The 55,621-nt window shown below is 66.1% G+C and carries 54 protein-coding genes and 1 riboswitch (1 of these 55 cut by a window edge); of the genes, 36 read left to right on the forward strand and 18 right to left on the reverse strand.

Annotated features, from left to right (window positions below; all coding sequences use genetic code 11):
- On the reverse strand, positions 1–679 hold a 679-nt coding region (locus tag AUL36_RS14225), incomplete at its 3' end, for a calcium-binding protein (protein ID WP_280137990.1).
- Between the two features lie 273 nt (positions 680–952).
- On the opposite strand from AUL36_RS14225, the gene AUL36_RS14230 reads away from it, so the two are divergent.
- From AUL36_RS14230 to AUL36_RS14290, 13 genes are all read left to right on the forward strand, one after another.
- Entirely contained in the window at positions 953–2,212 is a 1,260-nt protein-coding gene (locus tag AUL36_RS14230; RefSeq protein WP_062221955.1) for an Hsp70 family protein, read from the forward strand.
- A 355-nt stretch (positions 2,213–2,567) separates the two neighbouring features.
- Positions 2,568–2,996, forward strand: coding sequence for a GlcG/HbpS family heme-binding protein (locus AUL36_RS14235; protein WP_062221845.1), 429 nt, complete (start codon positions 2,568–2,570; stop codon positions 2,994–2,996).
- A 95-nt stretch (positions 2,997–3,091) separates the two neighbouring features.
- On the forward strand, positions 3,092–3,694 hold the full coding sequence (locus AUL36_RS14240) for an ANTAR domain-containing response regulator (protein ID WP_058633280.1): 603 nt from the start codon (positions 3,092–3,094) through the stop codon (positions 3,692–3,694).
- Positions 3,691–4,878 carry a CmpA/NrtA family ABC transporter substrate-binding protein gene (locus AUL36_RS14245; protein ID WP_062221847.1) on the forward strand — a complete coding sequence of 396 codons (1,188 nt, stop codon included), beginning with the start codon at positions 3,691–3,693 and terminating at the stop codon, positions 4,876–4,878. The genes AUL36_RS14240 and AUL36_RS14245 overlap by 4 nt, the downstream gene beginning before the upstream one ends.
- Positions 4,879–5,350: 472 nt before the next feature.
- Positions 5,351–6,661, forward strand: coding sequence for a CmpA/NrtA family ABC transporter substrate-binding protein (locus AUL36_RS14250; RefSeq protein ID WP_062221849.1), 1,311 nt, complete (start codon positions 5,351–5,353; stop codon positions 6,659–6,661).
- Between the two features lie 75 nt (positions 6,662–6,736).
- On the forward strand, positions 6,737–7,642 hold the full coding sequence (gene ntrB, locus AUL36_RS14255) for a nitrate ABC transporter permease (RefSeq protein WP_062221851.1): 906 nt from the start codon (positions 6,737–6,739) through the stop codon (positions 7,640–7,642).
- 32 nt (positions 7,643–7,674) lie between these two features.
- The gene (locus AUL36_RS14260) at positions 7,675–8,475 is read left to right on the forward strand and encodes an ABC transporter ATP-binding protein (protein ID WP_062221853.1); all 801 of its coding nucleotides are present in this window, start codon (positions 7,675–7,677) and stop codon (positions 8,473–8,475) included.
- A 100-nt stretch (positions 8,476–8,575) separates the two neighbouring features.
- Positions 8,576–11,032, forward strand: a complete 2,457-nt coding sequence (gene nirB / locus AUL36_RS14265; protein ID WP_062221855.1) for a nitrite reductase large subunit NirB — start codon at positions 8,576–8,578, stop codon at positions 11,030–11,032.
- Positions 11,029–11,382, forward strand: coding sequence for a nitrite reductase small subunit NirD (gene nirD, locus AUL36_RS14270; RefSeq protein WP_062221856.1), 354 nt, complete (start codon positions 11,029–11,031; stop codon positions 11,380–11,382). Before nirB ends, nirD begins: the two co-directional genes overlap by 4 nt.
- A 9-nt stretch (positions 11,383–11,391) precedes the next feature.
- Positions 11,392–11,835, forward strand: a complete 444-nt coding sequence (gene cynS, locus AUL36_RS14275) for a cyanase (RefSeq protein WP_062221857.1) — start codon at positions 11,392–11,394, stop codon at positions 11,833–11,835.
- Position 11,836: 1 nt separating this feature from the next.
- On the forward strand, positions 11,837–14,512 hold the full coding sequence (locus AUL36_RS14280) for a nitrate reductase (RefSeq protein WP_062221859.1): 2,676 nt from the start codon (positions 11,837–11,839) through the stop codon (positions 14,510–14,512).
- On the forward strand, positions 14,484–16,019 hold the full coding sequence (gene cysG, locus AUL36_RS14285) for a siroheme synthase CysG (RefSeq protein WP_062221861.1): 1,536 nt from the start codon (positions 14,484–14,486) through the stop codon (positions 16,017–16,019). The genes AUL36_RS14280 and cysG overlap by 29 nt, the downstream gene beginning before the upstream one ends.
- A gap of 42 nt (positions 16,020–16,061) precedes the next feature.
- Positions 16,062–16,709: a nucleoside/nucleotide kinase family protein gene (locus tag AUL36_RS14290; RefSeq protein WP_062221864.1), complete on the forward strand. Its 648-nt coding sequence runs from the start codon at positions 16,062–16,064 to the stop codon at positions 16,707–16,709.
- A 30-nt stretch (positions 16,710–16,739) separates the two neighbouring features.
- Here AUL36_RS14290 and AUL36_RS14295 read toward each other — a convergent pair whose 3' ends face one another.
- Positions 16,740–17,666, reverse strand: coding sequence for an AEC family transporter (locus AUL36_RS14295; RefSeq protein ID WP_062221866.1), 927 nt, complete (start codon positions 17,664–17,666; stop codon positions 16,740–16,742).
- A 499-nt stretch (positions 17,667–18,165) separates the two neighbouring features.
- Positions 18,166–19,662 (reverse strand): CoA-acylating methylmalonate-semialdehyde dehydrogenase, encoded by a 1,497-nt coding sequence (locus AUL36_RS14300; protein WP_062221868.1) that lies wholly within the window; start codon positions 19,660–19,662, stop codon positions 18,166–18,168.
- 108 nt (positions 19,663–19,770) lie between these two features.
- Between AUL36_RS14300 and AUL36_RS14305 the strand changes: the two genes are divergently transcribed.
- Entirely contained in the window at positions 19,771–20,652 is an 882-nt protein-coding gene (locus AUL36_RS14305) for a LysR family transcriptional regulator (RefSeq protein WP_062221957.1), read from the forward strand.
- 69 nt (positions 20,653–20,721) lie between these two features.
- Here the strand turns inward: AUL36_RS14305 and AUL36_RS14310 are convergent, their stop codons facing one another.
- From AUL36_RS14310 to AUL36_RS23315, 8 genes are read right to left on the reverse strand one after another with little or no spacing between them, the layout of a single operon-like run.
- On the reverse strand, positions 20,722–22,524 hold the full coding sequence (locus AUL36_RS14310) for a hypothetical protein (protein ID WP_156418399.1): 1,803 nt from the start codon (positions 22,522–22,524) through the stop codon (positions 20,722–20,724).
- A gap of 7 nt (positions 22,525–22,531) precedes the next feature.
- On the reverse strand, positions 22,532–23,644 hold the full coding sequence (locus AUL36_RS14315; protein ID WP_058598573.1) for a protein-glutamate methylesterase/protein-glutamine glutaminase: 1,113 nt from the start codon (positions 23,642–23,644) through the stop codon (positions 22,532–22,534).
- A gap of 5 nt (positions 23,645–23,649) precedes the next feature.
- On the reverse strand, positions 23,650–24,546 hold the full coding sequence (locus tag AUL36_RS14320) for a CheR family methyltransferase (RefSeq protein ID WP_058598572.1): 897 nt from the start codon (positions 24,544–24,546) through the stop codon (positions 23,650–23,652).
- Between the two features lie 4 nt (positions 24,547–24,550).
- Positions 24,551–25,072 carry a chemotaxis protein CheW gene (locus tag AUL36_RS14325; RefSeq protein ID WP_058598571.1) on the reverse strand — a complete coding sequence of 174 codons (522 nt, stop codon included), beginning with the start codon at positions 25,070–25,072 and terminating at the stop codon, positions 24,551–24,553.
- 53 nt (positions 25,073–25,125) lie between these two features.
- Positions 25,126–25,590: a chemotaxis protein CheW gene (locus tag AUL36_RS14330; protein WP_058598570.1), complete on the reverse strand. Its 465-nt coding sequence runs from the start codon at positions 25,588–25,590 to the stop codon at positions 25,126–25,128.
- Positions 25,591–25,602: 12 nt separating this feature from the next.
- A complete protein-coding gene (locus AUL36_RS14335; protein WP_306302835.1) occupies positions 25,603–27,639 on the reverse strand; it encodes a chemotaxis protein CheA in 2,037 nt (678 codons plus the stop codon).
- Positions 27,640–27,656: 17 nt separating this feature from the next.
- A complete protein-coding gene (locus AUL36_RS14340) occupies positions 27,657–28,025 on the reverse strand; it encodes a response regulator (protein ID WP_026358289.1) in 369 nt (122 codons plus the stop codon).
- 57 nt (positions 28,026–28,082) lie between these two features.
- Positions 28,083–28,361: an STAS domain-containing protein gene (locus AUL36_RS23315; RefSeq protein ID WP_058598568.1), complete on the reverse strand. Its 279-nt coding sequence runs from the start codon at positions 28,359–28,361 to the stop codon at positions 28,083–28,085.
- A gap of 465 nt (positions 28,362–28,826) precedes the next feature.
- On the opposite strand from AUL36_RS23315, the gene AUL36_RS14350 reads away from it, so the two are divergent.
- The 13 genes from AUL36_RS14350 to cysQ all read left to right on the forward strand — a co-directional run bounded on the left by AUL36_RS14350 (position 28,827) and on the right by cysQ (position 40,961).
- A complete protein-coding gene (locus tag AUL36_RS14350; protein ID WP_062221874.1) occupies positions 28,827–30,818 on the forward strand; it encodes a methyl-accepting chemotaxis protein in 1,992 nt (663 codons plus the stop codon).
- Complete coding sequence (locus AUL36_RS24670) at positions 30,818–31,648, forward strand: STAS domain-containing protein (RefSeq protein WP_244497131.1); 831 nt, start codon at positions 30,818–30,820, stop codon at positions 31,646–31,648. The genes AUL36_RS14350 and AUL36_RS24670 overlap by 1 nt, the downstream gene beginning before the upstream one ends.
- A complete protein-coding gene (locus AUL36_RS14360) occupies positions 31,648–32,013 on the forward strand; it encodes a response regulator (protein WP_058598566.1) in 366 nt (121 codons plus the stop codon). The genes AUL36_RS24670 and AUL36_RS14360 overlap by 1 nt, the downstream gene beginning before the upstream one ends.
- A gap of 13 nt (positions 32,014–32,026) precedes the next feature.
- Complete coding sequence (locus AUL36_RS14365; RefSeq protein WP_062221876.1) at positions 32,027–34,273, forward strand: chemotaxis protein CheA; 2,247 nt, start codon at positions 32,027–32,029, stop codon at positions 34,271–34,273.
- Positions 34,274–34,279: 6 nt separating this feature from the next.
- Complete coding sequence (locus AUL36_RS14370; RefSeq protein ID WP_058598564.1) at positions 34,280–34,744, forward strand: chemotaxis protein CheW; 465 nt, start codon at positions 34,280–34,282, stop codon at positions 34,742–34,744.
- Position 34,745: 1 nt separating this feature from the next.
- Positions 34,746–35,609: a CheR family methyltransferase gene (locus AUL36_RS14375; RefSeq protein ID WP_062221878.1), complete on the forward strand. Its 864-nt coding sequence runs from the start codon at positions 34,746–34,748 to the stop codon at positions 35,607–35,609.
- Positions 35,606–36,652 (forward strand): protein-glutamate methylesterase/protein-glutamine glutaminase, encoded by a 1,047-nt coding sequence (locus AUL36_RS14380; RefSeq protein ID WP_058598562.1) that lies wholly within the window; start codon positions 35,606–35,608, stop codon positions 36,650–36,652. The genes AUL36_RS14375 and AUL36_RS14380 overlap by 4 nt, the downstream gene beginning before the upstream one ends.
- Positions 36,653–36,670: 18 nt before the next feature.
- Positions 36,671–37,063, forward strand: coding sequence for a response regulator (locus tag AUL36_RS14385; protein ID WP_058598561.1), 393 nt, complete (start codon positions 36,671–36,673; stop codon positions 37,061–37,063).
- Positions 37,060–37,584: a chemotaxis protein CheD gene (locus AUL36_RS14390; protein WP_058598560.1), complete on the forward strand. Its 525-nt coding sequence runs from the start codon at positions 37,060–37,062 to the stop codon at positions 37,582–37,584. Before AUL36_RS14385 ends, AUL36_RS14390 begins: the two co-directional genes overlap by 4 nt.
- Before the next feature lie 271 nt (positions 37,585–37,855).
- The gene (locus AUL36_RS14395; RefSeq protein WP_062221880.1) at positions 37,856–38,185 is read left to right on the forward strand and encodes a hypothetical protein; all 330 of its coding nucleotides are present in this window, start codon (positions 37,856–37,858) and stop codon (positions 38,183–38,185) included.
- A gap of 294 nt (positions 38,186–38,479) precedes the next feature.
- On the forward strand, positions 38,480–38,704 hold the full coding sequence (locus AUL36_RS23845; RefSeq protein WP_156418400.1) for a hypothetical protein: 225 nt from the start codon (positions 38,480–38,482) through the stop codon (positions 38,702–38,704).
- A gap of 687 nt (positions 38,705–39,391) precedes the next feature.
- The gene (locus AUL36_RS14400) at positions 39,392–40,066 is read left to right on the forward strand and encodes an exopolysaccharide biosynthesis polyprenyl glycosylphosphotransferase (protein WP_058598557.1); all 675 of its coding nucleotides are present in this window, start codon (positions 39,392–39,394) and stop codon (positions 40,064–40,066) included.
- 106 nt (positions 40,067–40,172) lie between these two features.
- On the forward strand, positions 40,173–40,961 hold the full coding sequence (gene cysQ, locus AUL36_RS14405) for a 3'(2'),5'-bisphosphate nucleotidase CysQ (protein WP_062221960.1): 789 nt from the start codon (positions 40,173–40,175) through the stop codon (positions 40,959–40,961).
- A 63-nt stretch (positions 40,962–41,024) separates the two neighbouring features.
- Here the strand turns inward: cysQ and AUL36_RS23850 are convergent, their stop codons facing one another.
- Positions 41,025–41,186 (reverse strand): hypothetical protein, encoded by a 162-nt coding sequence (locus AUL36_RS23850; protein WP_156418401.1) that lies wholly within the window; start codon positions 41,184–41,186, stop codon positions 41,025–41,027.
- 311 nt (positions 41,187–41,497) lie between these two features.
- On the opposite strand from AUL36_RS23850, the gene AUL36_RS14410 reads away from it, so the two are divergent.
- From AUL36_RS14410 to tenA, 6 genes are all read left to right on the forward strand, one after another.
- Positions 41,498–42,868, forward strand: a complete 1,371-nt coding sequence (locus AUL36_RS14410) for a UDP-glucose dehydrogenase family protein (RefSeq protein ID WP_062221882.1) — start codon at positions 41,498–41,500, stop codon at positions 42,866–42,868.
- Positions 42,869–42,939: 71 nt separating this feature from the next.
- A riboswitch (TPP riboswitch) is annotated at positions 42,940–43,041 on the forward strand.
- A gap of 293 nt (positions 43,042–43,334) precedes the next feature.
- Positions 43,335–44,120, forward strand: a complete 786-nt coding sequence (locus AUL36_RS14415) for an ABC transporter permease (protein ID WP_062221884.1) — start codon at positions 43,335–43,337, stop codon at positions 44,118–44,120.
- On the forward strand, positions 44,120–45,061 hold the full coding sequence (locus AUL36_RS14420) for an ABC transporter substrate-binding protein (protein ID WP_156418402.1): 942 nt from the start codon (positions 44,120–44,122) through the stop codon (positions 45,059–45,061). Before AUL36_RS14415 ends, AUL36_RS14420 begins: the two co-directional genes overlap by 1 nt.
- On the forward strand, positions 45,058–45,879 hold the full coding sequence (gene thiD / locus AUL36_RS14425) for a bifunctional hydroxymethylpyrimidine kinase/phosphomethylpyrimidine kinase (protein WP_062221886.1): 822 nt from the start codon (positions 45,058–45,060) through the stop codon (positions 45,877–45,879). Before AUL36_RS14420 ends, thiD begins: the two co-directional genes overlap by 4 nt.
- Entirely contained in the window at positions 45,876–46,580 is a 705-nt protein-coding gene (locus AUL36_RS14430) for a TenA family protein (protein ID WP_244497132.1), read from the forward strand. Before thiD ends, AUL36_RS14430 begins: the two co-directional genes overlap by 4 nt.
- Positions 46,577–47,242 (forward strand): thiaminase II, encoded by a 666-nt coding sequence (gene tenA / locus AUL36_RS14435; protein WP_062221888.1) that lies wholly within the window; start codon positions 46,577–46,579, stop codon positions 47,240–47,242. Before AUL36_RS14430 ends, tenA begins: the two co-directional genes overlap by 4 nt.
- A 2-nt stretch (positions 47,243–47,244) precedes the next feature.
- Here tenA and AUL36_RS23855 read toward each other — a convergent pair whose 3' ends face one another.
- Entirely contained in the window at positions 47,245–47,388 is a 144-nt protein-coding gene (locus tag AUL36_RS23855) for a hypothetical protein (RefSeq protein ID WP_156418403.1), read from the reverse strand.
- 639 nt (positions 47,389–48,027) lie between these two features.
- Here AUL36_RS23855 and AUL36_RS14440 point away from each other — a divergent pair.
- Complete coding sequence (locus AUL36_RS14440; RefSeq protein WP_062221890.1) at positions 48,028–48,552, forward strand: MucR family transcriptional regulator; 525 nt, start codon at positions 48,028–48,030, stop codon at positions 48,550–48,552.
- 189 nt (positions 48,553–48,741) lie between these two features.
- Complete coding sequence (locus AUL36_RS14445; protein ID WP_062221964.1) at positions 48,742–50,154, forward strand: HD-GYP domain-containing protein; 1,413 nt, start codon at positions 48,742–48,744, stop codon at positions 50,152–50,154.
- Between the two features lie 105 nt (positions 50,155–50,259).
- Here AUL36_RS14445 and AUL36_RS14450 read toward each other — a convergent pair whose 3' ends face one another.
- From AUL36_RS14450 to AUL36_RS14465, 4 genes are all read right to left on the reverse strand, one after another.
- On the reverse strand, positions 50,260–50,655 hold the full coding sequence (locus AUL36_RS14450; protein ID WP_058598549.1) for a septal ring lytic transglycosylase RlpA family protein: 396 nt from the start codon (positions 50,653–50,655) through the stop codon (positions 50,260–50,262).
- A gap of 193 nt (positions 50,656–50,848) precedes the next feature.
- Positions 50,849–51,742, reverse strand: a complete 894-nt coding sequence (locus AUL36_RS14455; protein WP_062221892.1) for an SDR family oxidoreductase — start codon at positions 51,740–51,742, stop codon at positions 50,849–50,851.
- Positions 51,739–52,941, reverse strand: a complete 1,203-nt coding sequence (gene queG, locus AUL36_RS14460; protein ID WP_062221896.1) for a tRNA epoxyqueuosine(34) reductase QueG — start codon at positions 52,939–52,941, stop codon at positions 51,739–51,741. Before queG ends, AUL36_RS14455 begins: the two co-directional genes overlap by 4 nt.
- Positions 52,942–53,113: 172 nt before the next feature.
- A complete protein-coding gene (locus AUL36_RS14465) occupies positions 53,114–53,806 on the reverse strand; it encodes a glutathione S-transferase family protein (RefSeq protein WP_058602012.1) in 693 nt (230 codons plus the stop codon).
- A 275-nt stretch (positions 53,807–54,081) separates the two neighbouring features.
- On the opposite strand from AUL36_RS14465, the gene AUL36_RS14470 reads away from it, so the two are divergent.
- Entirely contained in the window at positions 54,082–54,888 is an 807-nt protein-coding gene (locus AUL36_RS14470) for an undecaprenyl-diphosphate phosphatase (RefSeq protein ID WP_058633328.1), read from the forward strand.
- Between the two features lie 78 nt (positions 54,889–54,966).
- Here AUL36_RS14470 and AUL36_RS14475 read toward each other — a convergent pair whose 3' ends face one another.
- Positions 54,967–55,621: the 3' portion of a complex I NDUFA9 subunit family protein gene (locus AUL36_RS14475; protein WP_062221897.1), read on the reverse strand. The gene runs 371 nt beyond the window's last position; only the last 655 of its 1,026 coding nucleotides appear in the window; its start codon lies off the right edge, out of view; the stop codon is at positions 54,967–54,969.

A 55,621-nucleotide genomic window follows, 5' to 3' on the forward strand; every position in this document is an offset into this window, starting at 1 on the left:
GATTGGCATCGATCTCGATCCGGCTGTCATCGCCCAGCGCCACCAGACGGATGTCGGGCGCCTTCGCAAGCCCGGTCATCGGGTCGTAGCTGTAGTAGGAGAAGGACAGCTTCTCGCCGCTCTCGTAGTCGGTGATGCGGTCTCCGTTCACTTCATTGGTGCCGTTCGAGAGATAGCCAAGATCGAACTGATCGACACCGGAGCCGCCCGTCAGGCTGTCGGCACCCGCTCCGCCGTAAAGCGTGTCCGCTCCCGCACCGCCCTCCAGCGTGTCGTTGCCATCGCCACCGGACAAGTTGTCCGAGCCAGCGCCGCCATAAAGCTTGTCGCTGCCGGTCCCACCATCCAGCGACACCGAAGCCACGTAGCTGGAACCGGCCACGATGCCGCGCGCGTCCAGAACATCATCACCGGCGCCGCCTTCGGCATAGCCGGCATTGTTCAGGCGCAACGTGTCCTTGCCGTCTCCTCCATAGAGATAATCGTAGCCGTAAGGCCCCGAACCGCCGTCCAGCGTGTCATCACCCTCGCCGCCGCGCAGCGTATCACTGCCCTCGCCCCCCGACAGGCTGTCGTTGCCCGCCAGACCCAGCAGCTCGTCGTTGCCGGCCCCGCCATCGATCACATCCGCCCCGGACGTGCCGATCAGAACATCGTTGCCGCTCGTTGCACCCGCCATGTCACCCTCGATTTCATCATACGATCTGATGATTCTCAGAGAGCCCCCTCTCTGTTGGGTGAGAGCCTTACGTCACAACCTGAAAGCGACGTAAGAATTCATTCACCAAATTTCATTCAGAGGATTCACGTCTTCGTGATGCTGACGCGAGGCTGTCGTAGGATCCGACCACGCTTCCCTTGTGCGGTGCGATGCGCTACCTCGGCCGCCCGTTTGCCATGAGCCCCGATGCCGCCCGCCGGCGTCGGGGGCCTTCGTTTTGCGAGCCGCCCCATGTCCCGACACTTCCCCGGCCTCGACTTCGGCACGACCAATTCCACGCTCTCGCTCTGCGCGCCGGGCGGGGCGCCGCGGCTTCTGCCGGTGGAGGGCGAGCATCTGACGATCCCCTCGGCGCTGTTCTTCAGCCTGGAGGACGGGCACACCTATTTCGGGCGTCAGGCCGTGTTCGAATATGTGGACGGGGCGGAAGGGCGCTTCATGCGCGCGCTCAAAAGCATTCTCGGCTCGACTCTGATGAAGGAGACGACGCAGGTCGGGCGCGAGCGCATGACCTTCGAGGATCTGATCGGGCGGTTCCTGAAGCATCTGCGCCAGACGCTGGAACGCGAAACCGGCGAGGAGGCCGACCGCATCGTGCTCGGCCGCCCCGTGCGCTTCGTGGACGAGAGCGACGAGGCCGACCGCGCCGCCGAAGGCCAGCTGGAATCGGCGGCCCGCGCACAGGGCTTTCGGCATGTGGAGTTCCAGTTCGAACCGGTCGCCGCCGCGCTTTATTTCGAGAGCACGATCAACGCCGAACAACTGGCGCTGGTGGTGGATATCGGCGGCGGCACGTCGGATTTCTCGCTCCTACGCCTGTCGCCCGAGCGCGCCCGCTCGACGGACCGCGCGGACGACATTCTGGGCACGACGGGCGTGCATGTCGGCGGCACGGATTTCGACCGGCTGCTCAACATCGCCAAGATGCAGCCGCTGCTCGGCCTCGGCTCCTCGACGGCCGACGGCAAGCGCCTGATGCCGGTCTGGTATTTCAACGACATGGCGACCTGGCACCGGATCAACACGCTCTATACGCCCAAAATCCTCTCCGACATCCGCGCCCTGCGCAAGGAAGCGGCCGAGCCAGAGAAGCTCGGGCGCATGGAGCATATGCTGACGCACCGCTCGGGCCACCGCCTGGCCGGCGCGGTGGAGCGCGCCAAGATCGCGCTGTCGGACGAGGCCGAAACGCCGATCGCCCTGAAGGAGCCGGGCCTCGCCTTGGAAACGCAGGTGACGCGGGCCGAATTCGAGGCGGCGACGGCTGAACTCGTGGCGCGGATCGAGGGCGCGATTGGCGAGGCCCTGGCGCTCGGCGGCATCGGGGCCGAGGCGGTGGACACGGTGATCCTGACCGGTGGCGGCGCGCAGGTGCCGGCCGTGCAGATGGCTGCGACGCGTCGCTTCCCCCAAGCGCGCATCGCCCATTCCGACGCCTTCGGCTCGGTCGGCCTCGGGCTCGGTCTGGACGCGGCGCGCCGCTTCGCGTGAGACGCAAGCCGGGCATTTCCAGCGGTCAGGTCACAAGGAATGCCGTTTTGCTAACCGATGCTCGGCGGGCGGAACGCAGCCGGTGCGAAGAAACACCGGCAAGGCTTGGGCAAACGGGCATAGGATTGGGCGCATCACGACGCGGCGCTGAATGCTCACGAGGCGATCAGGCTCGTCCCGTCGCGGTGGTGTCGTGACCGTGCAAGGTCCCACGCGCTGCGGCCCGCAAGGCGCTGTCGAACACCCTTTGCCAGACGCAAGCCTCGTTCGCCGCGCTCCCGCCTGCCCGCCGCGAGGATTTGCGAGCCGAGCCAGCCCGCGTTAGGACAGGCCTCCACCAAGGAGAGGCCGTTTCATGACGACGCTGACGCTCGACACCGCCCGCACCATCATCGCCGCCGCGCTCGCCAAGGGCGCGGAGCTCAAGCTGAAGCCGCTGACCGTCGCGGTGCTGGATGCCGGCGGCGCGATGGTCGCGCTGGAGCGGCAGGACGGCGCCTCGCGGATGCGGCCCGACATCGCCATCGGCAAGGCCAACGGTGCGGTGCAGATGGGTATGGGTTCGCGCGCCCTGTGGAAGCGCGCCGAAGAGCAGCCCTATTTCATCCAGTCGATGAACGCGCTGGCCGGCGGCTCGCTCGTGCCCGTGCCGGGCGGCGTGTTGATCCGCCAGGATGGCGCGATCCTCGGCGCGGTCGGCATCACCGGCGATACGTCGGACAATGACGAGACGGCCGCCGTCGCCGGCATCGAAGCCGCCGGCTTGACTGCCGACAAGGGCTGACACCGTTACGAACCGGACGGTGTGGCGATGATTTTCGCCGCGCCGCAACATATCGACCCTTGCCTCATTTGCCGGCTTGCGCAAAACATGGGCATATGGAGCCTAGCGCGCTTGCCGTTCTGATCGTCGACGAAAATCGGGCACGGGCCGCCATCATCGAGGATGGGCTGCGCGAGGCCGGGCACGCGCGCGTGCATGTGGTCACAGCAATGAACGGTCTCGTGCGCGAGATCGAGCAGTTCCGGCCCGACGTGATCGTGGCCGATCTCGAAAATCCCAATCGCGACCGGCTGGAGCAGTTCTTCCAGGTGTCGCGCAGCGTCCAGCGCCCCATCGCCATGTTCGTGGATCGCTCCGATGCGGCCTCCATGGAAGCCGCGATCGCGGCGGGCGTCTCGGCCTATGTTGTGGACGGGCTGAAGAAGGAGCGCGTGAAGGCGATTCTCGACATGGCCGTCCTGCGCTTCCACGCCTATTCGCGGCTGGAGCGCGAACTCTACGAGGCGCGCTCGGAACTGGCCGATCGCAAGATCGTGGAAAAGGCCAAGGGCATCCTGATGCAGCGCCGGGGCCTGAGCGAGGAGGAAAGCTACCGCCTCCTGCGCCAGACCGCGATGAACGAAAAGAAGAAGCTGGTGGAGATCGCGCGCAGCATCGTGACGGCGGCCGATCTTCTCGGCGGCGAGGTGAAGCGATGAGTTCGGCCCCCTCTTCTCTGCCTGCCGTGCGCATGGGCTTCATTCCGCTGGTGGACGCGGCGGTGCCGATCGCTGCGGCGGCGCTCGGGCTCGACCGCGCGGAAGGGTTGCGGCTCGATCTCGTGCGAGATGTCTCTTGGTCCAATATCCGGGACCGGCTGGCCTTTCGCCAGTTCGACGCGGCGCATCTTCTGGGGCCCATGGCGGTCGCGTCGCAACTCGGCCTCGGCTCCAATCCCTATCCCGTCATCGCCCCCTTCTCGCTCGGGCTCGGCGGCAATGCGGTGACGCTGTCGCTGCGCCTGTTCGAGGCGATGCGCGAGGCGGCGGGCGAGGCGGATCGCGACGAGCCGGCCGCCCATGGCCGCGCGCTGGCCCGCGTGGTCAGACGGCGGGCGGCGGCGGGCCTGCCGCCGCTGACCTTCGGCGTGACCTATCCCTTCTCCTCGCACAATTACGAATTCCGCTTCTGGATGGCGGAAGCCGGGATCGACCCGGACCGCGACGTGGCCATGACCATCGTCCCGCCACCGCTGACGGTAGACGCGCTGCGCTCGGGCGCGATCGACGGGTTCTGCGTCAACGCGCCCTGGAATGTCAGCGCGGTGGAAGCGGGCGTCGGGCGCATCGTCGCCGTCAAGGCCGACATCTCCCTCGCTTCGCCGGAAAAGGTGCTGGGCATCAGGCCGGACTGGTGGGCCGCGAACGCGGACTTGGGCGCGGCGCTTCTGCGCGCGCTGCGGCGCGCGGCGCTCTGGTGCGACCAGCCGGAGAACCGGGCAGAGCTGGCGTCGATCCTCGCGCGGCCGGAGCATCTGGGCGGCAACCCCGCCTCGCTGGCCGCGATCCTTGCCGGCGATCTTGCGGTGAGCCCGGAGGGGACGCGCCGCAACCTGCCGACCTATCTGACCTTCCATGGCGGCGAGGCCAATCGTCCACGCCCCTCCGAGGCGCTCTGGGTCTATAGTCAGATGGTGCGCTGGGGGCAGGTGCCCCTGGGCGACGAGTTCGCGCGGCGCGCCGCCAGCGCCTTCCGACCCGATCTTTACGACGGCGTGTTCGGGGATTCACGTGAAACCAGTTCGGCCGGCGACCTGACGCCCGGCACAATCGCGGCCTATGTCGACGGCTTCACGGTCCGACGCCGGCCGGACGAAAACTCTTCGCAGGACTCGCCAGAATAACGCCCAGCTGGAAGGCACCCCGAACGAGGAGGTCTCGATGGTTCAGATCCGCCGAGACACCCAGGCTTGGCGTTGACCGGCGAGCCGACCGTTCGATCGCCGCTCCTTCGGCGGACTCCGCTCCTTTTCGAACTGCCTTTCATTTCCTCGTGCTGCACATCCGAAGTGCATCGACGGGAAGCAGTTTAAAACCCCTGTAAACTGGGCCTCGTGAGGCGATTGCCTGTTTATTGGGCGTGCCGCCTTGCTGAACATTTGGACTTTCCAAACTCCGGTCCTTCCGCTTCAATAAGCCTCAGACCCGCCAAGGACGACGGGCCGAAAGACGCTTCCCGAGCGAAGCATCCGCGAAGACATCGACGTCGCGCGTTCTGCCGCCTCCCCATTCCCGATTGTCGGGGAGGCTTCAGACGGCGGCGTTTTTTCGTTTTTCCCCTTTGCATCCGATACGAGCTTTCACCGGAGGAATGGCATGTCCGACATCTCGAAGACTGGCATCAACCGTCGGCGCTTCCTTCAGGGCTCGGCGGCCAGCGCGGGAACGGCGGCGCTGTTTTCGGCCATCGGCGCGAGCTTTCCCGGCGGCGCCTTCGCGCAGACGGCCGGCCCCGAAACCACGAAGGCCATTCTCGGCTTCATCGCGCTGACCGACGCCTCGCCGCTGATCGTCGCCAAGGAAAAGGGCCTCTTCGCCAAGCACGGCATGGCGGATGTGGAGGTGGTGAAGCAGTCCTCCTGGGGCACGACGCGCGACAATCTCGTGCTCGGCTCGGCGGGCTCCGGCATCGACGGCGCGCATATCCTGACGCCCATGCCCTATCTGATGAGCGCGGGAAAGATCACGCAGGGCGGCCCCGTGCCGATGCAGATTCTCGCCCGGCTCAATCTCGATGGGCAGGGCATTTCGATCGCCAACGCCTTCGCCGATCTGAAGGTCGGGCTGGACGCCGGCGTGCTGCGCGAGAGCTTCGCCAAGGCCAAGGCCGCCGGCAAGCCCTCCAAGGTCGCCGTCACCTTCCCCGGCGGCACGCACGATCTCTGGATGCGCTACTGGCTGGCCGCCGCCGGCATCGACCCGAACACCGACGTCGAGACCATCGTCGTGCCGCCGCCGCAGATGGTGGCGAACCTCAAGGTCAACACCATGGACGCGTTCTGCGTGGGCGAGCCTTGGAACGAGCAGATGGTCGGCCAGAAGATCGGCTTCTCGGCGCTGACCACGGGCGAACTCTGGAACAACCATCCCGAAAAGTCGCTCGCCATGCGCGCCGACTGGGTGGCCGCCCATCCCAACAGCGCCAAGGCGCTGACCATGGCCGTTCTGGAAGCCCAGCAATGGTGCGACAAGGCCGAGAACAAGAAAGAACTGGCCGAGATCGTCGGCAAGCGCGCCTGGTTCAACGTGCCGGCCAAGGACATCGTGAAGCGTCTGTCGGGCGAATACGACTACGGCAACGGCCGCCCGGTGGTCGAGAATTCGCCCCACATCATGAAGTTCTGGCGTGACAACGCCTCCTACCCGTTCAAGAGCCACGACCTCTGGTTCCTGACCGAGGACCAGCGCTGGGGCTACCTGCCGGCCGACGCCGACACGAAAGCCTTGGTGGAGGCCGTCAACCGCGAGGACATCTGGCGCGCGGCGGCCAAGGATCTGGGTGTCGCGCAGGCCGAGATTCCCGCCAGCACCTCGCGCGGCGTCGAGACCTTCTTCGACGGCAAGAGCTTCGATCCGGCCAATCCGTCCGCCTATCTCGAAAGCCTCTCGATCAAGCGCGTCGCCTGATCCCTTCCGGGCGGCCCGCTCGAAGAGGCCGCCCTCCTTCTTCCGCTTTGTTCCGCCCGATGGCGCGAGGGTTCCATGTCCCAGACCGTTTCCAAGCTGCCTGTCGCGAAAGCGCCCGCCCCGGCCGCCGCCGGCACAAAGGCCGAGATCGTGGCCCTGCCGCGCCCCCGCGCCTCGTTTGCGGCCGTGGCGGGTCGCCGGGCCAGCGAGATGGCCGCCAACACGCTGCCTTTTCTCGTCACGCTCGCCGTGCTTCTGGGGATATGGGAAGTCATCTGCTCCCAGCCGGGCGCGGCCCTTCCCGCGCCGACCCAGATCCTGTCGGACAGTTGGGACCTGATCGTCCATCCGTTCTACGTGAATTCCGGCAATGATGTCGGCCTCGGCTGGCAGATCTGGGCAAGCCTCCAGCGCGTAGCGGTCGGCTATGCGATCGCGGTCGTGGTCGGCATCTCGCTCGGTACGCTGGTCGGCCAGTCGACGCTCGCCATGCGCGGTCTCGACCCGATCTTCCAGGTGCTGCGCACCGTGCCGCCGCTCGCTTGGCTGCCGCTCTCGCTCGCCGCCTTCAAGGACGGCCAGCCGGCCGCGATCTTCGTGATCTTCATCACCGCCGTCTGGCCGATCATCATCAACACGGCGGTCGGCATCCGCAACATCCCGTCCGACTATCGCAATGTCGCCGCCGTGCTGCGCCTCAACGGCCTCGAATTCTTCGCCAAGATCATGCTGCCGGCGGCCGCCCCCTACATCTTCACCGGGCTTCGCATCGGCGTCGGCCTGTCCTGGCTCGCCATCGTCGCGGCCGAAATGCTGATCGGCGGTGTGGGCATCGGCTTCTTCATCTGGGACGCTTGGAACTCCTCCTTGATCTCCGACATCATCGTCGCGCTCGCCTATGTCGGTGTGGTCGGCTTCGTGCTCGACCGGATCGTGGCCCTGATCGGCCGCCTCGTCACCCGCGGCACCTCCGCCGCCTGACGCCCTTCCCCCAAGACCCGGAGCGAACCGCCATGACCCCCAAGCCGTTCCTGTCCATCGAAGGCGTCGACATGACCTTCAAGCGCGGCAGTGCCACGACCAACGTCCTGAAAGGCATCGACCTCACGGTCGCCAAGGGCGAATACATCTCGATCATCGGCCATTCCGGCTGCGGCAAGTCCACGCTTCTCAACATCGTGGCCGGTCTCACCGTCGCCACATCAGGCGTCGTCCTCCTGGAGGACAAGGTGGTGGACCAGCCGGGGCCGGACCGGGGCGTCGTGTTCCAGAACCATTCGCTCCTGCCCTGGCTCACGGTCTACGAGAATGTCGCGCTCGCCGTGGACAAGGTGTTCTCGCGGACCAAGTCGGCGGCCGAGCGGCGCGAATGGGTCATGCGCAACCTGGAGCTGGTCCATATGGGCCACGCCAAGGACAAGCGCCCTTCGGAGATTTCGGGCGGCATGAAGCAGCGCGTCGGCATCGCCCGTGCGCTCGCCATGGAGCCGAAAATCCTGCTTCTAGACGAGCCCTTCGGCGCGCTGGACGCACTGACGCGGGCCCATCTTCAGGATCAGGTCATGCAGATCCAGAACGATCTCGGCACCACGGTCATGATGATCACCCACGACGTGGACGAGGCCGTGCTCCTGTCGGACCGGATCGTCATGCTGACCAACGGCCCCTCGGCGCGGATCGGCGAAATCCTCGACGTGCCGCTCGCCCGCCCGCGCGACCGCATCAAGCTCGCCGCCGACGCGACCTATCTCAAGTGCCGGCAGGCGGTGCTGAAATTCCTCTACGAGCGCAACCGCTTCGTGGAAGCGGCCTGACGCCTAGGCGAAGCCGCCTGACGCTTCCCTGACCGCCCGGCGCGCCACCGACGCCGCGCCCGGCCCTTCCATCTCACCTTTCCTTCTCGGGATGAGAATCATGACCCAGAAACTCGTCGTCGTCGGCAATGGCATGGCCCCCGGCCGCATGCTGGAACATCTCTTCGAGGCCGCCCCTGGCGCCTATGAGGTGACGATCTTCAACGCCGAACCCCGCGTGAACTACGACCGCATCATGCTCTCGCCGGTTCTCTCGGGCGAAAAGCAGTTCGACGACATCGTGATCCATGGCGACGGCTGGTACGTCCAGCACGGCGTCACGCTCTACAAGGGGCACCGGATCGTCGCCATCGACCGCGCGGCCAAGACCGTGACGTCGGACCATGGCGTGACGCAATCCTACGATCATCTGGTCATCGCCACGGGCTCGACACCCTTCATTCCGCCGGTTCCCGGCAAGGACCTGCCCGGCGTTCTCGCCTATCGCGATCTGGACGATGTGGAGGCGATGATCCTCGCCGCGCAGAGCCGCGCCAAGGCCGTGGTCATCGGCGGCGGCTTGCTGGGCCTGGAAGCCGCCGCCGGCCTGCGCGCGCAGGGGCTGGAGGTCACGGTTCTCCACCTGATGCCGACGCTGATGGAGCGCCAGCTCGACCCCGCCGCCGGCTATCTCCTCCAGCGCGCGCTGGAAAAGCGCGGCATCGAGGTGATCTGCAACGCCAACACCGAGAGCATTCTCGGCACGGAGAAGGTGGAGGGCGTCCAGCTCAAGGACGGGCGCGTCATCCCCGCGACGCTGGTCGTCATGGCGGTCGGCATCCGCCCCTCGGCGGGTCTGGCGAAGGAAGCGGGTCTGGCCGTCGGGCGCGGCATCCATGTGGACGACCAGCTTCTGACCTCCGACGAGAACATCTCGGCGCTCGGTGAATGCGTCGAACTCGACGGGCGCGTCTATGGTCTCGTCGCCCCGCTCTATCAGATGGCCGAGATCGCCGCGCGCCGCCTGGCCGGCCAGCAGGCGCAAGGCTTCCGCCATTCCGACACGCCGACCAAGCTGAAGGTCACGGGCATCAATCTCTATTCCGTCGGCGACTTCGCCGATGCGCCGGACCGCGAGGAGATCGTGCTGCGCGATGCGACGGCGGGCGTCTACAAGCGCCTCGTCCTGCAGGACAATAAGATCCTCGGCGCGGTTCTCTATGGCGAGACGGCCGATGGCGGCTGGTTCGCGGATTTGATGAAAAAGCAGTCCGACATCACCGAGATGCGCGACACGCTCATCTTCGGCCAGAGCTATCAGGGAGGGTCCCCGCTGGACCCTATGGCGGCCGTTGCAGCCTTGGGCGATGACGCAGAGATCTGCGGCTGCAACGGCGTCTGCAAGGGCAAGATCACCGGCACCATCACGGCCAAGGGCCTGACCACGCTGGACGAAATCCGCGCCCACACCAAGGCGTCCGCCTCCTGCGGCTCCTGCACGGGGCTGGTCGAGCAGTTGATGAGCGTGACGCTCGGGACCAAGTTCAACGCCCAGGCCGTGAAGCCCATGTGCGGCTGCACCGATCTCGGCCACGGCGATGTCCGCCGCCTGATCCAGGCCAAGGGGCTGAAGAGCATTCCGGCCGTGATGCAGGAGCTGGAGTGGAAGACCTCCTGCGGCTGCGCCAAGTGCCGCCCGGCGCTGAACTATTACCTTTTGGCCGACTGGCCGGGCGAGTATCAGGACGACAAGCAGAGCCGCTTCATCAACGAGCGCGTCCACGCCAATATCCAGAAAGACGGCACCTATTCCGTCGTGCCCCGCATGTGGGGCGGCATGACATCATCCGCTGAATTGCGCGCCATCGCCGATGTCGTGGACAAGTTCGCGATTCCCGCCGTGAAATGCACGGGCGGCCAGCGCATCGACATGCTGGGCGTGAAGAAGGAAGACCTGCCCGCCGTCTGGGCCGATCTCAACGCCGCCGGCATGGTGTCCGGCGCGGCCTATGCCAAGGGCCTGCGCACGGTGAAGACCTGCGTCGGCTCGGACTGGTGCCGCTTCGGCACGCAGGATTCCACCGGCCTCGGCATTCGGCTCGAAAAGTTCATGTGGGGCTCCTGGACCCCGGCCAAGCTGAAGCTCGCCGTGTCCGGCTGCCCGCGCAACTGCGCCGAGGCGACCTGCAAGGATATCGGCGTGATCTGCGTGGATTCGGGCTACGACATCCACTTTGCCGGCGCCGCAGGGCTCGACATCCACGCCACGCAGGTGCTCTGCCATGTGGACACGGAGGACGAGGCGGTTGTCGTGATCGCGGCGCTGACCCAGCTCTATCGCGAGCAGGGCCATTATCTCGAGCGCATCTACAAGTGGCTGAAGCGGGTCGGCATGGCGTCCATCAAGGCCGCTGTCGTGGACGACGTCGAAAAGCGCCAGCACTATTTCGAGCGCTTCGTCTATTCGCAGCAGTTCGCGCAGATCGACCCTTGGGCGGAGCGCGCGTCGAAGGGCGTCGCCGCCCATGAGTTCAAGCCCATGGCCGACATCACCCCCTTCCAGGAGGCCGCAGAATGACCCCCGTTTCCGACTGGGTGGCGATCGGCCGCCTCGACGACATTCCTCGCCGCGGCGCGCGCTGCGTCAACTCCCCGCTCGGGCGCATCGCCGTGTTCCGCACGATGGACGATAAGGTCTTCGCCACGGAAGATCGCTGCCCGCACAAGGGCGGTCCGCTCAGCCAGGGCATCGTCCATGGCGGCTCCGTGACTTGCCCCCTCCACAATCAGGTCATCGCGCTCGACACCGGTCTCGTCCAGGGACCCGATGAGGGGCAGGTGCGCACCTTCCCGGTGCGCCTCATTGAGGGCGGCGCGCTGGAACTTCTGATCGAGCGGGCCAGCGCCTACGCGATGGCGGCGGAATAGGAGAGACCCATGTTGTCCAAATCCAACGTCACCGACATGATCTACGAGAAGAAGCGCGGCGCGGGTCTCACCTGGGCTTCGATCGCCGAGGGGATCGGCATGAGCGAGGTCTTCGTGACCTCGGCGTGCCTGGGCATGAACGCCTTGCCGCGCGATAAGGCCGACCTTCTGACGCGCCAGCTCGGCCTCCCGCAGGAGGCGGCCGTGGTGCTGGCGGAATTCCCGACCAAGCAATGGGACCGGCAGGTGCCGACCGACCCCTGCATCTATCGCCTTTACGAGATCGTCGGCGTCTACGGCGACACGCTGAAAGAGCTGATCCAGGAAAAGTGCGGCAACGGGATCATGAGCGCGATCGACTTCTCCATGGAGATCGAGAAGGTGCCCAATCCCAAGGGCGACCGGATCGAGATCCGCATGAGCGGCAAATATCTCGGCTACAACGCGTGGTAAGATGACCCAGAGCTTCGACACGCCCCAGGCGACGCGGACCACCTGCCCCTATTGCGGCGTCGGCTGCGGCGTGCTCGCAAGCCCTCAATCGGACGGCACGGTCGCCATCTCCGGCGACCCGGAGCACCCCGCCAATTTCGGCCGGCTTTGCTCCAAGGGTTCGGCGCTGGCCGAAACGCTAATCCATGACCGCCGGCTTCTCCATCCCGAAATCGCGGGGACACGCGTGTCCTGGGACGCGGCGCTCGGCCATGTGGCGGAGCGCTTTGCCGAGACGATCGCCCGCAAGGGACCGGACTCCGTTGCCTTCTATGTCTCCGGCCAGATCCTGACGGAGGATTATTACGTCGCCAACAAGCTGATGAAGGGCTTCATCGGCTCGGCCAATATCGACACCAATTCCCGCCTCTGCATGTCCTCGTCGGTGGCGGGTCATGTCCGGGCCTTCGGCTCGGACACAGTGCCGAACACCTATGAAGACCTGGAAGCGGCCGACCTTCTGGTTCTGGTCGGCTCCAATCTCGCCTGGTGCCACCCGGTCCTGTTCCAGCGCGTGCTGGCGGCCAAGGCCGCCCGGCCCTCGATGAAGCTCGTCACCATCGATCCGCGCCGCACCGTGACGGCGGCGGAAAGCGATCTTCATCTTCCGATCCGCTCGGACGGCGACACGGCCTTGTTTCTGGGGCTCCTCGCCCATCTCAGCGAGACCGGCCGGATCGACCGCGCCTTTGTCGAAGCGCATACGCAAGGGTTCGACGCGGCGCTCGAAGCCGCCCGGCCCTATCGTGACTTCGCGCGCCTCGCCGCCGAGACCGGGCTCGATGAGCCGGCTCTCCAGCGCTTCTTCGCGCGCTTCACAGAGACCGAGCGCACCGTCACCGTCTATAGCCAGGGCGTCAACCAGTCGGCCGGCGGCACGGACAAGGTCAACGCGATCCTGAACTGTCATCTCGCGACGGGCCGCATCGGGCGCGAGGGCTGCGGTCCCTTCTCCGTCACCGGCCAGCCCAACGCCATGGGCGGGCGCGAGGTCGGCGGGCTCGCCAACCAGCTTGCCGCCCACATGCAGATCGGCAATCCCGCGCATGAAGACGTCATCAGACGCTTCTGGAACGCGCCCGCTTTGCCGGCAAAGCCGGGGCTGAAAGCCGTCGATCTGTTCCGCGCGGTCCACGAAGGCCGCGTCGAAGCCATCTGGATCATGGGCACCAACCCGGTGGACTCGCTGCCCGAAGCCGATCTCGTGCGGCAAGCCCTGGCGCGCTGCCCCTTCGTGGTCGTGTCGGATGTCGTCGCCGATACCGACACGGTGCCTTACGCCCATGTCCTCCTGCCTTCCGCCGCCTGGGGTGAGAAGGCGGGCACGGTCACGAATTCCGAGCGCCGCATCTCGCGCCAGCGCGCCTTCCTGCCCGCCCCCGGCGAGGCGAAGGCGGATTGGTGGCAGATGGCGGAAGTCGGGCGGCGCATGGGGCATGAGGCGGCCTTCGCCTTCGACGGGCCGGCCGCAGTCTTCCGCGAGCACGCCGCGCTCTCCGCCTTCAAGAACGAGGGTACGAGGGACTTCGATCTCTCCGGCCTCGCAACGTTGGATGAGCCGGCTTACGAAGCGTTGACACCCGTTCAGTGGCCCGTTGCGGCCGATGGCACATCCAAGCCGCGCTTCTTCGCGGATGGCCGCTTCTTCACCCCAAACGGCAGGGCACGCTTCCTACCCGTGAAGCCCGCCGCCGCGCCCGCCACCTCGCCCGAGCGCCCCTTCGTGCTGAACACTGGGCGCATTCGCGACCAGTGGCACACGATGACCCGCACCGGCCGCTCGGCCCGCCTGTCGGCCCATCTCGCCGAGCCCTTCTGCGAGTTGCACCCGGACGACGCGGTACGTCTTTCCATCGGCGAAGCCGATCTGGTCACGGTCGAGACCGATCATGGCAGCGTGATCCTGCGCGCGCTTCTGACCGATCGCGTCCGGCCCGGCACGCTGTTCGCGCCCATGCACTGGACGGAGCAGTTCTCGGGAGCCGCGCGCATCAATGCCCTCGTGCCGGGACGGACCGACCCCGTGTCCGGCCAGCCGGCCTCGAAGGCCGCGCCTGCCGCGCTCCGGCGCTTCGAAGCGGCGTGGCATGGCTTTGCCGTCTCGCTCAACGAACCTGAGCCCGTCGGCAGCGCCTATTGGGCACGCGCCCGCGCCTCGGGCGGCTGGCGCATGGAACTCGCCGGCACCGCGAAGGTGGAGAACACCGAGGCTTTCGCGCGGCAGATCCTCGGCCTGCCGGAGACGGCCGAGCTTCTCCATTATGCCGACCGCGCGGGGCATCATCGCTTCGCCGCCTTCGAGGGCGGGCGCTTTCTCGGCGCGCTCTGGCTTTCGCCCGAGCCCGTCGCCGTGTCGCGCGCCTATGCCGTCTCGTGCCTGTCGGGCGCGCCGATGGAATCGGCCACGCGCTTCCGGCTTCTCGCCGGGCGGCCGGGCGCCGACAGGCCAGACCCGGGCGCGCTGGTCTGCTCTTGTTTTGGCGTCGGCGCCAACGACATCAGGCGGGCGATCCGCGAAAAGAACTGCACCAGCGTCTCGGCCATAGGCCGGGACTTGAAGGCCGGGACGAATTGTGGCTCCTGCCGTACGGAACTTCAGGGATTGATCGATGCCGAGCGCGTTCTCGAACTCCGCTGACGACACCGCCGCTGCCAGCCCCCGCACGCGCCCGCAGCGCATGGGCGAGCTTGCCACGCTGCCGGTCTTCTTCGACCTGAAGGGCAAGCGCGTCGCCATGGCGGGCGGCTCGGACGGCACGGCGTGGAAGGCGGAACTGCTGGCTGCCTCCGGCGCGCGGGTCGATCTTTATTGCGAGGCCGAACATCTCACGGACGAGATGCGCATCGTTCTCGCCCTTTCCTTCGCGGATGGCGAAATCCGGCATCACGACCGGCCCTGGGCGCTCGACTGTTTCGACGGCGCGGCGCTGGCGGTGGCCGACTGCGAGAGCGAAGCCGAAGCGCAGAGCTTCTATTGCGCGGCCAAGGGCGCGGGCGTTCCCGTCAACGTCATCGACAAGCCGGCTTTCTGCCAGTTCCGCTTCGGCACGATCGTCAACCGCTCGCCTGTCGTGGTCGGCATCTCGACCGACGGCGCGGCCCCGATCCTCGGTCAGGCCATCCGTCGGCGCATCGAGACGCTGCTGCCCGCAACGCTCACCGGCTGGGCCAAGCTCGCCGCCAAGGTCCGCGCCGAGGTGATGGACCGGCTCCAGCCCGGCCCGGCCCGCCGCGCCTTCTGGGAGCGGTTCTCCGACGAGGCTTTCACCCGCAAGGCGCCTGACGATGTGGCCGAGGCCGATGCGCGCCGCTTCGTGCGCGATCTCGTCAACCGCCCGCAGGCGGGCGGCCGCGTAACGCTGGTCGGCGCCGGCCCCGGCGAGGCCGAGCTTCTGACGCTCAAAGCCGTGCGCGCGCTCCAAGCCGCCGACGTCATTCTGTTCGACGATCTCGTGTCGGACGACATTCTGGAACTTGCCCGCCGCGAGGCCAAGCGCATGTTGGTCGGCAAGCGCGCCAGCCGCGACAGCTGCCGGCAGGAAGACATCAACCGGATGATGGTGCAGTTCGCACGCGCCGGAAAGCATGTGGTGCGTTTGAAGTCGGGCGACGTGTCGGTCTTCGGCCGCTCGGGCGAGGAGATCGCCGAACTCAAGCGCGAGGGCATTCCGGTCGCTATCGTGCCCGGCATCACGGCCGCCTCCGCGCTCGCCGCCGGCTTCGGCGTGTCGCTGACGCACCGCGACCGCGCGCAGCAGGTGCGCTTCGTCACCGGCCATTCGCAAAAAGGCGGCTTGCCGGATGATCTCGACTGGCAGGCGCTGGCCGACGACCATGCCACGACGATCTTCTACATGGGCGGGCGCATGGCCCCGCGCATCGCGGCCGAACTGATCGCCCATGGCCTGCCCGCCGAGACGCCGGTGGCCGTCGCCGCCTCCATCTCTCGGCCTGAGGAAGCGCGCCTCGTCGGCACGCTGGCGACGCTGGCCGAGATCGTCGGGCGCATCGGCATTGAGCGGCCGATCCTGATCGGCGTCGGCCGGGTCTTTGCCGATTGCGAGCCGGAAAGCTTGGCCGGCTTCGAGCCGGAGCGCGATCGGGGGGCTGGCGAAACCTCGCGCCTTCAGGCAAAGGCGTCCTGAACCGGGCGAGCCCTATTCCGCCCGGACGGGAGGAATGACGATATGACGGAACGCTCCACGCTCGCGGCCCTGACCGACGCGCTCCTGAGCGAGGAAGGCGAGCGCCGGCGGATCGTCGCGATCGCCGGCTCGCCGGGCTCGGGCAAGTCCACCACGGCCGAGTCCCTGAAGGAGCGCCTGAACGTGCGCCGGCCGGGCGTCGCCGACATCCTGCCCATGGACGGCTATCATCTGGACGACATGGTTCTGAACGCGCGCGGCCATCGTCCGCGCAAGGGCGCGCCGCATACGTTCGACCTCGACGGGTTCCGCGCCATGCTGGAGCGCCTGCGGCGGGACGAAAGGCGCGAGGTGGCGGTGCCCGTGTTCGACCGCTCCATCGAGATCGCCCGGGCCGGCGCGCGCATCATCAGCCCGGACGTACGCATCATCCTGGCGGAGGGCAATTACCTCCTCCTGGACGAGGCCGGCTGGCGCGACCTCGCTCCCCTCTTCGACCTCACCGTGATGATCGAGGCGAGCGAGGATACGCTGGTGGAGCGCCTGACGCAGCGCTGGCTCGGCTTCGACTATGGCCCAGAAGCGCTTCTCGAAAAGCTCGAAGGCAACGACCTGCCCAATATGCGTCTCGTGCTCTCGAAAAGCCGCCCGGCCGATATTTCCATCCGCAGCGATGGCGGCGAGGCCTGAGATAAGGCAGGCAAAGCACGGCGCGTCGGCTCACGCGCCGCCGAGCCAGAGCGCGAGCACGATCCAGAGCGGCAGCGTCAGGATCGACAGCGCCGAGGAGGCGACGAGGACGCCTCCCGCTTCTTCCGCGCCCTCGCGGTAGACCGCCGACAGGATCGTGCCCACGAAGCCGGCGGGAATGGCCATGGCGATGATGGCCCGCGCTTCGAGATGCGCGGGCAAATGCAGCGCCAGGCAGGCCAGAAACGCCACGGCAGGCTGCACGATGTTGGAGGCGAGCGCGCCGAGCATCACGGCGCGGGTGGGGCGCAGACGCTGCGTGGAGAGGATCACGCCCGTCAGGAACAGACCGGCCCCGGCCGTCGATTGCGCGAGCGGGCGCAGGGCCGAGACGAAAAGATCCGGGAAAGGCACATCCAGAAAGGCGACCACGAAGCCGAGCGTCGGCACGATCGTCATCGGCTTCAGAAGCGCGGCCGAAACGGCGCGCAGAGGATGCCCGCCGCCCTGCATTTCCAGCCGGATGAAACAGGCGAGGATCACCGTCAGCGTGCCGACCAGATTGGCGACGGCAAGCGAGACGGTCGCCTCCACGCCTTCCAGCGCCTGGAACAACGCGATGCCGATGCCGCCCAGATTGGGCATGCCGACCGTCAGCGAATAAAGCGCGGCGGTGACGGGCGAGAAGCCGGCCCGGCGCGCATAGAGAAGCGCGATGGCAAAGCCCGACAGGAGCGCGGCGGCATAGGCAATGGTCGGCACGAGTTCGGGCGCCAGCAAATGGCGCGGGGCGGTGACGATCGCCAGAAACAGCGACACGGGCAGCGCGAACTTGGCGATGAAAGCGCCGAGCATCTCCGTTCCATGCGGATTGACCCAATGCCGTTTGCCGGACACGAAGCCCAGCCCCAGCATGAAGAAGACCGGCGTCAGCACGGAAACGAGCGTCTGGAGCATGAGAGCGGATCGCTTGGCGGATGGGAAGAACGGCGAAGGCCGGCGGGGATACCGCCGGCCTTTGGCAGGTTTGGGGAGCGATGAGAAGCGGCGGAGCCGAACCGGGGGCGCCAGCTTGGTGAGCCGGCTATGCCCTTGGCATAGAAGTCTCGCCCCGAATGCGCGGAACTGGGCTGTCAGCGGTTCGAGTTGGAGGTTTGACCGCCGACGCAACTGTGCAGCGGCCGCTGCCTTGAGCCAGACCCAAACCTCGCGGAATCATCTGGCCAACTTTTTCCACCGCTCGTCAGAATGAGCTACGCGGCTCGCCCGACCGCAAGGACCGGCGCGAAGGTTTGGTCCTGCCAGCCTCGCACCGATCGCGCTTCGCTCCTCGCGATCGAATGAAAACCTCTCGACCATCCTCCGGCCGTAGGTTTCGACCTCGGTCTTGAGCCGGGCGTCCGGGCTCGCTTTGGGCGAGCCCTTCCCCCAGCCCTGCCGCTCCGAAGTCCCGACCTTATTTCATGACCGGCATGGAGAATTCCGCGCCCGACTTGATGCCCGAGGGCCAGCGGCTGGTGATCGTCTTGGTGCGGGTCCAGAACTTGATCGAGTCCGGGCCGTGCTGGTTGAGATCGCCGAAGGAGGAGCGCTTCCAGCCGCCGAAGGAGTGGTAGGCGAGCGGCGTCGGGATCGGCACGTTGATGCCGATCATGCCGATCGGCACGCGCGAGGCGAAGTCGCGGGCCGCATCGCCGTCCCGCGTGAAGATGGCGACGCCATTGCCATATTCGTGCTGCGTCGGCAGCGACAGCGCCTCTTCGTAATCCTTGGCGCGCACGACCGAGAGAACCGGGCCGAAGATTTCCTCCTTATAGATGTCCATCTGGGGCGTGACGTGGTCGAACAGGCAGGCGCCGACGAAGAACCCGTCCTCGTAGCCCTGCATGGTGAAGCCGCGCCCGTCGACAGCGAGCGTCGCGCCCTCGGCAACGCCCTTTTCCACCAGGCCCAGAATCTTCTGCTGCGAGGCCTTGGTGACGACCGGGCCGAAATCCGCCGCGCTGTCGGTATAGGGGCCGATCTTGAGCGCCTCGACCTTCGGGATCAGCTTCTCGACCAGCGCATTGGCCGTCGCCTCGCCGACCGGCACCGCGACCGAGATCGCCATGCAGCGTTCGCCGGCCGAGCCGTAGCCCGCGCCAATCAGCGCGTCCGCCGCCTGATCGAGATCGGCGTCCGGCATGATGATCATGTGGTTCTTGGCGCCGCCGAAGCACTGGGCGCGTTTGCCGCGCGCCGTCGCGCCGGCATAGACGTAAGCCGCAATCGGCGTCGAACCGACAAAGGAGACGGCCCCGATCTCGGGATGCTCCAGAATGCCGTCCACCGCATCCTTGTCGCCGTTGACGACCTGGAGCACGCCCTTGGGCAGGCCGGCTTCCATCATGAGTTCGGCGAGGCGCATCGGCAGGGACGGGTCGCGCTCGGAGGGCTTGAGGATGAAGGCGTTGCCGCAGGCGATGGCGGGCGCGAACATCCACATCGGGATCATGCCGGGGAAGTTGAAGGGCGTGATGCCCGCGCCGATGCCGACCGGCTGCCGGATCGAATACATGTCGATGCCGGGGCCCGCCCCTTCCGTGAACTCGCCCTTGGCCAGATGCGGAATGCCGATGACGAATTCGCAGACTTCCAGCCCGCGCACGATGTCGCCCTTGGAATCCTCGACCGTCTTGCCATGCTCGGAGGAAAGAAGCTCGGCCAGCTCCTGCATGTTGGCGTTGAGAAGCTCCACGAACTTGATGAAGACGCGGGCGCGGCGCTGCGGGTTCACCAGTGCCCACTTCGCCTGCGCGGCCTTGGCCGCGTCAACAGCCTGCTGAAGCTCTTCGCGGCTCGCCAGCGCCACGCGCGCCGTCACCTGCCCCGTGGCGGGGTTGAAGACATCGGCCGTGCGGCCCGAGGTGCCGGCAACGCGCGCGCCGTCGATGAAGTGACCGATCTCGTTCATGGCGTCTCTCCCTGATGTTCTATCGAGAGAAGGCCGCAGGACGGACTTGAAATCAAGCAAAACCCATGCGCATCCATTGTGCGTGAATTGATGCACCTCGAGGCGGCGATGAACTGGGACGATGTGCGGGTCTTCCTGGCCGTGGCGCGGGCGGGGCAGATTCTGGCCGCTTCCCGCCGGCTGGGGCTGAACCATGCGACCGTCGGCCGGCGGCTGGACGCGTTGGAGGATGCGCTGGGCGCCAAGCTCTTCGACCGCCGGCCAACGGGCTGCGAGGTGACGCGCGAGGGCGCGGGCTTCCTGGCGGCGGCTGAGCGGATGGAAGCCGAGATGCAGGGCGCGCGCGCCGCGCTGGAAGGGGCGGAAGCGCATCTCTCCGGCACCGTGCGCATCGGCGCGCCAGATGGTTTCGGAACGGCCTTTCTGGCGCCGCGCCTCGGCTCGCTCGCCGAGCGCCATCCGGGCCTGACGATCCAGCTCGTGCCCGTGCCCCGCGCCTTCTCGCTGTCGCGGCGCGAGGCCGATATCGCCATCACCGTGGAGCGGCCGGCGCAGGGGCGGCTCGTCGCGCGCCGCCTCGTCTCCTACGCGCTCGGGCTTTACGGCGCGGCCTCCTATCTCGATCGGTTCGGGCGGCCTTCAAGCGTCGAAGACCTGAAGCGCCACAGGCTCGTCGGCCATGTGGACGATCTCGTCTACTCCTCCTCGCTCCACTATACCGGCGAGATGGCGCCCGACTGGCAAAGCCGCTTCGAGATTTCCTCCGCGCTCGGCCAGACGGAGGCCGTGGCGGCGGGCGCGGGCATCGGCATTCTGCACGGCTTCATCGCGGCCGGCCGGCCGGCGCTGGAGCGCGTCCTGCCCGAGCGCACGATCCGGCGCGACTATTGGCTGGTGACGCACGAGACGGCGCGCGAAATGTCCCGCATCCGGGCCGTTGCCGATTTCATCGCCGAAACCGTGCAGCGGGAAAAGGCGATCTTCGGCTGATAATTTCCGGCTCAAACGAAAACGGCCGGAGGGGATGTCCCTCCGGCCGCTGCGATCAATTGGCGACGATCAGAAAAGAAGATCGTCGATGTCGTCGCTGGCGGCAGGCGCCGGCGCGGAGATGGCGGAGGCCGGCAGGCCGATACCCCGGAAGGACGCTTCGAAGATCGCGCGCTCCTCGGCCATTGTATACTGGCCAGCGAGCAGCGAGTGGAGGCGCAGCGCCTCTTCCGGCGTGATCGGATCGTCCGGCAGATTGACCAGCATCGCCTGAAGCTGAGCGATCGTGCGGCGCATCAGGGCGCAGCCTTCCACATGGGGCGTCATCATGCTGGCGATGGCGCGGATGCGCTCGTCCAGCCCGCGCGCGTTCAGCGCGGCCTCGCGCAGACGATCGAGGCAGGCCGCCTCGATGCGCGCCAGGATTTCGGACGCCGTGTCGAAGCCTTGCGCGATCTGGGTCTCGAAACCCGCGATCTGCGGCAGGATCGTGCCTTCCAGCTCGCCCGTCGCCGAAACGGCCATCTCGATGCCTTCGCGCACGAGATCGGCCTGTGTCTTGGCGACGGTCGCCTGCTCGCGGATTTCGCGGGCGATATAGCCGATCGTCTCGTCGCCGGAGTCCACATGGGCGGCGCGCACGGCGGCATTGAAGCCGGCCAGGCGCAGCGTGTGCTCCAGCGAGGCCAGCTCGTCCGTCATCGAGATCAGCGGACCAGCGGCTTCGACGCATTCGTGCAGCGAAGCGTCGAGCTGGCGCCGGTCGTCCTCGCCGCGCTCGAAGCGCTCGCGCACCTTGGTGGCTTCCGCTTCCAGAACCGCGATGGCACTCTTGCCCGCCTTGCCGACATCCTCGGAGAAGAGCGAGGACAGGATGCGGTCGCTCTCGACGATTTCACCGGCGAGAACGTCCAGATTGGCGTGAACCTCGCCCATCTTGGTGTCGTAGAGTTCGGTCAGGCTCGACAGCTGGGCGATTTCCAGCTCCGCGATGCGACGCAGCGCCGTGGTGCGCGAGCGGCCTTCCATCGGCGCGCTGTCATGCGTCAGCTGCCCGGTTTCGGCCAGAAGGAACAGGCGCTCCAGATTGGTGATCGTGTGCTCCAGACGCTGGCGCGCGATGTCATGGAACTGCAAGCCCATGACGATGCCGCCGACCGCGTCTCGGATGACCGAGAAGGAGCGGTGCGCCGCCTCGCGGCTGGTGGCGGCCGAGTCGCGCTCCTGCGACAGGCGGCGGTTCAGCGAGCGGAACTGGAAGGCGAGGCTCGCCTCGCCCAGCATGGCCCGGCCGCCGACGCGCGCGTCGATGGCGCGGCTTTCGGCGATATGGCCCTGCACGGTGCGAACGCGCGCGTCGAGCGCGCGGGCGACCGTCTGGCCCGACCCGACAAGTTCATGAACATGCTCGGTGAAGGGCACGAGCACGTCGCGCGCCTGCGTCATGCCCTCGACATGGGTGCGCGCGACGAGCACGACATAGTCGAGAAGGCGGAACACGAGCGCGACGGCGGACGCCCCTTCCGAGGCGCGCGTGACGCCCTCGGCCAGAACGCGCAGCACGCGCGAGCGCTCGCCAGCCAGGGTCTCGAGCTGACCCGCCGAAGACGCGGCCTCGCCGAGCAGCGTCTCGACCTTGTCACCCTCGTTGGAGGACACGGCTTCGGTGGCCTGACGGATCGAGTCGCGCACGGTGCCGATGCGCCGGTGCAGCGTCTGGAGATCGTTGCCGGCACCGAGATACACGGCTTCCGACGAGACGTTCCACTGGTGAACGAGGGCGAGAAGCTCGCGGAGCGAAGAGGTTTGAGTTTCGGTCAACATGGCTTCATCGAGATCGCGAGAGGCGGGGGACGGGGCGGTGCGAGCCATGATCGGCTCACCGTCCTTGAGCGGCGCGAGCCGCCGGACGGGACATCTGATCATGGCCGAAGCGCACGATCTCGGAGGGGATGCGATCGAGCGGAAGCTCGTGCTCCACCGCGCCGGCCTTCATGGCCTCCTTGGGCATGCCGTAGACGATGCAGGTGGCTTCGTCCTGGCCGAGCGTGTGCGCGCCGGTCTGGCGCAGTTCCAGAAGCCCCTTGGCGCCGTCGTCGCCCATGCCCGTCATGATGATGCCGAGCGCGTTGGCGCCGGCCGAGCGGGCGGCGGATCGGAACAGGACGTCCACCGACGGGCGATGGCGCGTCACGAGCGGGCCGTCGCGCACCTCGACATGGTACTGCGCGCCCGAGCGCTGAAGCAGGAGATGCTGGTTGCCAGGCGCGATCAGCGCGAGGCCGGGCATGAGACGATCGCCCGTCACCGCTTCGCGCACCTCGATCTGGCACAGGCCGTCGAGACGCTTGGCGAAGGCGGAGGTGAAGCCGGCCGGCATGTGCTGAACGATGGCGATGCCCGGCGCGTCGGCCGGCAGCGCTTCCAGAATGCGGCGCAGCGCCTCGGTTCCCCCGGTGGAGGCGCCGATCACCACGACCTTGTCGGTCGTACGGTCGATCGGGCGGCCATTGGAGGGCGGCAGCACGGCGTCGGCCGTCAGCTTCTCCTGCGGGACGAGGGGCTTGGCCGGCGCGCGGCGCGAGCGAACCGTGGCGTGCGAGGCGGCGCGCACGGCGTCGGCGATGCGGGTGCGCGATTCCAGAAGGAATTGCGGCGTGCCCATCTTGGGCTTGGCGATGATCTCGACGGCGCCCGCTTCCAGCGCCTGAAGCGCCATCTTGGAGCCCGCCTCGGCCAGCGACGAGCAGATCACGACCGGGATCGGCCGCTGGCTCATCAGCTTCTGGACAAAGGTGATGCCGTCCATGCGGGGCATCTCGATGTCGCAGATGATGACATCGGGCACTTCGTCGCGCATCCGCTCTGCGGCGAAATAGGGGTTGGAGGCGGTGCCCAGAACCTCCATGTCGGGCTCGGCCGCGACGATCTCGGAGAGGACCTGACGGACGCTGGCGCTGTCATCGACGATGAGGACGCGAATAGGCTTCATGGCAATCAGTCCTCCAGACGCTGATAGATATTGCCGCGAATGAGCCGCAGCGGCAGGCTGCCCGAACGGGTCGTGTCGGAATGGCCCAGGAACAGAAGGCCGCCGGGGCGCAAGTGGCGGCACAGCTTGGCCACCACCGCTTCCTGGGTCTTCGGCTCGAAATAGATGAGCACGTTGCGAAGGAAGATGAGATCCATCTTCGTCTTCACGTGGTATTCGCTATGCATCAGGTTGAGCTGGCCGAACTGAACGCGCGAGCGCAGTTCCGGGGCCATGCGCACGGCTTCGCTCTGCGGATCGCGGGCGCGCAGGACATAGCGGTCCCGCAGGGCCGGCGGCACGCTGGCGACGTCCTCGGCGCGGTAGATCGCCTCGCGCGCGGCGGTCAGAACCTTGACCGAGATGTCGGTCGCCAGGATCTGCCAGTCCCACTTGGTCGCCCCGTCGGACGCTGCGTCCAGCACCATGGCGAGCGTGTAGACCTCCTGCCCCGACGAGCAGGCCGCGCTCCAGGCGCGCAGCTGGCGCGTACCGGCATTGGCCAGGAGCCGGTCCAGTTCGGCGGCGTCGAGATGGTCGAAATGCGCCCGTTCGCGAAAGAACGAGGTTTCGTTGGTGACCACCGTATCGACGAAGTTCTGCAACTCCTTGGCGCGCTCGGTGGGCGAGCGCAGAAGCGCGACGTAATCGTCGAAATTGTCGAGGCCATTGGCATGGAGGCGCCGGCGCAGCCGGGTCTCCAGCATGGTCTTCTTCACGGTCGAAAGCGTGATGCCGCAATGCTCGTGAACGAGGCGGACCAGGGCTTCGAAGGCACGATCGCCCAGCTCGACGCGAGTCCACTGGGGAATCGCTTCAGGCGCCGGATCGAGAAAGTTTTGATTACGAGCAGCGCCTTGCATGGGGTCAGGCCGCCTGTGCCATGAGGAGAGCACGATCGGAGGCGCCAAAGAGCTTTTCGACCTTGAGAAGGGTCAGGAACGAGTCGCCCCGACGCCCGAGCCCTTGAACGAAATCGTTGCTCCAGGCTTCGCCGACATGGGGCGGCGCTTCCAGCGTCTGGTCCGACATATCGGCGACTTCATGCACGGCGTCCGCGATCACGGCCAGCGTGTGCAGATGTTCGTCGGTCTCGAACTCGAGAACGACGATGCGGGTTTCGGGTCCGACCTCGCGATCCTCGCTCGGCGGCATGGCGAGCCGCCGCTTGAGATCGACCACCGGCACGCCGACGCCGCGCACGTCGATCATGCCCAGAAGGCTCGCCGGCGCATTGGCCATGCGCTGGATCGGCTTGTGATCGAGAACCTCGCGGACCTGGCGCACGTTGACGGCAAAGGCCGCCGAGCCGAGCTGGAAGGTCAGCATCTCGTTGTTGCCGTCGACATCCTCGTCTTCGAAACGGGAGGACTGGAAGGGCGTGTTCATGCTCTCATCCCTGTAAGTTCGGCTCGGCGCTGGATGGAAGGGGTGGGGCGGGTTCAAGCGTCTTCGAGAAGCCGCTCGACATCGAGCAGCACCACGAAGCGGTCATCCTGGCGCACCACGCCGTCGAGATAGCGGCTCGGCCAGCGCGTGCCGTATTCCGGCATGGCTTCCACCTCGCCGGTGCGCACATGAATGACCTCGAACACCGCGTCGGTCTTGATGCCGACATGGAAAGTCTCGCCCGAGGAGGAGACCTCCGAGACGATCACGCGGCTCGTCTCGGTGTCTTCGGTGGGCTCCATGCCGAAGCGGTTGCGAAGATCGATGAGCGGCAGGACATTGCCGCGCACGTTGATGAGGCCCGGCGCAAAGGACGGCGCGTTGGGAACGCGCGTCATGGCGGGGGGATCGAGGACTTCGTGAACCAGGGCAACCTTGATCCCGAAGAGATCGTTGCCAAGGGCGACGGTCAGATAGTCCTGCAGGGACGGATCGGCGGATTCGGTGATCTGCGACATGGGAGCGCTCCGTCAGGCGGCGATGCGGTCGGCGCGGGGCTGGGCCACGAACCGGGCAAGGGGATTCACGTCGAGGATGAGCGCCACGGCGCCGTCACCCAGGATCGTCGCGCCGACAAGGCCGGGCGTCTTGGCATGGAGCGGCGAGAGCGGCTTGATAACCGTCTGGTGCTGGCCCACGACCTGATCCACGACGACGCCGAGCTTGCCGGAGTCGTTTTCGGTGACGACCACGATCGAGCCGCGCTCGCTCGTGCCGAACACTTCGTTCATCCACAGAAGCGGGACGAGCGTTCCGCGAATGTCGACGAAGTTGCGACCACCCGAGGCCCGCGATTCGACGGCGGCGAGTTCCACGCATTCCTCGACGCTGGTCAGCGGCAGGATGCACTGGGCATCGCCGATCGCGACCTGGAGGCCGTCGATGATGGCGAGCGTCAGCGGCAGGCGCAGCATGAAGCGCGTGCCCTCGCCCGGCCGCGAGTCGATCTCGATCGTGCCGTGCAGCTCGTTGATTGTGCGTCGCACCACGTCCATGCCCACGCCCCGGCCCGACAGGTTGGAGACGGCGGCGGCCGTGGAGAGGCCGGGATGGAAGATCAGCTCGTCGATCTCACGATCGGGCGGGATCACGCCTTCCGGCACGATGCCGGCCGCATGCGCCTTTTCCAGGATGCGCGTGCGGTTGAGGCCGGCGCCGTCATCCTCGATCGTGATCACGACTTCGGTGCCCGCCTGGCGGGCCGACAGGCGCAGGAGGCCGCGCTTGGTCTTGCCGGCCGCCTCGCGGCGCTCGGCCGACTCGATGCCGTGGTCGCAGCTGTTGCGGATGATGTGGACCATGGGATCGCCGAGGCGGTCGAGCACGGTCTTGTCCAGCTCGGTTTCCTCGCCGGAGAACTGAAGGTCGATATCCTTGCCCAGATCCGACGAAATATCGCGCACGACGCGGCGATAGCGGCCGAACAGGGTTTCGATCGGCACCATGCGCATGCCCATGGCCGAGTCGCGCAGGTCCGAGGACAAGCGTTCGATTTCTTCGGCAACGGTGGTGAGAACGGGATCGTGGCGGTTGCGCGCCAAGGCCGACAGACGGGCCTGGGCGATCACGAGTTCGCCGACCTGATCGAGAAGCATATCGAGGCGCGAAGCCGAAACACGCACGTTGGCTTCCGCCACAGCGGCCTTGGCTTCGTCCGCCTTGGCGGGCTTGGCAGCGGGCGCGACGACGGCTTTGGGAGCCGCAGGGGCGGCGGCAGGCGGCGACGCGGCGACAACCGGAGCCGGCGCAGCCGCGACAACGGGCGCGGCGACCGGAGCGGCAACCGGCTCGACGCTCTGCGCTTCGTCGCTCAGCTCGTCGACACGAACCGCGTCCGGGCCGTCCACGAAGATGAACACGTCGTCGATCGCCGAGCGGCCCTGCGAGGTGACCAGCTCCATCTCCCAGCTGATGTAAAGGTCGGTCGGCACCAGCTCTTCGAGCACGGGCACGCCGGACAGAACGCCCGTCACCTTCAGCTCGCCAAGATCGCGCAGCTCATCGAGAAGCGCCAGCGGATTGGTGCCGAAGGCCAGCGCGTTGCGCTCGAACTGAAGACGGATGCGGAAGCGCTGCATCGCCTTGGCGCTGGCGGCCACCGGGGCTGCGGCCTGGGGGGCGGCAGCGGACACAGCGCCCGCACCCGGCGCTTCGGCGACTTCCGCCAGCAGCGCGTCGGCCAGCCGGCGGCTTTCGGCCGAATGGTCGCCGTCGCTTTCGAACAAGAGCTTGCGGATCTGGTCGGCCGACTGGAGAAGGAGGCTGACGAGCTGCGGGGTGACCGGAGCCTTGTCCTGACGCACCTTCTCGAAGGCGTTTTCCAGCTCATGCGCAAACGCCGCCATGGCCGGCGGGCCGAACATGCCACCCGAACCCTTCAGCGTGTGAAGGGCGCGGAAAGTGGTGTTGATCAGCTCGCGGTCGGTGGGCCTGCTTTCCAGATCGAGCAGCGCTGCTTCGAGCTGTTCCAGAAGATCACGCGCTTCATTGAGGAATACTTCGAGCATATCGCCGCCCATGGACATCAGGCTCCGATCAGCTTGTTGACGACGGCGACGAGCTTCGTCTGATCGAACGGCTTGACGATCCAGCCGGTGGCGCCGGCCGCCTTGCCTTCCTGCTTCTTGCCCTCGTCGGATTCGGTCGTGAGCATCACGATCGGAACGCCGGCGTGCTGGGGCATTTCGCGCACCTTCTTGATCATGCCGATCCCATCGAGATTGGGCATGTTCAGGTCGGTGATGATGAGCTGATACTTGTTCTGGTCCAGCTTCGTCAGCGCGTCGGCGCCATCCACGGCCGTGTCGGGCGCGTAGCCTGCACTTTCGAGGGTGAAGGACACCATCTGACGGATACTGGCGGAGTCATCGACGCAAAGGACGGACTTGGTCACGGACTGCACCTTTCTGGGTACGGGATTGAACGTTCGGGAGGAAAGGAGAATGCCGGCTCAACGGCCCGGCACGACGACCCCGGCGCGCTGAAACAGCTGCTCGACCGAGTCGGACAGGGCGAGCGTCAAGCTGCGCCCCTTGGCGGACATCGAAGCCTGGAAGCTCACAAGGAACTGAACCAGACCGACGTCCCCCCGATCCACCGCCGTCAGGTCGAGATGAACCGGACCTTCGGGATGGCGACGGGCGAAATCGAGAAGCTCTCCTTGCAACTCGCCAAGACGAGACAACTCGCAAGAGCCTGACAGGGCGAAGGCATTTTCAGAAGAAGACATCGCGACACGACCTCGCTTTCGGACAAGAACAAAATGTCTGAAACAGATTTCGCAGCCGTTAAATCCATCGGCCAGCCTGACAACTGAGTCCACAAGGTGAACAAAGCATTTTTCACCCGCACTCGAAGCCTTCATGACAAGGAGACTCTAGAGAGCACCGCAACCAAACCTTCCCATCGCAGACCAAGGGAGGGTGCCGGAGGTTACCGATGCATCAATATTAATAAATGCTTGCTTCGATATCCATTTGCTACTCAACACAATCTTATCGTTTCACTCGTTACAAATTGAGCGAAGACGATCGGTCCGTGCTGGATGCGATCGGCGAACCGGCCGGCGCCCGGACGCTCGGCCTCCTCCACCTTTCCCAGGTGACGGGTCGCCGATGCCAGGTTCAGCACCGCTCCGTTCGTTCAGCCCGTTTCGCCAATCGCGGTCGCCGCACGCGCCTGCTCCGGAGACGTCATGCTCGCGTTCAAGAACTTCCCTACCTCGCGCAAGCTCCTTCTTGCCTTCGCTGTGACGACGGCGGGCTTCGGCATGGGCGGCGCGGCCATTCATCAGAGCGTGAAGGACTCGCAGGCCGCAAATGCCGCCTACGACGCTCTGCTGGACCGCGCCCGCGCCACCGACGCTCTGGAACGTGCCGTTCTGGCGCGCAGCACCGCCGCGCTCACGCTTCTCCAGCAGCCCGGCAATGAGGCGGCCACCGCCTTCAAGAGCGCGGGTGTCGAGCTCGGCAGCGCGGTCGGCGCGCTTCAGGGCCGATTCGAAAGCGCGACCGACGCGGCCCGTCTGGAACGCCTGAAGACGCTCGACGCCGACTTCCGCGCAGATGTGGAACACGCCCTGTCTGCGGCTCCGGCCCCGGCTGCGGTTTCGCCCAAGACGCGCGCGGAGCTGGCCTTGCCGGCCGTGCAGACCGCGCCCGACGCCGCCCCGATGATCGCCCTCGCCCGCACGCTGAGCGACGGCGACGATGCGGCGCTGAGCGCCGCCGGAACGCGCCGCGAGGAAGCGCGTGCCACCTATGGCCTGACCTTCCCCTTCGCGCTCGGCCTGCCGCTCGCGCTCGCCGCGCTGTCCTGCGGTCTCCTCATGCGTGGCGTCGCCTCGCCGCTGCGCCGCACGGCCGACGAGATGAAGCGCCTCGCGGATGGCGAAACGGATGTGGTGATCGGCGCGGCCTCGCGCGGCGACGAGATCGGCACGATCGCCCAGCTCGGCGAAACGCTGCGCAGCGTCCGCCAGAAGGCCGCCACGCTCGAAACCCAGATCGGCTCGGTGCGCGCGGAGGCCGAGGCCAAGGCCTCGGAAGCGACGGCCGAGCGCCAGCGCATCGTCGATGAACAGACCCTCGTGACCGGCACGTTGCAGGACGCTCTGACGCGCCTGTCGGCCGGCGACCTCACCTGCCGCATCGAAGGCGAGTTCCCCTCGCGCTACACCAAGCTGCGCGACGAGTTCAACGCCGCCGTCAACCACCTGCACGACATGGTGGGCCGCGTCACGCAGTCCGTCTCCTCCATCTCCAACGGCACGAGCGAGATCGGCCATGCGGCCGACGACCTGTCGCGCCGCACCGAGCAGCAGGCCGCCAGCCTCGACAAGACGGCTTCGGCGCTAGACGAGATCACCGCGACCGTGAAGCACGCGGCCGAAAACGCGGCCTCGGTCGCCTCCTCCGTGGCGGTCGCCCGCCAGGATACGGAGCGCTCGGGCGAGGTCATGCGCGAGGCGGTGGAGGCGATGAACTCCATCCAGAAGTCCTCGCAGCAGATCGCCCGCATCATCGGCGTGATCGACGAAATCGCCTTCCAGACCAACCTTCTGGCGCTGAACGCCGGCGTCGAGGCGGCCCGCGCGGGCGATGCCGGCCGTGGCTTTGCGGTGGTGGCGCTCGAAGTGCGCGCGCTCGCCCAGCGCTCGTCGGAAGCGGCGAAGGAAATCAAGACGCTGATCAGCGCCTCGTCCGGCCATGTCGGCAACGGCGTGGATCTCGTGAACCGCTCGGGCGAGGTACTCACCCGCATCGCCGCGCAGGTCACGCAGATCGACGCGCTGGTGCAGGAGATCGCCGGCTCGGCGCGCGAACAGTCGATCGGTATCGCCGACGTCAACGACGCCGTGAACAAGATGGACCGCGTGACGCAGCAGAACGCCGCGATGGTGGAGGAAACCACCGCCGCCACGCTGTCGCTGCGCAGCGAGACCGAAGAGCTCGGCCGCCTCGTGTCCTCGTTCCGCGTCGATGGAACCAATGGCGCGGTCGCCCAGCTTCGCTCGCTCTCCGCCGCCATGAAGACCGCGCCGAAGGCGCACGCCGCGCCCGCGTCGCGCCCGGTTGAAGCCGCGCCGGTGGCCAAGCCCGCGCTTGTCGCCATGGCCGCCTCGGCAGCCGCCGCAGCGCCCGCCGCCGCAGCTGCGGCAGAAGATATGGGTTGGGAGGAATTTTGATGGGTTCGAACCAGACGAACACCGGACCGAAGCCCGCCGCGCCGGCTCCCCAGGACGAACTCGTGGTCGCCCTGCCGCCTGAAATCCTCGCCATGATGGCGGCGAGCGAAGCGGCGATGGCCGACACGGACGAGACAGGCGAGCCTGAGCCCGCCGACCTCGCCCCGCCCGAGACGGCCGAGCCGAGCGCTGAGTCCGCCGAGAATGCGGCGAACGAGAGCGAAGCGGACGAGATTGAAGCGGTCGAGAGCGAAAACAAGATCGTGTCGCTCGAGCCCGCGACCCTGGAACTCGGCGAGGCCGAAGCCCTCGAAGACGAGCCGAACGCCGCTGCCGAGATCGAGCCGCTCGCCATGGCTGATATGGCCGAAGACAGCGGGAGCGACGACGAGACGGCCGACGAGACGCTGGCGGCCAGCGCCGCAAGCGCCGAGAACGCCGAGCCGGAGACCGGCGACGAGCCCGAAGCCGGCGACGAGCCGGCCACGGCAGGAGACGCGCTGCCCGACTTCGTCCTGGCCATGATGGCCGAGGCGAGCGCGCCGGTGGAAGGCGAGGTCGTCTGCGCGCTGCCGGCGGTGCTCGACATCACGGCGGCGAGCGGCCTGCACGGCACGCTTCTCGCCCATCGCGGCGCGCCGCTGGCTCTCGACGCCAGCGCCGTGAAGCGCTTGGGCGGCCAGTGTCTCCAGCTCCTGATTTCGGCTGGGCGCACCTGGGGCGCGGACGGCGTTCCCATTCGTCTGTCGGACAGTTCCGAGGCCTTCCAGCGCGATCTCGCCCTCATGGGCCTCAGCTGCGACGAGTTGTTTGAAAGGGAGGCCGCGTGATGGGCAAGACCATCCTGACCATCGACGACTCGCGCACCATGCGCGAGCTGCTGCGCTCGGCCCTGGAGCCGGCCGGCTTCACCGTCATCCAGGCCGAGGACGGGCTGCACGGGCTGGAGGTGCTGGGCGCAAGCGAGCCCGACGCCATCATCACCGACATCAACATGCCCCGGATGAACGGGCTGGAATTCATCGAGGCCGTGCGCGTCGATGCCACCAAACGGGCGATCCCGATCATCGTCCTCACCACGGAAAGCGACACAGCCAAGAAGGACCGCGCCCGCAACGCCGGCGCCACGGGCTGGATCGTCAAGCCGTTCGATCCCGCCCGGCTGATCGCCGCCATCAATCGCGTCGTCGCCTGAGGACCATCCGCCCATGAGCGCACTCGACGAAATCAGAGTCGTCTTCTTTCAGGAATGCGACGACCAGCTTCAGGAGCTGGAAGACGGCCTCACCGCCATGGAAGGCGGCGAGACCGACGACGACACGGTGAACCGCGTCTTCCGCGCGGTGCACTCGATCAAGGGCGGCGCGGGCGCGTTCGACCTGCACAAGCTGGTCAAGTTCGCCCACACGTTCGAAACCGTTCTCGACGAGGTCCGCTCGCACCGTCTGGCGGCCGACGACACGGTCATGCCGGTCATGCTCCGCTCGGCCGACCATCTGCGCGATCTCGTGGCCGCCGGCCGCGACGGCGGCGATGGCGATCAGGAGCGCTCCAAGGAACTGATCGTCGAACTCGAAACGCTGATCGGCGGCCCCAAGGGCGGCCATTCGGCGGCCGAGGACGGCGCGGACGAAGACGGCGGCCTGAGCTTGGCGGATTTCGAGTTCACGCCCGTGGCGATGGACTGGAGCGCGATGGGCTTTGGCGACGCGCCGGCCCTGGACGCCGACGAAGGCGGCCCGGCGGTTCGCATCTCCTTCCGCCCGCGCAAGGATCTCTACGCCAAGGCCAACGAGGCGGCCGTGCTCCTGCGCGAAGTTGCGGCGCTGGGCGAGGCCGTGGTGCGCTGCGACACATCCGACGTGCCGATGCTCGACACGATCGACCCCGAGGGCGCCTATCTCGCCTTCGAGATCGAACTCGACGGCGAGAATGCCAGCGAGGCGAAGGTTCGCGAAATCTTCGAATTCGCCGAATGGGACTGCGATCTCGAGATCAAGGCGCGCGGCGGCGCGATGCCTGATTTTTCGGCGATGGGCGATGACGATGCGGGCGGCCTGTCGGTCGCCGATCTCCTGGCGCGTCTCCAGAGCGAGATTTCGACCGAGCCGGCCGAGGGCGAGACCACCGGTCAGGCGGAGGGCTCCCCCCTCCCCTCTCTGAAGCCGGCCCCCGAAGCCTCTGAGCCCGCGAAAGCCGAGGGCAAGGAGGAAAAGGACAAGGCCGGCAACAAGGGCGAGGCCGAAGCGCCCGCCGTCGTCATTCGCGTCGAATTGCACCGGGTCGACAAGCTGATCGACCTCGTGGGCGAACTCGTCACCACTCAGACCATGCTGGCCCAGAAGGTCGAGGAAGCCGGGCTTCCCACCGGCTCCGAGGTCGTCAGCTCGATCGAGGAACTGGACCGCCTGACCCGAACGCTGCAGGACAGCGTGATGGCCGTGCGCGCCCAGCCGGTGAAGTCGGTCTTCCAGCGGATGCCACGCCTCGTGCGCGAAACCGCCTCCGCCACAGGCAAGAAGGTCAACTTCATCACCCATGGCGAGAACACCGAGGTCGACAAGACCGTGGTGGAACGCCTGTCCGACCCGCTGACGCACATGATCCGCAACGCGATCGACCATGGCTTGGAAAAGCCCGAGGATCGCGTGGCCAAGGGCAAGCCGGCCGAAGGCACGGTGACGCTCTCGGCCGCCCATCGCTCGGGCCGCATCATCATCGAGATCTCCGACAATGGCGGCGGCATCAACCGCCCCAAGGTGCGCCAGATCGCGATCGACAAGGGCCTCATCCCGGCCGACGCGGTTCTGTCGGACGAGGAAACGGACCAACTCGTGATGCTGCCGGGCTTCTCCACGGCCACCACCGTCTCAGCCATTTCCGGTCGCGGCGTCGGCATGGACGTCGTGAAGTCCTCGATCGAGGCGCTGGGCGGACGCTTGTCCATCTCCTCTCGCCCCGGCCTCGGCTCCTCCTTCACCATGAGCCTGCCGCTGACGCTGGCCGTGCTCGACGGCATGATCGTGCGGGTGGAGGACGAAACGCTGGTGGTGCCGCTGAGCGCCATCGTCTTCACCTTCCGGCCCCAGCCGGAAGACCTTCAGCTGGTCGGCCAGGGCCGCGCGGTTCACGTACGTGACCAGATCGTCCCCCTGATCGATGTGGGCGTTGCGCTCGGCTACCGCACGGAGCCGGTGGATCCGCTGACCTCCGTCGCCATCCTTGTGGATTGCGACAACAACCGGCGGGTGGCGCTCCTGGTGGACGACATCCGGGGCCAGCGGCAGGTCGTGATCAAGAGCCTGGAAAAGAACTACCGTCCCGTGCCGGGTATCTCGGCCGCGACGATCTCCGGCGAGGGGCGCGTGGCGCTGATCGTCGATGTCGATGCCATCGCGGGTGACCGGACGCTCGACAATTTCATCTTCGGTATCGACAACGTCGCGGCGGAGTAAGCATCCATGTCGAACACGGCCCGCAAATCCATCGGCTACGGCGTCGAGATGGTGGCCTTCCGCGTCGGTCCTCAGGAATTCTGCGTCGACATCAAGGCGGTGCGCGAAATCCGGGGCTGGACGCCAGCCACCACCCTCCCCCACGCCCCCCATTACATCATGGGCGTCATCAACCTGCGCGGCACGGTGCTGCCCGTGGTCAATCTGGCGGCCCGGCTCGGCCTGCATGTGGACGAGCCGACGCCGCGTCACGTCATTATCGTCGTTCAGGCCGAGGACCAGACCTTCGGCCTCCTGGTCGATGCCGTGTCGGACATCCTCTCGGTCTCGCCCGAGCTGATGCAGGGCGCGCCCGACCTCGCGCAGGACTCGGCCAAGGCCTTCGTGTCTTCGGTGATCGCGCTGGAAGATCGCATGATCGCCCGCGTCATTCCCGAGCGGATGCTGCCCGAGCGCCTCAGGCTGAACTGACATGGAGGCCGCGCGTCTTCTCGCCTCTGTCGCTAGCGACGACCCGGTCCTTTCCCCGAGGGATTTCGACCGCGTCGCCAAGATCATCCGCAAGGAAGCGGGCATCTATCTCGGCGATGCCAAGACGTCGCTCGTCTATTCGCGCTTGATCAAGCGTCTGCGCAATGTCGGCATCTCATCCTTTGCCGCCTATTGCGATCTCGTGGAATCGGCGAGCGGCGCGGTCGAACTGAAGAAGATGGTGGAGGCGCTGACCACCAACTATACGTTCTTTCTGCGCGAGCCCCATCATTTCGAGCATCTGCGCCGCCAAGTCCTGCCCGATCTCCTCGCCCAGGCGGCCAAGGGCCAGCGCGTGCGCATCTGGAGCGCGGGCTGCTCGATGGGTCACGAGACCTATTCGATCGCCCTGTCGCTGCTGGCGGTGGAGCCCGAGATCGCGCGCTGCGACGTGAAGATTCTGGCGACCGACATCGATCGCAACGTGCTCGCCACCGCGCGCGCGGGGCGCTACGACGAGGCGACGCTGGCCGCGCTACCCAAGGCCGATCGCGAGCGCGGTTTCCTGCCGGCCGGCCCGGACGGATATTCCGTGGTGCGGCCCCAGATGCGCGAGTTGATCACGTTCCGGGAGTTGAACCTTCTCGACGACTGGCCGATGCGCGGCGGTTTCGACATCGTCTTCTTCCGCAACGTGGCGATCTATTTCGACCAGCCGCTGCGCGAGGCGCTCTGGGTCCGCATGGCCCAGCAGATTCCGGCGGGAGGCTGGATGTATGCCGGCCATTCGGAGCGCATCACCGGCGCGGCCGCCCAGCTCTTCAGCCATGAAGCCACCACCACCTACCGGAGGCACTCCAGATGACGCCCGTGCGGGTGCTGGTGATCGATGATTCCCCCACCATGCGCATGTTGATCAAGAACGCGCTGCGGGAGGAAGCCGACATCCAGGTGATCGGGGAAGCGGGCACCGCCGTTGAAGCACGCTCCGCCATCAAGGCGCTCGACCCGGATGTGGTGACGCTGGATGTCGAGATGCCGGGGATGCCGGGCATCGAGTTCCTGGAAAAGATCATGCGCCTGCGCCCGATGCCGGTGGTCATGGTGTCGAACCAGACCGGCCCGGGCACGGCGACCGCGATCGAGGCCCTGTCGATCGGCGCCTTCGACTGCCTGGCCAAGCCGCAGCGGGCGGGCGATCCCGCCTTTGCGCATCTGGGCGAGACGCTGCGCCAGGCAGCGGCGTCCAAGAAAGGGCTGATCGGGATTTCGGCCCGGCGCGCCAATGCGGCCATCGCAGCACAGGCCGCCGGAGCCCCTCTCGGCATCCGCCCGCGTATCTCGCGCGACGAGCCGAGCGTCATTGCCATCGGCGCCTCCACCGGCGGCATTGAGGCCTTGACGACATTGTTCTCCACCTGGCCGGCGGATGGGCCGCCGACGCTCGTCGTGCAGCATCTGCCGGCCGGCTTCACGCGTGGCTTCGCCCAGCGGCTCGCCCGCCTGTCCCCGGCCCAGGTCGTGGAAGCGGAAGACGCGATGCCGATCGAGCGCGGTCATATCTACATCGCGCCCGGCGGCCAGCGCCACCTCATGGCGCTGGGCTCCGAGCCCATGTGCTCCCTCGTGGAAGCGGCGACGGTGAGCGGGCATCGCCCGTCCGTTGACGTTCTCTTTCACTCCGTCGCCCGTCGTTTCGGAAAAAAAAGCCTTGCCGTCATTTTAACCGGCATGGGCAGCGACGGAGCGCAGGGCGCATTGGAGATTCGTAAAGCTGGAGGGAGGACAATAGGTCAGAATGAGGAATCCTCCCTCGTCTACGGAATGCCACGTGCCGCTTTCTCGCTCGGTGCCATCGACGAGGAACACCCGCTCGAATCCATACACCGCGCCGTGTTCGGTGCCTGAAACGAAAGCCTAACGCCGATGTCGCTCACAAAGCAGACGATTAAGATCCTGATCGTGGACGACCAGACCACGAGCCGTCTCCTGATGCGCGACGCGCTGCAGCAGATCGGATTTGCCAATATTCCGTTCGCCAAGGACGGCGAAGAAGCGCTCAAGATGATGATGTCGAGCCCGGCGCATATCGTCGTGTCCGACTACAACATGCCCAAGCTCAACGGGCTTCAGCTGCTGCAGGCGATCCGCACCTATCCGGCAACCCGCATCACGCCCTTCATCCTCCTGACCGGTTCGGGCGATCGCGAAGTGCTCCAGCGCGCGGTGAAGCTCGGCGTCAACAACTACCTGCCCAAGCCCGTGCAGCCCGCAGCCCTTCAGAAGGCCATTCAGGCCGTCACAGGCAATCTGGCCTGATGACGCTGGCAGGCGGCCGAGCTCACGTCGCGCAAGGCGAGATCCGCGTGGAAACCCGCTCGGATGTCTGCCTGACGACGATTCTCGGCTCCTGCGTGGCGGCCTGCATCTTCGATCCGATCGCGCGGACGGGAGGGATGAACCACTTCATCCTTCCCGGCGACACCCAGCATCAAAGCGGGGCGGCCGAGCGCTACGGCGTCTATCTCATGGAAGTGCTGGTCAACGGGCTTCTGGAGAAGGGCGCCGAGCGTCAGAGGCTTCTGGGCAAACTGTTCGGAGGCGCCAAAACCACGATCGGGCGCGGCGAGATCGGCGCGGCCAATGCCGCCTTCGCCAAGCGCTTCCTGGCGATGGAGAACATTCCTCTCGTGAGCGTCAGCCTCGGCGGATTGCGAGTTCGCCGGGTGGAATTCTGGCCCTGCAGCGGCCGCGCGCGCCAGCTCTATATCGACGCGCCGGAGCCCGCTCCGCCCCCCGCGCCCGAGCCTTCGGCCTTGGGCCAGGTCGAGTTTTTCTAGACCCATCGCTCCATGAGGCGCGTCCGCCACCGGGCTGCCGCGACCTTCCACGCAAGATGTCGAGCCAGCGGCGAGGGTTTCCTCGAGCCAGTTGCCGAGCCACCAGCGAATGAATCGACCATTGCCTCCCGCTCTTGTGGCCAGGCGATGCGAAATCGCCTATCCGGCCCGCTCGCGTTGAAATCCGTGCTGGCCGCCTTCTTGATGCCGCGTTTGGGTTTCGATACCCGACCTGCTGAAAGCCACGCGCAGTCCCGGCAGAAAGGTTTCCATGCCCCATTCGCCCTCCCCCCTCCTGTCCGCCCTTCTCGAGCGGATCGGCCACGAACTCTCCGCCGAGGCGGCCAAGGTGCGCGATCTCCATGCCCTCGTGGAAAGCGGGCAAACCGCCCATGCCACCATGGTCACCGCACAGACGATCGACACGACCTCCCAGCATCTTGGTGAACTCTCGGCGCTTTTGACATGCGTCGCCGCCTCGGCGGGCGGAGCGGCCGTGCCGGCGGCCTGTTTCGAGGCGATGACCCTGTCGAGCCTGCGGTCGCGGCTGCTGGGCGAGAGCGAGACCGCCGCCGAGTCGGGCGAGGTCGACTTTTTCTAAAGGCCTCGTTGGCTTACGTCATGCGATACGCAAGCCATTGCGCTTATGCTCCGGGCGACCGTTGCGTGGCTGGCGGCTGGGCCGCCAGCGGTTTGTGCCCGCAAGGCCCACCGACGCGTCGGTGAAGGACGGGTAAGGCATACGCGCTCTCGAACGCGCGACACGAATCGCTGGCCCCAAGCGCTTTCCAACGAAAGCCGAGGCGGCGTTTGCGCCGGGACAACGCGGGAAACAATCCCCTTGCGCGCAAATTGATAGTCGAAGCATGTGCTCCGACGCGGCTCCACATGGCAGATGGCCAAAGCAGAAGCGAACGTCGCTGCTTCCATCAATGCCCACATTTCTTATAAAATTCATTCAACCCAGGTTCTGGCGGGCGCAGGCCGCAGCCTTTCCAGCGCTCTAGCGCACTGGGGCGAATTGAGGCTTTTTTGCATCTGCTCAGTGGCAGCGCCGCAACATGATGACTTGATTCCAGCGAATCAAAACCGTAAAATTGGAACGATTACATTAACCTGACTTATCTTTTTTTCATCCGTAAGCTCGAAATTCTCTTGCTAAATCGTTTCAGACGCTAGGGCGTCACATTTCTTGATTTTTGACATCCCCTCAATGAGGAAAAATCGATCACCTTATATTTCAGAGATCACGATTTGCTGCAAAGCACAACGCCGCGGAATGCGTCGCACAAGATAAGACGCGCAAGCACGTTCGTTACGATCGTGTCTTTACCAAGCGGAACAACGAAACCACGAGAAAAAGAACAATCACAGAACCACCCCGGATAGATTCTAGCAGTTTTCATATTATTATTTCCAAGCATGTTGACGCAGAAAATTTCTTAATCCTCTTTCGGAAGCTTGGCGCAAAACCGCAGGAAAAGAAAATATCTCGGTTCCTTGCAAAATTTTTCCATCAAAAAACCCATCATCAAATACGCAAAACGAAACATCACACAAATAACAGCAGTATTATTCGATAATATTTGGCGTAGCTCGATCGACCCACACGCCTCAACAAGCAAACTCCAAGAATGCAACCGAAAGGCGTAGACTCGGCGCGGACTCGACAGGGAAAATTGACGGATGATCAAGGTTATCCAATCCTTAATGCCGCGATTCGGATTCGAGGGAGCTTGCTTGCCGTAACGACAGACTTGGCCATAAAGCTTCCCTATCACCGCCCCCGGTATCGAGGCCCTAGGTCATGACGAAGCTTTCTTCCCTGGCTGAGATCAGCAAGGACGTCCCAGCGCTCGGCTACGCCCCCGTGGGCGGCCACGCCAAGCGGAGCCTGGACATCCTGATCGCCGTCACGGCGTTGATCCTTCTCAGCCCGCTGATGCTTTTCATCATCGTTCTGATGAAGATCACCGATCCCGGTCCGATCTTCTTCGGACACAAGCGGGTCGGCTTCGACGGTCAGCATTTCCCTTGCTACAAGTTCCGCTCCATGGCGACAAACTCGGCCGAGCTTCTTCAGAAGCTTCTCCAGAGCGATCCCGTCGCGAAGGCCGAATGGGAAGCCTCGCAAAAGCTGCGCAACGACCCGCGTGTCACGCGAATCGGCCGCATCCTCCGCGAGACGAGCCTGGACGAGCTGCCGCAGCTGTTCAACGTTCTGAAGGGCGACATGAGCCTCGTCGGCCCGCGCCCGATCGTGGACGACGAGATTCCGCGCTACTCGCACCGCATCTCCGCCTACAAGCGCGTTCGCCCCGGCGTCACCGGCATGTGGCAGGTCAACGGCCGCTCGGACACCAGCTATGCCGCCCGCGTCAAGTTCGACAGCTACTATGTGCGCAACTGGTCCGTGCTTCTCGACCTGCGCATTCTGTTCAAGACCGTCGGCGTGGTTCTGAAGCGCGACGGCAGCTACTGAGACCGGACGGCGGGCTTCGGCCCGCCGCAGCATTCTCGATAAGGCTTGCACCTCCGCGGGCCAGCATGTGAAACGGGTCTTGAGCGCACTCAAGGCCCGTTTTTTCATGTCCGACCGTCTCGATCGCATCGTTTCCGCCGCCCTTCGCGCCGGCGCGGCCATCATGACGATCTATGACGGCTGCATCGAAGCTGAGACCAAGAGCGACGGCTCGCCCGTGACGCAAGCGGATCGGCTGGCGGAAGCGATTCTTCTGGAAGCTCTCGGGGCCGACTTTCCGGATATCCCGGTGATCGCGGAAGAAGAGGCGGCGGCCGGGCGCATTCCCGATGTCGGCGAGCGCTTCTTTCTGGTGGACCCGCTGGATGGAACGCGCGAGTTCATCGGACGCAATGGCGAGTTCACGGTCAATGTCGGCCTGATCGAGGCGGGCGCGCCGCGCCTTGGCGTCATTTATGCCCCCTGCCTCGGCCGCGTTTTTGCAGCCGATGGCGCGTCGTGCTGGCAGGGCGAGGTCTTGGATGGGGCCATCGTGGAGCGCTGCGCCATGCGGGTCCGAGCCGCACCGGCCGAGCCCGTCACCGTCGCCAGCCGCTCTCACGCGACGCCCGAAACTGCGGGCTGGCTGACGCGTCATGCCATCCGGCATGTCGCCTGTCGGGGCTCCTCCCTGAAATTCTGCCTGCTCGCCGCCGGGGAGGCCGACCTCTATCCGCGCTTCGGTCGGACGATGGAATGGGACATCGCGGCCGGACACGCGATCCTGCAAGGAGCAGGCGGCCTCGTCACGACACCGGAGGGAGAGCCCCTGCGCTACGGCAAGCGCGACCAGCACTTTACCAATGGCGATTTCATCGCGCTGGGAGACCCCGCGCTTCTGAGGCTTTTGCGCTAGCGCATGTCAGCTGCGGCGGGCACGCCGGGTCGAGGGTTCGATCGACCGAAATCAAGGCGAGCGTCAGGCCAACGCCCAGACCGCAAGGCCCGCCCAGAAGCTGGACGAGATGGCAAGACCAAGGAGAATGCCGCGCGCCGGCGCCAGGCGTTCGCGCGCATCCGAGACATCGCGCTGCGACAGATCGATCGTGCCGGTCACCAGTTCAGCCTGGAAAGGGATCATTTCGATATCTCGCTGCTATCCGTCATCGACCCGCCCCTCGCATCCCGCGCGAAGGGCCGATCCGACGTCTTGTCTGCAGGACATTAAAAGCAGTGCTTGAAAGGAAGCTTGCGGCAATCGCTCAAATTGCACCCAATTGACGGAAGCGACGTCAAAAATCCGCAAATGAGAGAATGTAGACAATAAAGGATAAACTTTTGCCGCGAGTCGGTTGCCGCCTTGCATCACCCAACGTACAAAGCCCTACCCATGCTGCACCGCAACGCGGCAGGGACCCTGACGACGACAGCGCCAAGAATGGACCCAAGACGATGGGCAACGTGCCGCCGCTCGAAAGCACCGCTTCGAACCTTGCTGTGATCGGAACTGGCTATGTCGGCCTCGTGTCCGGCGCTTGTCTCGCCGAAGCCGGGCATCACGTCGTCTGCGTCGATCAGGTGCAGGCCAAGATCGACATGCTGCGCGCCGGCGCCATCCCGATCTACGAGCCGGGGCTGGACGAGGTGGTTCGGCGCAATGTCGAGGCGGGTCGCCTGCGCTTCACCACCGATCTGGCGGAAGCCGTGGCGGACGCGCAGATCGTCATGATCGCGGTGGGCACGCCTACTCGCAAGCTCGACGGCAATGCCGACCTTCAATATGTCTTCGCCGCCAGCCGCGACATCGCCCGCGCCCTGACCCATCCCGCCGTCATCGTCACCAAGTCCACCGTGCCGGCCGGCACGGGGCGCGAGATCCGGCGCATCATCGAGCGCGAGAACCCCTCGCTCGACTTCGACATCGCCTCGAACCCCGAGTTCCTGCGCGAAGGCAACGCCATTTCCGACTTCATGAAGCCGGACCGCATCGTCGTCGGCACGGAGTCGGCGCGTGCGAGAAACGTGATGGAGGCGCTTTACAAGCCCTTCACCGCCCAAGGCTTCGAGCTGATCTCGACCGACATCGTTTCGGCCGAACTCATCAAATATGCCGCCAACACGTTCCTTGCCACCAAGGTCTCCTTCATCAACGAAATGGCCGACATCTGCGAGAAGGTCGGCGGCAACATCGCTGACATTTCGCGCGGCATGGGGTCCGACAAGCGCATCGGGCGCGCCTTCCTGCAGCCAGGGCCGGGCTATGGGGGCTCCTGCTTCCCGAAGGACACGCTCGCGATGGTGCATATCGGCGAAAAGGCGCTGAGCCCGGCGACGATCGTCGAAGCGGTCATCGCGGTCAACCGCGCCCGGCCGCACCGCATGGTGGCCAAGGTCGTGGCGGCGGCGGGCGGCGATGTGCGCGGCAAGACCGTAGCGCTGCTCGGCCTCACCTTCAAACCCGAGACCGACGACGTGCGCGACAGCGTGGCGGTTCTGGTGGCCGAACAGCTCGCCGCCGAGGGGGCGATCGTACGCGCCTACGACCCGCAGGGGATGGCCCATGCCCGCGAGCTTCTGGGCGAGGCCGTCCAGTATGCACCGAGCATGGACGCCGCGCTGGAGCGTGCCGATCTCTGCGTGATCGCGACCGAATGGCGGGAATTCTCCGAGCGTCCGCTCGCCGACTACAAGCGCGCGCTCGCCGTGCCCATGATCGTCGATTTCCGCAATGTCTTCTCGCCGGCCGAGGCTGCGGCCGCCGGGCTGGGCTATATCTCGATCGGCCGCGCGAGCGTGCCCGCGCCCGAGCTTCTGCCGGCCTGACCGTCCCTGCCCCACATCCGGCCCGTCACGGCGGGCCGGTTGACAAAGCCGGGAGAGGCCGGCATCACTCATGCCATTCCGAGGGGTGCGCCTGATGGCGCTGAGATGGCGAAAGCCGAACCCTTGAACCTGATCCGGGTCATACCGGCGTAGGAACGGGAATGGGCGGCGCTTCAGTCGTCTTGGCACCTTCTTCGCTTCGCTCCGGATCTCTTGCGGCCCGTCCGGGCCTGAGGAGATCGCATGGGTTTCATTCGACTGAACGCCACTGAACCGCCCTCGCGGCCGAGTGCCGATGCAGGTTCTAGCGCTTGCGCGAAGCCGACGGCGCGGGTCCCTCGGCGCAGGGACCCAGACAGTCCGCGAGGCCATGGCGCGGGACAGTCGGCGCTTCGTCTCCGCGCCTTCCTGCTCTGGGCCTCCCACAGTTCCTTGTCTCGCCATCCGCCCCGCGAGGCCTGAGGCCATGCGCGCGCTTCGCGCCACGCTGTTCGGACTTCTGGCGGTTCTGCTGATCTGGGCGGGCTTCGTCGCGCTGGCCGCGCCGCCGCCCTATATGCTGCCCTCGCCCGCGCGCGTCGCGACAACGCTCTGGGCGCGCTCCGGCTTTCTTCTGGCGCAAGGCTGGCTGACGCTGGTGGAGACGATCCTCGGGCTCGTTTTCGGCGCTTGTGCCGGCGCACTGGCGGGGCTCGGCACCGTGCTCTGGCCGCGTCTCGGCCGTGTCGCCTGGCCGCTGCTCCTCGTGCTTCAGGCCATGCCCGTCTTCGCTCTCGCGCCGCTTCTGGTGCTCTGGTTCGGCTTCGGGCTCGTGTCCAAGGTCGTGATGGCGGCGCTTGTCATCTTCTTTCCCGTCGCCTCCGCCTTTGCCGACGGGCTGCGTCGCACCGAGCCCGAGCTTCTGGACGCCGCCGCCCTGACCACCGCCACCCATTGGCAGACGCTGCGCTTCGTGCGCATTCCGCTCGCCCTGCCGGCCCTCGTCACGGGCCTTCGCGTCGCCGCCCCGCTGGCCCCGCTCGGCGCGGTGATCGGCGAATGGGTCGGCGCGTCGGGCGGGCTCGGCTTCGTGATGATCCAGGCCAATGCCCGGATGCAGACCGACCTCATGTTCGCCGCCCTCGCGCTTCTGGCCGCCATGACGCTGGCGCTGCGCGCGCTGGTGGACGAGTTCGCGCCGCGCCTCGCCCCCTGGGCGGCCGAAAGCGGCCCCTCACCCTTTCCCTCCCTCCTTCGAAGGAAATCGTCCTGATGCGTTCCCTCTTCGCGGCCGCCGCCCTTGCGGCCTCGCTTCTGGCAAGCCCCGCGCTCGCCGCCGACAAGCTGACCGTGCTTCTCGAATGGTTCGTCAACCCCGACCACGCGCCACTGGTGATCGCCAAGGAAAAGGGCATCTTCGAAAAGCACGGGCTCGATGTCGATCTGGTGCCTCCGGCCGACCCCTCCGCGCCGCCGCGCCTCGTGGCCGCCGGGCAGGCGGATGTCGCCCTGCACTACCAGCCCAATCTCATGCTGGATCAGGCCGGCGGCCTGCCGCTGGTGCGCTTCGGCACACTGGTCGAAACGCCGCTCAACACGGTCGCGGTGCTCGCCAACGGTCCGGTGAAGAGCCTGGCCGATCTCAAGGGCAAGCGCATCGGCTATTCCGTGGCGGGCGTCGAGGAAGCGCTTCTCTCCGCCATGCTGGGCTCGGCCGGGCTGACGCTTGCCGACGTCACGCTCATCAATGTCAATTTCGCGCTGACCGCCTCGCTCGCCTCCGGCAATGTGGACGCCACGATCGGCTCCTATCGCAATTTCGAGGCGACGCAGATGCGCCTCGAACAGCATGATGGCCGCTTCTTCTACCCCGAGGAAAACGGCGTCCCGGCCTATGACGAGCTGGTCTATGTAACGCGCCGCGATCTCCTGAACGACGCGCGCCTGCCGCGCTTCCTCGACGCGGTTGAGGAAGCGACGCTCTATCTCACCAACCATCCGGACGAAGCTCTTCAGCTCTTCCTGAAGGCCTATCCCGACCTGAACGACGAGTTGAACCGCACCGCCTTCGCCGACACGCTGCCGCGCTTCGCCAAGCGCCCCGGCGCGCTGGACACGGCGCGCATGGAGCGTTTCGCGGAGTTCCTGAAGGCCAAAGGCGTCATTCCGGCCGTTCCGCCGGTCTCCGATTACGCGGTGGAGCTGAAGCGATGATCCCGGTCGCGCTCACCATTGCGGGCTCGGATTCGGGCGGCGGGGCCGGCATTCAGGCCGACCTCAAGACCTTCTCGGCACTCGGCGCCTTCGGCACCAGCGTTCTGACTGCCGTCACCGCGCAGAACACGCGCGGCGTGACAGCAGTCGAAACGCTCTCGCCCGCCATCGTCGCGGCGCAGATCGACGCCGTGCTCGGGGATTTCCATGTCGGGGCCATCAAGATCGGCATGGTGTCGAGCGAGGCGGTGATCCGCGCCATCGCCGAACGCCTGCGCGTCCACCAAAGGCGCGCGGTCGTGGACCCCGTGATGATCGCGACCTCGGGCGATCGGCTGATCGACGAGGATGCGCTCGGTGCCTTGAAAGAGGAGCTTCTGCCGCTGGCCGAGGTTCTGACGCCGAACCTGCCGGAAGCCGCGCTGCTCCTGGCCGAGCCCGTGGCCGAGACGGAAGCGGAGATGCGTGAACAGGGCCAGCGTCTCCGCGCCCTCGGGCCGCACGCCGTCCTGATGAAGGGCGGACACCGTCAGGAGGCCGAAAGCGTGGACTGGCTCCTGTCGGATGCCAGCGAGCTGCGCCTCGCCTTTCCCCGCGTCGAAACGGTCAACGACCATGGCACCGGCTGCACGCTGGCGGCCGCCATCGCGGCGGAACTCGCCAGGGGCCATCAGCTGGACGAGGCCGTGCGCGAGGCACGGACCTATCTGCAAGGCGCGCTGCAATCCGCGAAGAATTGGCGACTGGGCGGTGGGCGCGGGCCGGTGCATCATTTCCATGCCCTTTGGCCTGCAATCGCAGGGGAGCGCGCATCGTGAGCGCAGGCGCACTTGAGCCGCAAGGCGTCGCTGAGCCAGCGAGCATCACGCAGGAGAAGCGCTTCAGCGAGCGGCTGCGCGCTGCCGCCGAGCCCGACTGGACGGTGGCCGTCACGCATCGCTTCACGCGAGAGCTGATGTCCGGCACGCTCGCGCCCGATGTCATGGCGCGTTATCTCGTTCAGGATCATCGCTTTCTCGATCCGTTCCTGATGCTGCTCGGCGCGGCCATGGCGACCAGCGACCGATTCGAATCGCGCCTACGGCTCGCCCGCTTCGCCGGCCTCGTGGCGGGCGAAGAGAACACCTATTTCGAGCGCGCCTTCGAGGCTTTGGGCGTCTCCCCTGCCGAGCGCGAGGCCACGCCCGACACGGCGGCGACTTCGGGCTTCCAGGCCATCATGCGTGAGGCGGTCGAGCGGCGCTCCTATGCGGCGGCGCTCAGCGTACTCACCGTCGCCGAATGGCTCTATCTCGATTGGGCCTCGCGAGCGCCCCAGCCGCTTCCCGGCGATTTCGTGCACCGCGAATGGATCACGCTGCACGACAATCCCGGCTTTCGCGATTTCGTCGCCTTCCTGCGCTCCGAACTCGACCGGGTCGGGCCGGAGCATCACGCGCTCTGCGAGGATCTGTTTCGCCGGGCTGTCGCGCTGGAGCGCGCCTTTTTCGAAGCGGCCTATGGGGCGGAGGCTTCATGAGCGATGTGTTCGAGCGCTTGAAATCGGCCGCCCAAGAGGACTGGGACGCCTATGTGAACCACATGTTCGTCTTTCGCATGGGCATCGGCGCGCTGCCGGAAGCGGCCTTCCAACGATACCTCGTGCAGGACTATCTCTTTCTCATCCAGTTCGCGCGGGCCAATGCGCTGGCCATCTACAAGAGCCGGACCCTCACGGATATGCGCCGGGCGAAGGCGGCGCTGTCAGCCATTCTGGATGTGGAGCTGAACCTTCATATCCGCCTGTCGGAACGCTGGGGCCTCAGCTCCGACGATCTGGAACAAGCGCGCGAGGAGCCGGCGACAACCGCCTACACGCGCTTCGTCCTGGACTGTGGAGCGTCGGGCGACCTTCTCGACCTGCACACGGCGCTCGCCCCGTGCGTCATCGGCTATGGCGAGATCGGCGCGCGGCTGGCCGATTCGCTGGGACCGGCCCATCTGGCCGAACATCCGTACCGCGAATGGATCGAGGAATATGCGGGTCCGGCCTATCAAGAGGTGGTGGCCGCAGCACGCCTGCATCTGAACGCCTTGGCGGAGCGCGCCCTGACGGAGCGGCGCTTCGGGGAACTGGCGGGACTCTTCGGCGAGGCCTGTCGCCTGGAAGCGGACTTCTGGCAGATGAGCCTAACGATCTAGAATTAGAAGTTCCCCTCTTCCAGCGCAGCCTCGCGCTGGAAGCGCAGTCCCGAACCGGCCTTGGCCTTCAGGTCTACCGGCGCAGGTTCGCATGGGTCCGGCAAGAGGCGGCTCGCCCGCTGGCCGCCTTCCTTCAAATCAGGCATAGGATTTCGAGGAGGCATTTGTTTCGATCGACGTCCTGCGCCAAATGAATGGACCGGCTTTCCGCCCGCCATTCATTGACCGTAAAATATGTGTTTTCCAGTCTTCTATAGATCCTGAATTTTATAAATCCCTCGCCATCGCTGCCAATCATCCACCATCGCGCCATCCAGTCCTAGACATGGGACGCCCCGCATTCCCTTGAGGAATAAAGGCCAGTATCAGCCAAGTTGCGTCGCCAGAAAATTCCTTTGCAAAGCAAAACAACCCGACATTGTCCCATGAACTTCAGGACAGGTTCGGAGCAGAAACGAAGATGGCCTCGCCCAATCGAGCGAAGCCTATTGATAGCCTGCCACAATCTCCGATTTCGCCAGTATGAAACAAGTGGCACGGGTGATTCGACGATGGAAATGACGGCGCCATGCAGATGAAATTTGCATGCAATTTGAATTATTGCGCCGCAAGACAGGAAAATCACGTCACCCAATTCGAGTGTGAAACACCCGGAACCGATGGAATGTCTCGCCCCTGTGCTATTTCGACTTGAAATAGAACGCCGTCACAGGCAAATACACGGGCAATTATTAGACAGCGGTGATCGCGGTATCACTCCAGCGTAATGAGGAGTCTGAAAGGGCATGGAAGATCATTCGGACCAGGTTTCGTCCCGTCGCTATCTCGCGGCGCAGATCGTCAAAGCCTATGTCAGCAACAACCATGTTCCGCGCGACGATCTTCCCAGCCTGATCGCGATCGTCTTCGACGCCCTGCAGTTCGACACGCCGACCGAGGCACAGCAAGTCGAAGCGCAGCCGCTCGTGCCGGCCGTCCCCGTCAAGAAGTCCATCACACCGGACTATATCGTCTGCTTGGAAGACGGAAAGCAGTTCAAGTCGCTCAAGCGCCATCTGATGACGCATTACAATCTGACGCCGGAAGCCTACCGTCAGAAGTGGAACCTGCCGGCTGACTATCCCATGGTCGCAGCCAATTATGCGGCCAAGCGCTCCGAGCTTGCCAAGAGCATCGGCCTCGGCCGGAAAATTGCGGCGCCGGAGGCCGAGATGCCGGAGCCCGAAACGAGCGTCCCCGAAAGCGCGGCGGACAACGCCGGCAAGCGCCGCGGCCCGCGCAAGAAGGCAACGGCCGACACCGAAGCCTGATCGAGGCGGCATCTGCCCGCTTTCGCCATTCGCGCTCCCGCTGGCCCTGCCGGCGGGGGCGCTTTCGCGTCAGCGTCCCTCACAGCCCTTCCAGGGCTCAGACGTGACGAGCGATTTCGAATGGCGGCATCAAACCGAGCTTAATCTGCCTGATGTATGATCCATCAAGATTTGCGATCGCCGGTGCCGATGTCCCTTCTCCCGCTTGCCCCACCTGCTCCTGTTCGGCTGACGGAGCTTCTGGGCGCCCTCAGCCACGCATTGGATCTCACGGAAGGCCAGCCGGCGGGCCATTGCGTCCGCTCGGCCTTTATCGGAACGTGGATCGGCCGGGAACTGGGGCTCGACGCGGGCGCGCTGGCGGATTTGCGCTACGCCATCACCCTCAAGGATCTCGGCTGTTCCTCCAACGCCGCGCGGCTTTGCCAACTCTATCTGGCCGACGATCTCACCTTCAAGCGAAGCTTCAAGCGCTTGGACGACGGGCTGCCGCAGGTGCTGCGCTTCGTGATCGAACAAACGGGCCTGACGGCGGGTCTGGCCGAGCGGTTTCGCGCCATCGCCCACATCTTCCGCCATGGCGGTGACATCACCCGGGAACTGATCGAAACGCGCTGCGACCGGGGCGCGGGCATCGCGCGCCGTCTGCGCTTTTCCGAGCGGGTGGCGGGAGCCATTCTGGCCTTGGACGAACATTGGGACGGCAAGGGCCGGCCGCACGGTCTCGCGGGCGAAGCGATCCCGCTCTTTGCCCGCATCGCGCTTCTGTCGCAGGTCGTGGATGTGTTTCATCGCGGCGAGGGCGCGGAAGCGGCCTTGAACGAGGTCGCGGCGCGCAACGGCCGCTGGTTCGATCCGGCGCTGGTGTCCGCCTTTCGCCGTGCGAGCGCCCGGCCGGGTTTCTGGAGCCGGCTCGAAGGGCCGGAGGCTGATCTCTTCCCCGCCTGTGAAGAGGACGAGGGTTTCGTGGATGAAGACTATCTCGACGAGATCGCCGAAGCCTTCGCCGATGTGGTGGACTCCAAGAGTCCTTTCACCTCGGGCCATTGCAAGCGGGTCGCCCTGTTCACCGACCTGATCGGCGAAACGCTGGGCTTCACGCCCGAAAAGCGCCGTTGGATGAAGCGCGCAGCGCTTCTGCACGATATCGGCAAGCTCGGTGTCTCCAACATGATTCTCGACAAGCCCGGCCCGCTGACGGACGACGAGGTCGCCCTGATGCGACTCCATGCGAGCCACAGCCGAACCATCCTGTCCCAGATCGGCGCCTTCGCGAGCCTCGCGGAGGTCGGCGGCGCGCATCACGAGCGGCTCGACGGCAAGGGCTACCCGGAGGGATTGAAGGGCGAAGCCATCAGCCTGGAAACGCGCATCGTGACGGTGGCCGATATTTTCGACGCGCTGACGGCCGACAGGCCCTATCGCACGGCCATGCCCGTGTCGAAGGCGCTGGGTATTCTGGATGCGGAGACCGGCACGGCGGTGGATGCAACCTGCGTCGAAGCGCTGAAGGCCGGCCTTGCGCGAATCGATCCCGCGATGATCGGCGATCCGGCGGCGGAGCCGAAGCGGAGCGATCGGGCGCTGGCGGCCGTCGCCTGAGTTCGCAAGCCGGCGCGAATCCATCTTGAGAAAAGAACGGGCGGCGCAAGGCCGCCCGGTTCGGCGGAAAGGCGATCATGGCGTAAGCCATGAGACCCGATCCACTCAGCCGCAGCTTTCCGCGCCCGAGCCGTCCGCCGGTTCGATCTGCACGCGCGCATGGCCGGCCGACACGAAGCCGAGCTTGGAGGCCGCCGCCTTGGAGAGATCGATCATCCGCCCCTTGATGAAGGGGCCGCGATCGTTGATGCGCACCACGACGGAACGCTTATTGTTGAGGTTCGTCACCTTGACCTTGGAGCCCAGCGGCAGCGTCTTGTGCGCAGCCGTGAGAGCAGAAGGATTCATGCGCTCGCCCGAGGCCGTCCGCGAATGGAGGGCGTACCAGGACGCGCCGCCGCAGGTGGTTCTGACGCCCGCCGCCTCGGCGGCATGAGGCGTTGCGAGGAGGAAAAGCGAGGTCAAGGCAGAGGCCGTCACAGCCAGCGTTCGTATGTGCAAAAGTCCGCACCCGATCCGTTTCATACGCGCGCGGGCCGAGCCTATTGAATTCCTTAACGAAATCCCCTCGTGGCCCCCGCCGTTCGATCCGGTGGGAATGAAGGCCGGAAAAGGCCAAAAAGGGACGGTTCCATCACGAAAAATAAATTACTGAAATCTTTACGAAATACTCCGTGATCGAATCCCCGGAGACTCAGGGCTTCAGCGCCCCCAGCCCTTCACGAAAGGTCGGGAAAAAAAATTCGTATCCGAGCGATTTGAGCCTTTGATTTCGCACTCTCTTGTTCTCTCCATAGAAAGAACGTGCCATCGGCGTGAGATCGGCTGATTCGAAATCCACCTCCGGCGGCAGGTCGAAGCCGCCAATTTCGGCCGCGAAGGCGACCACATCCTGCGGCGGCGCGGGCTCGTCATCGGTCACGTTGACGATGGCGTTTTCGTTGCGGGCGGCCAGCAGACGCAGCGCGCCCGCGATGTCGTCTACGTGGATGCGGTTGAAGACCTGGCCCGGTTTCACCAGCCGCCGCGCCTTGCCCGATTTCAGATTCTCGAACGCGTTGCGCCCCGGCCCGTAGATGCCCGACAGGCGCAGGATCGAGAGCGGCACGCCGCGCCCCCGCGCCAGACGTAGCCAGTCCGCCTCGGCCTCGACGCGCTCGCGCGAGCGCTGCGAGACCGGGCGAAGCTGCGTCGTCTCATCCACCCACGCCCCGCCATGATCGCCATAAACGCCGACGGTCGACAGATAGCCGATCCATTCGAGCTCCGGCATCATCGAGCGGATCGCATCGCCATGATGGCGCAGCACCGAATCGCCCTCGGGGCCGGGCGCGATCGAGATGAGAAGATGCGTCGTCTCGGCCAGCGCGGCATCGATCCCCTCCCCCGGCACCGTGCCGTCGAACAGGAAGGGCACCAGACCCGCGCTCGCGAACTGCCGGGCCTTGTCGGGCGAGCGGGTGGTGACGCCCGACACGTCCTCGCGCGCCAGCCCTTCCACGAAGCGCTTGGCGCTATAGCCGCAGCCGAAGACGAAGAGCCGCGTAGGCCGGGCGCGGAGCGGCTGGGTCGAGGCGGCTGGCATCATCGAGTGAGGTCTCCGGAAGAGGCAGGCGAAGAGATGTCGGACGGGAGCGCGATCGTGGCGGCCCATTCCTCGCGCACGAGCGGGTCGTCCTCGCGCGTCCGCGCGGCTTCGCGCATGGAGGCGAGATCGGGCGCGACCAACTGGGCGAGCGCCCAGACGGCCATGGCGCGTACCAGCGGAGCGGCATCGCTCAAATGCGGGGTCACGAGCGGCACGAACGCGAGGTCGCCGCTGTTGCCGGCCGCGATGAGGCAGTTGGACACGAATTTGTCCCGCCCGATCCGTTTCACCGGAGAGCCGGCGAAGAGCGCGCGAAAGCCGGCGTCGTCCAGCGCCAGAAGGCTGGCGAGCGACGGCGCCTTCAAGTCCTCGCGCGCTCGCAGCTTGGCCTCGGCTGCCTCCTGCGCGAACTTGTTCCAGGGGCAGACGGCCAGGCAATCGTCGCAACCATAGATGCGATTGCCCATGGCGGCGCGAAACTCGCGCGGGATCGGGCGGCGCGTCTCGATGGTGAGATAGGAGATGCAGCGGCGGGCATCGAGCCGGTAGGGTTCGGGGAAGGCCTGCGTCGGGCAGGCATCCTGACAGGCGCGGCAGGAGCCGCAGAGATCCTGCCCCGGCCGATCGGGCTCCAGGGGAATGGTGGTCGCGATCGAGCCTAGAAAGAGCCAGGAGCCGAAAGTGCGCGAGACGAGATTGGTGTGCTTGCCCTGCCAGCCAAGCCCCGCCGCCTGCCCCAGCGGCTTTTCCATGAGCGGGGCGGTATCCACGAAGACCTTCACATCATGCGGCTGCCCGTCCGCTTGCACGCCCGCGCGGGCAACGAGGCGGCCCGCCAGTTCCTTCAGCTTGCCCTTGATGACGTCGTGATAGTCGCGGTGCCGCGCATACACGGAGATCGCCCCGCGATCGGGTCGCTGAAGCAGATCGAGTGGGTTCTTATCCGGCCCGTAGTTCAGCCCCAGCACGATGACGGCGCGCGCTTCCGGCCAGAGCGCGTTGACGGAGCGGCGGCGCTCGGCCGTCTCGGGCAACCAGCCCATCGTGCCGTGGAAGCCCGACGCGATGAAAGCCTCCAACCGCGTGCCGCTCACGCCCTCATCGAGGGCCGGCGCGACGCCGAGCGAGGAGAAGCCCAGGCGGCGCGCGTCCTCGTCCAGAAAGCGCCGCAGCGCGGAAAGGGAAAGCGGATCGGCCATGGCGTCGATATAGGCGATCGCGCGCCGAATGGGCAGCGGGCAAAACCCGTAACGAGAGCGTCGGGCCTGAACGCGACCTCACCCGAAGGGCGTCACGCTCCCAGTGCCCCGCCTTGCCAGGGCGGGAAGATCATCGTCATCCGCTGGAGGCGCTTCGAACCTCTGCGACGCGTCAAAAGTCGAGTTCGGGATAATGGGCGGCGGGCGGCAGACCGCGCACGCGCTCGGCCAGGAAAGGCCGAAAGGCGGGCCGCGACTTCATGCGCATGTACCAGTCCTTGGCCGCCGGCTCTTCTTCCCAGGAGACTTCGCCGAGATAGTCGAGAATCGAGACCGCCGAGGCGGCGGCAAGATCGGCATAGGAGAGCTTGGGGCCGGATAGCCAGTTCCGGCTTTCCGCCAGCCAGCCGATATAGCGCATGTGATTTTTCAGATTGGCGCGGGCGGCCCGGATCGCCGAGGCGTCGGGCGAGCCGCCGCCCTCGTTGGCGCGCATCTCCAGCTTGAAGATGCGCTCGCGCACGAGATAGCGCGTCACTTCCGAATCCATCTTGCCGAGGAACCACTCGGTGAGCCGGCGGATCTCGGCGCGCTCGGCGGGCTTTTCGGCGAGCAGCCGGCGCTCGCGCTGAAACGCACCGCGCGTCTCATCGAGATATTCGGCCGCGACCATGCCGCCGACGATACCGGGGCCGCTGTCTTCGACGAGAACGGGCACAGTCGCCGCCGGGTTCAGCGCCAGGAATTCCGGCCGCCGCTCCCAGGGACGCTCGTCCACCAGCTCCGCGCGCTCGCCGTACTCGCCGAGAATCAGCCGAACGAAGCGGGAGGCGGCGGACATGGGATGATGATGGAGGGTCAACATGAAGGGTGAGGAACTCGATGCTTCCGGGCAGATCGGACCAAAAGGACGACGGCACCGCCGCAAGGCTGCAACCCTACGGCTGAAATCGTTGGCGGATCGTGAAGGATCGTTGCGATCCGCATCTTGGCGAGCACATAATCGAATCGTTCGAATGCGCAAGACGGGGGATGCGGTGTCATCGCGCCGAAAGCTTCGTCGCGCGCCCTGCCGACCGCCCCGCCCAGACGGAATTCCGGCCCAGCCGCTGCCTGGCAGACCGCCTTTCAGGACCCTTGATGGACACTATCCAGATTTTCGAAGCCATGATCCTCGGCGTGATCGAAGGCTTGACCGAATTCATCCCCGTGTCCTCGACAGGGCATCTGATTCTCGCCCGAGATCTGATGGGCTTCAAGTCCACCGGCAATACATTCGAAGTGCTCATTCAATTGGGCGCCGTGCTCGCCGTTCTCTCGGTGTATTTCGGCAAGCTCTGGCATCTCGTCACGACCCTGCCCTCCTCCCCGCGTTCGCGCCATTTCATCACCGGCATTCTGGTGGCCTTCCTGCCCGCCGTGGTGATCGGCGTGATCGCGCATGATTTCATCAAGGAGGTTTTGTTCGAAACGCCGATGGTGATCTGCGTGGCGCTGCTGCTCGGCGGCATCGCACTTTTGATCATCGATCGTATTCCCAGCCAGCCGCGCTACACGGACATCGAATCCTATCCGCTGTCGCTCTGCCTGAAGATCGGCCTGTTCCAGTGCCTTGCCATGATTCCCGGCACCTCGCGCTCGGGCTCGACCATCGCGGGCGCGCTCCTGCTCGGCACGGACAAGCGCTCGGCGGCCGAGTTCTCCTTCTTTCTCGCCATGCCCACCATGGCGGGCGCCTTCGCCTTCGACCTTCTCAAGAACTACAAGTCGCTGAACTCGGCCGATGCCGTGACGATCGGCGTCGGCTTCGTCATGGCCTTCCTGTCGGCCCTCGTGGTCGTGCGCTCGCTCCTCGCCTTCGTCTCGCGCTACGGCTTCGCCCCCTTCGCTTGGTGGCGCATCGTCGTCGGCTCGATCGGCATCGGCGTCCTCCTGGCGCTGCGCTAAGCCTCGCCACCATTGACCAATAAAAAAGGAGGGCTCCCGCCCTCCTTTTTTCATATCCGCGACTTTCTTCGCCGGACCTCAAGCCTTGGCGACGCCCTTGTCGCCCGGCAGCGACTCGTCCTCGGCCGGACGGTCGTCATGGGGCTGGGGCTTGGAGAACTGGCCCTGCGGCCGGAAGCGCACGAGATAGCTCGGCAGCACGGCGTCGAGCGTGGTCGGCGCAATGCCGAAGGCCTGGAAGGTACGTCCTTCGCGCTTGGCCGCGTCCGAGACGATATTGTCGTGCTGGAGCTGCTCGACCTGATCGGTGGTGAGCGGCGCGCCAGGCAGCTTGCCGAGCGTCTTGGCCAGCGAAGCGGCAGTGCTGAACGATAGGTCGATGAAGCGGCGGCGGCGCTCGATGATGCGCAGCATCTCCTCCATCATCTGGCGGTAGGACAGGACATTCGGCCCGCCCAGCTCATAGACCTTGCCGCCCGGCACGAGACCGTCCACCGCATCGGCCACGGCCAGCGCGACATCGTTGACGAAGACCGGCTGGAACAGCGTCTTGCCACCGCCGATCAGCGGCAGGAAGGGCGACAGGCGCGCCATGTTGGCGAAGCGGTTGAAGAACTGGTCTTCCGCACCGAAGATGATGGACGGCCGCAGCACCACCGCATCCGGCCGCGCGGCGAAGACGCGCGCTTCGCCCTCGGCCTTGGTGCGCGCATATTCGGAGCGCGACTGCGCA

Source organism: Aureimonas sp. D3, assembly GCF_001463805.1.
Taxonomy (GTDB): domain Bacteria; phylum Pseudomonadota; class Alphaproteobacteria; order Rhizobiales; family Rhizobiaceae; genus Aureimonas; species Aureimonas ureilytica_A.

What these genes read in the sequence shown, in the direction of transcription:
- AUL36_RS14245 (WP_062221847.1), top strand. Translation starts at nt 3,691, where the DNA reads ATGAGTTCGGCCCCCTCTTCTCTGCCTGCCGTGCGCATGGGCTTCATT.
- AUL36_RS14310 (WP_156418399.1), bottom strand. Translation starts at nt 22,524, where the DNA reads ATGGCTCGCACCGCCCCGTCCCCCGCCTCTCGCGATCTCGATGAAGCC.
- AUL36_RS14235 (WP_062221845.1), top strand. Translation starts at nt 2,568, where the DNA reads ATGACGACGCTGACGCTCGACACCGCCCGCACCATCATCGCCGCCGCG.
- AUL36_RS14295 (WP_062221866.1), bottom strand. Translation starts at nt 17,666, where the DNA reads ATGCTCCAGACGCTCGTTTCCGTGCTGACGCCGGTCTTCTTCATGCTG.
- AUL36_RS14365 (WP_062221876.1), top strand. Translation starts at nt 32,027, where the DNA reads ATGAGCGCACTCGACGAAATCAGAGTCGTCTTCTTTCAGGAATGCGAC.
- AUL36_RS23845 (WP_156418400.1), top strand. Translation starts at nt 38,480, where the DNA reads ATGGCCAAAGCAGAAGCGAACGTCGCTGCTTCCATCAATGCCCACATT.
- AUL36_RS14440 (WP_062221890.1), top strand. Translation starts at nt 48,028, where the DNA reads ATGGAAGATCATTCGGACCAGGTTTCGTCCCGTCGCTATCTCGCGGCG.
- AUL36_RS14325 (WP_058598571.1), bottom strand. Translation starts at nt 25,072, where the DNA reads ATGAACACGCCCTTCCAGTCCTCCCGTTTCGAAGACGAGGATGTCGAC.
- AUL36_RS14330 (WP_058598570.1), bottom strand. Translation starts at nt 25,590, where the DNA reads ATGTCGCAGATCACCGAATCCGCCGATCCGTCCCTGCAGGACTATCTG.
- AUL36_RS14230 (WP_062221955.1), top strand. Translation starts at nt 953, where the DNA reads ATGTCCCGACACTTCCCCGGCCTCGACTTCGGCACGACCAATTCCACG.
- AUL36_RS14335 (WP_306302835.1), bottom strand. Translation starts at nt 27,639, where the DNA reads ATGCTCGAAGTATTCCTCAATGAAGCGCGTGATCTTCTGGAACAGCTC.
- AUL36_RS14250 (WP_062221849.1), top strand. Translation starts at nt 5,351, where the DNA reads ATGTCCGACATCTCGAAGACTGGCATCAACCGTCGGCGCTTCCTTCAG.
- AUL36_RS23855 (WP_156418403.1), bottom strand. Translation starts at nt 47,388, where the DNA reads ATGCCTGATTTGAAGGAAGGCGGCCAGCGGGCGAGCCGCCTCTTGCCG.
- AUL36_RS14470 (WP_058633328.1), top strand. Translation starts at nt 54,082, where the DNA reads ATGGACACTATCCAGATTTTCGAAGCCATGATCCTCGGCGTGATCGAA.
- thiD (WP_062221886.1), top strand. Translation starts at nt 45,058, where the DNA reads ATGATCCCGGTCGCGCTCACCATTGCGGGCTCGGATTCGGGCGGCGGG.
- AUL36_RS14350 (WP_062221874.1), top strand. Translation starts at nt 28,827, where the DNA reads ATGCTCGCGTTCAAGAACTTCCCTACCTCGCGCAAGCTCCTTCTTGCC.
- AUL36_RS14280 (WP_062221859.1), top strand. Translation starts at nt 11,837, where the DNA reads ATGACCCAGAGCTTCGACACGCCCCAGGCGACGCGGACCACCTGCCCC.
- AUL36_RS14380 (WP_058598562.1), top strand. Translation starts at nt 35,606, where the DNA reads ATGACGCCCGTGCGGGTGCTGGTGATCGATGATTCCCCCACCATGCGC.
- queG (WP_062221896.1), bottom strand. Translation starts at nt 52,941, where the DNA reads ATGGCCGATCCGCTTTCCCTTTCCGCGCTGCGGCGCTTTCTGGACGAG.
- AUL36_RS14375 (WP_062221878.1), top strand. Translation starts at nt 34,746, where the DNA reads ATGGAGGCCGCGCGTCTTCTCGCCTCTGTCGCTAGCGACGACCCGGTC.
- AUL36_RS14290 (WP_062221864.1), top strand. Translation starts at nt 16,062, where the DNA reads ATGACGGAACGCTCCACGCTCGCGGCCCTGACCGACGCGCTCCTGAGC.
- AUL36_RS23850 (WP_156418401.1), bottom strand. Translation starts at nt 41,186, where the DNA reads ATGATCCCTTTCCAGGCTGAACTGGTGACCGGCACGATCGATCTGTCG.
- tenA (WP_062221888.1), top strand. Translation starts at nt 46,577, where the DNA reads ATGAGCGATGTGTTCGAGCGCTTGAAATCGGCCGCCCAAGAGGACTGG.
- AUL36_RS14260 (WP_062221853.1), top strand. Translation starts at nt 7,675, where the DNA reads ATGACCCCCAAGCCGTTCCTGTCCATCGAAGGCGTCGACATGACCTTC.
- AUL36_RS14395 (WP_062221880.1), top strand. Translation starts at nt 37,856, where the DNA reads ATGCCCCATTCGCCCTCCCCCCTCCTGTCCGCCCTTCTCGAGCGGATC.
- cysG (WP_062221861.1), top strand. Translation starts at nt 14,484, where the DNA reads ATGCCGAGCGCGTTCTCGAACTCCGCTGACGACACCGCCGCTGCCAGC.
- nirD (WP_062221856.1), top strand. Translation starts at nt 11,029, where the DNA reads ATGACCCCCGTTTCCGACTGGGTGGCGATCGGCCGCCTCGACGACATT.
- AUL36_RS14320 (WP_058598572.1), bottom strand. Translation starts at nt 24,546, where the DNA reads ATGCAAGGCGCTGCTCGTAATCAAAACTTTCTCGATCCGGCGCCTGAA.
- nirB (WP_062221855.1), top strand. Translation starts at nt 8,576, where the DNA reads ATGACCCAGAAACTCGTCGTCGTCGGCAATGGCATGGCCCCCGGCCGC.
- AUL36_RS14420 (WP_156418402.1), top strand. Translation starts at nt 44,120, where the DNA reads ATGCGTTCCCTCTTCGCGGCCGCCGCCCTTGCGGCCTCGCTTCTGGCA.
- AUL36_RS14240 (WP_058633280.1), top strand. Translation starts at nt 3,092, where the DNA reads ATGGAGCCTAGCGCGCTTGCCGTTCTGATCGTCGACGAAAATCGGGCA.
- AUL36_RS14370 (WP_058598564.1), top strand. Translation starts at nt 34,280, where the DNA reads ATGTCGAACACGGCCCGCAAATCCATCGGCTACGGCGTCGAGATGGTG.
- cynS (WP_062221857.1), top strand. Translation starts at nt 11,392, where the DNA reads ATGTTGTCCAAATCCAACGTCACCGACATGATCTACGAGAAGAAGCGC.
- AUL36_RS14315 (WP_058598573.1), bottom strand. Translation starts at nt 23,644, where the DNA reads ATGAAGCCTATTCGCGTCCTCATCGTCGATGACAGCGCCAGCGTCCGT.
- AUL36_RS14455 (WP_062221892.1), bottom strand. Translation starts at nt 51,742, where the DNA reads ATGATGCCAGCCGCCTCGACCCAGCCGCTCCGCGCCCGGCCTACGCGG.
- AUL36_RS14300 (WP_062221868.1), bottom strand. Translation starts at nt 19,662, where the DNA reads ATGAACGAGATCGGTCACTTCATCGACGGCGCGCGCGTTGCCGGCACC.
- AUL36_RS14465 (WP_058602012.1), bottom strand. Translation starts at nt 53,806, where the DNA reads ATGTTGACCCTCCATCATCATCCCATGTCCGCCGCCTCCCGCTTCGTT.
- AUL36_RS14415 (WP_062221884.1), top strand. Translation starts at nt 43,335, where the DNA reads ATGCGCGCGCTTCGCGCCACGCTGTTCGGACTTCTGGCGGTTCTGCTG.
- AUL36_RS24670 (WP_244497131.1), top strand. Translation starts at nt 30,818, where the DNA reads ATGGGTTCGAACCAGACGAACACCGGACCGAAGCCCGCCGCGCCGGCT.
- AUL36_RS14385 (WP_058598561.1), top strand. Translation starts at nt 36,671, where the DNA reads ATGTCGCTCACAAAGCAGACGATTAAGATCCTGATCGTGGACGACCAG.
- cysQ (WP_062221960.1), top strand. Translation starts at nt 40,173, where the DNA reads ATGTCCGACCGTCTCGATCGCATCGTTTCCGCCGCCCTTCGCGCCGGC.
- AUL36_RS14305 (WP_062221957.1), top strand. Translation starts at nt 19,771, where the DNA reads ATGAACTGGGACGATGTGCGGGTCTTCCTGGCCGTGGCGCGGGCGGGG.
- AUL36_RS14360 (WP_058598566.1), top strand. Translation starts at nt 31,648, where the DNA reads ATGGGCAAGACCATCCTGACCATCGACGACTCGCGCACCATGCGCGAG.
- AUL36_RS14445 (WP_062221964.1), top strand. Translation starts at nt 48,742, where the DNA reads ATGTCCCTTCTCCCGCTTGCCCCACCTGCTCCTGTTCGGCTGACGGAG.
- ntrB (WP_062221851.1), top strand. Translation starts at nt 6,737, where the DNA reads ATGTCCCAGACCGTTTCCAAGCTGCCTGTCGCGAAAGCGCCCGCCCCG.
- AUL36_RS14400 (WP_058598557.1), top strand. Translation starts at nt 39,392, where the DNA reads ATGACGAAGCTTTCTTCCCTGGCTGAGATCAGCAAGGACGTCCCAGCG.
- AUL36_RS23315 (WP_058598568.1), bottom strand. Translation starts at nt 28,361, where the DNA reads ATGTCTTCTTCTGAAAATGCCTTCGCCCTGTCAGGCTCTTGCGAGTTG.
- AUL36_RS14410 (WP_062221882.1), top strand. Translation starts at nt 41,498, where the DNA reads ATGGGCAACGTGCCGCCGCTCGAAAGCACCGCTTCGAACCTTGCTGTG.